The following is a 57,671-nucleotide window of genomic DNA, read 5'->3' on the forward strand; positions in this document are numbered from 1 at the left end:
TTTGGCGGCATGCCTTTCAGCTTTCCACCGTAGAACATATTCAGGAACAGTGTCTGAAGGATGTCATCACGATGGTGACCCAGCGCGATTTTAGTACAACCCAGCTCGGTCGCGACGCGATAAAGAATGCCACGGCGCAGGCGCGAGCAGAGTGAGCAGGTGGTTTTACCTTCCGGCACCTTATCTTTGACGATGGAGTAGGTATCTTCTTCGATAATCCGGTACTCCACGCCCTGCGCTTCAAGATATTGCGGCAGGATGTGCTCAGGGAAGCCAGGCTGTTTCTGGTCGAGGTTGACGGCAATCAGGCTGAAGTTAACCGGCGCGCTTTTTTGCAGACTGCGCAAAATTTCCAGCATGGTGTAGCTGTCTTTACCGCCTGACAGGCAGACCATGATGCGGTCGCCTTCTTCAATCATATTAAAATCTGCAATGGCTTCGCCGACGTTACGACGCAGTCTTTTCTGCAGTTTATTAAGGTTGTACTGTTCTTTCTTGCCAACCGTTTGATTATCTTGCATTTTTACCTATCTCAAAAACCAGAAAGCGTAGCCGAAGGGCAAATTGCCGTGCGCGTTCAGCCAGGCACTTCACTGCAGTGTCACGAATATGCAGCGTATGGTACGGATTGTTGCCACGAATGCCAGCACTGGAGTGAAGTAATCAGCGGATAATCGCCGCCAGAGGCGACACGGCAGGTCGTCAGTTTCACGATGTCAGCTGGCTGGCACATCATTCCACTGACAGTCGATCTCATCACTGTGCGTTGAGCAGGAAGGGGGAGAGGCCTGGTAAGCATCAGCCCGCAGATGATCTTTTTTTGCCGCACAACCGGCGGTCATCAATATCACAGAGAGAAATAACAGCGTTTTCATCATTACTACCGGATGAGAAAAAAACAGCATGCGTCGTAATTTATCAATCCTGTATAAACGGAATTCTTTTTACGAACGCGTAATTTGACACGAATCAAATAAAAAGTTTTTCATAAATTCGGCAGGCGTTATTTTGTGAGCAATAGTTGATTTTTAATCGACACAATCTTAAAGGCGCATTCTGTTGAATATGCGTTGACCCTGCGCGCCTATAATAACACTCCCTTTGAATGCAAAATACTTCGTCTCATTGACTTTATATCATCCTGGCCTGTACGCAATGACCCGGCCAAAGCCGTTGTGGCTCAATGAGTACTTGTGTCATTTAATCAATAATAATCAGGAAAATGTAAAATGCGGAGAATCCTATTTGAGGTTAAAGGCATTATTATGAACAATCCTGCGACAGGCTATTCTTTTCGCACATTAAGGCAATACAAAACAGAGATGAAACCGTTTAATGTCCGGCTATATATGTGAATAAAAAATGAATCAACATTTAACCTCTATGAGACATCCGGATAAAACGCAGAAAGTAAAAAAGTATGGCATCAGATTTATTATGACGCTGATACTCTTTTTACTCTGCTATGTTGCAGTCATGTACTGCGGGGTTTTGCTGCTGGTAAACCGGCACGGTTTCCTTCATTTTCTGCTGCACTGAAGAAGTTAACGTCAGTCGCAGGTTTTAAAAATCCAGCGATAGGCAAAATGTAAAAAATGTCTGAGTGCTTTCAGGAAATCTTCAACGCCTTCTTCCGCCAGGCATTGGCCTGTTTCCAGCGCATCATTGAAGGAATCACGATGCCCCAGGAACAGCATGATGGCCACAGCACCCGCAAACAGCGTAAAGAGCAGCAGGCTCAGTGCAGAGCGATGAGTATTACGGGCATCAGCCAGCAGAGTCACTTCGCTATTGTCAGAGTTATAACGCATTAGTATCCGGGAATAATTATCACACCAGTAAACAATAACGCATTATGACATGAATTTCTGACACGCTTTATGTCTCAGGTCAGGCTTCATCCAGTTCTGGTACGAAAACGGCCTGAAATTCCAGGGGGCAGGTAAGAGGGAAGAGAGCGCCTGGCTTTGCGCTGTTCCCTCTGGCCGGATCCGAACGCTTTAACCGTTACATCATCTCCAGTGACTGCACACCTTTTATCTCCATCACCTTATCGTAGAGGTGCGCATCACTGGATTTGCGGGACAGCGTGACCTGAACGCTGAGTTCACACAGGCCGCTCTCCTCATCACGATTAATCACCGTCACATTGCCGTAGCGAATGCCTTCGCGTTGCATCACCAGCAACACCAGCGGGACGCTTTTGGGTTTAAGGAAAACCAGCAGCGTATGATGTTTGCCGATTAAAAGATGGCTCAGGCGGCGGAACACTTCCAGCACCACCAGCGCCAGCACCGTGCCATAAATACCGATCTCATACATGCCGCTGCCGATCACCAGACCAATAGCCGCCGTCACCCATAATCCTGCCGCCGTGGTTAAGCCTTTCACCACCTGCTTCTGAATCATAATGGTGCCCGCGCCGAGGAAGCCCATGCCGCTGACGACCTGAGCGGCAATACGGCTGGGATCAAGGGCCACATGTTCGCTGGTGAGCATATCGGCGAAGCCATATTTTGATACCAGCATGAACATGGCACTGCCGATACCGACCAGAATATGGGTACGCAGTCCCGCTTCTTTAGCCCGCATCTGGCGCTCCAGGCCAATCAGGCCGCCGAGAATACCGGCCAGGGCGATGCGAATTAACATATCCATTAACATGGCTTTACTCCGAAATAATAAGGGCCGAAAAAGGGTGCCAGTTCAGCGATAACAGGTAAACAAGATAATTCTGCTTGCAAATGACGACCGGGAATTTTGTAAAAAGCTGTTTCACCTCTCGACCCCTTGTCCTGCCTGACATATGCTGGGCCAGCCTATTACCCCCATTCCCGGAGTTCGATTGATGAAAGCAGCCACCTTTTTGCTGGCCGGTGCCGCGTTATTACTTTCTGCCTGCAGCAGCAACAGTGATGATAACGAGCCACCGCAACAGGCTACCGCCGCCCATATCCAGCCACGGGTGGTGATGTCTTCCCTGGCAGAAAGCACCTGTTCAAATGCGGGTGGAACGCTGGCGTTTTCACATCAGCTGGATGGTTCGCGCGTGGGGATGTGTCAGTTAGTGAATGGTCGTCGCTGTGATGAGCAGGCGTTGATTGGCGGGAATTGCGCGCGCTGACAGACAGGCCGGATTGCTCCGGCCTGCAGAGTCACAGAAAATGGTCAGGCAGAGAGTCGGTTCGGGCAGTTTTCACCCCGGTCGAGCTGGCTGAGATTACTGAGTGTCGTTTCTGAAATGGCGGTCAGCGCTTCGGCGGTTAAAAACGCCTGATGCCCGGTGAACAACACGTTATGACACGCCGACAGACGGCGGAACACATCGTCCTGAATCACATCATTCGACTTATCTTCAAAGAACAGGTCGCGTTCATTCTCATAAACATCCATGCCGAGTGCGCCGATCTTCTGCTGTTTCAGCGCGTCAATCGCAGCCTGTGAATCGATCAGACCCCCACGACTGGTATTGATCACCATCACCCCATCGCGCATCTGTTTAAACGCATCGGCGTTGAGCAGATGATGATTCTCCGGCGTCAGCGGACAGTGCAGCGTAATGACGTGGGATTCAGCAAACAGCGTCTTCAGATCGACATACTCCGCGCCCAGTTCCAGCGCCTGCTCACTCGGGTAGGGATCAAACGCCAGCAGGCGCATACCAAAACCTTTCAGAATGCGCATCGTCGCGATCCCGATTTTACCGGTGCCGATAACGCCCGCCGTTTTGTTATGCATGTTGAAGCCGGTCAGCCCATCGAGCGAAAAGTTCGCGTCACGGGTACGCTGATAAGCACGATGAATGCGGCGGTTCAGAGTCATCATCAGGCCGATCGTGTGTTCAGCCACGGCTTCCGGTGAATAAGCCGGAACCCTGACGACTTCCAGACCCAGCTCTTTCGCCGCTGCCAGATCGACATTATTAAATCCTGCACAGCGCAGCGCGATGTATTTCACACCCAGCCCGGCCAGTTCTTCCAGTACCGGACGGCTGCCGTCATCGTTTACAAAGATACAGACGGCATCGCAACCTACAGCGGTTTTGGCCGTGCTCTCAGAGAGTAAAAAGTCAAAAAACACCAGTTCAAAGCCGAACTGCTGATTAACCTGCTCAAGGTATTTCTGATCGTAATGTTTGGTGCTGTAAACCGCGATCTTCATCGTTATGCTCCTGCAGAGTGATAGATCAAGGATAACGTTTTCTGACTGACTTTGCTGAAACAGCTGACCTGCACCCGGTGCAGACCTTCACCTCTGGCAGATTACATGCCATCATCGTTGTCAGGATACTGTAAGGAAAAGGATTATGGCTTTTATGCCACGGATTTTCCGGCGACGGCTGGCGGCTATTCTGGCGCTGATTCTGCTATTGCTCGGCCTGATGTTGACTGTGACGCAATGGCTGCCACGGCTGGTCGGCATCTGGCTGCCTGATGAAACCCGCATTGAGTTCTCGGGCGCGCCGCGCTGGCGCGAGGGTGGCCTGTGGTTGCCTCAGATTCGTTATCTTGCGGGCGATTGCTCGCTGGCAACCGTAAAAGCGGTGTCACTGGGCTGGCATCAGTCGCGCTGGAAGCTGAATGCGGCAGAGCTGACGCTGGAGAGTACCTGCCTGCAAAAATTACCTGCCGGTGAACAGAGCACCGCCGCCCCAAGAACGCTGGCCGAATGGCAGGCAATGTTGCCTGGCGCTGACGTTCATCTGGGCAAACTGATCGTTGCTCCGTGGCAGACCTATGCGGGCGCGCTGGATCTGACGCTGGAAAAAGATCGCCAGCAACTCAACTATCAGGGTGATAATCTGCAGTTAGCCGCCACGCTGAAGGGGCAACAGCTCGCGATCAGTCGCCTGACACTCACCCATCCTGCACTGCCGGAACCTGTCACGCTGAGTGGTCATCTGGAGTTACCCACCTTCGCGACGGATCTGCCGGTGAACGGCGAGGTGGCCGGACAGCTGGCGCTGGACGCGCTGCCACATCCGCTGCAGCTGACGCTCAACTGGCAGCAGCAGCAGGGCGAGCTGCGCGTAGCGATGGCGGATGAGAACCGGCCGCTTCTCAGACTGCCCTGGCAGATCAGCCGCGATCAGATTCAGATTGAAAAGGGCGAATACTTCTGGCCACTGGCGGCCCAGCCGCTGTCAGGGTTTGTTAACCTGACGCTGGATAACTGGCAGTCGGGCCTGGAAAGCAGCCAGATCACCGGTCGGGTCAACCTGCTGACGCAGGGACGCGGCGGCAAAGGCAACGTTGTGCTGGGCATCGGTCCAGGTAACCTCAGTCTGACCGACAGCCATCTGCCGTTTCAGCTGACCGGCGAAAGCAAGCTGGCGGATCTGCAGCTCTATGGCTCCATTCCTGGTGTGCTCAGCGGATCACTGCTCGATCCACAGTTAGTGCTGCAACCCAAATCGCTGCTGCGCCTGCGTGGCCGATTACTGTCAACACTTGAAGTCGATGAGGCGCGCTGGCCGCTGGCGGGCGTGCGACTCTCCTCGCAGGGCATTGATGGCCGCCTGCAGGCTATTCTCAACGCGCACGATGCCAGTTTTGGCCGCTTCCGGCTGCATCTCGATGGCCGCGCGACGGATTTCTGGCCCGACAAGGGCGAATGGAACTGGCGCTACTGGGGCGGCGGCGAGATGCTGCCGCTGCAGGCTCGCTGGGATGTCAAAGGCACCGGCGGCTGGCACGATACCCTGATCCACCTGGATACACTCTCCACCGGTTTTAATCAGCTGGCCTACGGCAGCGTTAACGTCGAAAAACCGCGTCTGACCCTGACGGAACCCGTTAACTGGCAGCGTGATGCCGCGCAACCCTCCTTCAATGGCCATTTCAGACTCCAGGCGGGCCCGACTCGCTTCAGCTACGGCGGCCGTCTGGCTGACTCCACGCTGGACTTCGAGGCGAAAGGCCGCGATCCCGGCTATTTTCTCTGGCGGGGCGAGTTAAAGGCGGGCAAGGTTGGCCCGCTGCGGGTGAATGGCCGCTGGGACGGCGAACGGTTACGCGGCCAGGCCTGGTGGCCAGCGCAGTCGCTGGTCGTCTTTCAGCCGCTCCTCAGCCCTGACATGAAAATGCAGATTCAGGGCGGCACTTTGCAGGCACAGGTCGCTTTCTCCGCCGCCAGTGAACAGGGCTTCCAGGCCGGAGGCCACTGGACGGTCAAACAGGGCAGCGTCTGGACGCCAGACAGCCAGGTGAACGGCATCGACTTCTCACTGCCGTTCAGATTCCATGAGCAGCAATGGCAGTTTGGTCAGCATGGCCCGGTTTCACTGCGCATTGCCGAGGTGAAGAACCAGTTTGCGATGCAGAATATTCGCGCTGACCTGCAGGGTAACTGGCCGTGGTCTGAAGAGGCGCCACTGACATTACAGGATGTCAGTCTGGATCTGCTGGGTGGACAAATCACGCTGCCCTCCCTGCGTATGCCGCAACATGATCCAGCCCGGGTTTCGCTGCGAAATATCAGCCTCAGCGAGCTGGTGACCGCGCTGAAGCCTAAACAGTTCGCCATGTCAGGCAAGGTCAATGGCGAGCTGCCGCTGTGGCTCAATAATCCGCGCTGGCTGGTGGAGAAAGGGTGGATTGCCAACAGCGGTCCGCTGACCTTCCGGCTGGACAAAGATATGGCGGATGCAATAACCCGCAACAACGTGGCGACCGGCGCGGCACTGGACTGGTTACGCTATATGGAAGTCTCCCGCAGCTGGGCGACGATCAATCTGAATAACCTCGGCGACCTCACCATGGAAGCACAGGTGCAGGGCGTCAGCCAGTTCAGTAACCGTCGTCAGACGGTCAATCTTAACTATCGTCATCAGGAAAACCTGTTTCAGCTCTGGCGCAGCCTGCGCTTTGGCGATAATTTGCAATCCTGGTTAGAGCAACATGCGACTTTGCCATCGAACAAGGACACTTCACCATGAGCCTGAGGCCACTACTGGTTCTGGCAGCCGGACTGCTGAGCATCGGCTGCGTGCCGCGCATTGAAGTCACGGCACCCAAAGACCCCATCACCATCAACATGAATGTGAAAATCGAGCATGAGATCCACATCAAAGTCGATAAAGACGTGGAAGCATTACTGAAAAACCAGAGCGGCCTGTTCTGAGGAGAGCAACGATGAAACGCATAAGCGCAGTGCTGTTACTCGCCCTGGCGATGGCACAGCCTGCCTGGGCACTGACGCTCAATGAGGCGCGTCAATCGGGCCGGGCAGGTGAAACGCTCTCCGGCTATCTGGCGGCTCGTTCACAGGACAGTGAAACACTGGCACTGGTGCAGCGGATTAATGCCGGACGTCAGCAGGAGTATCAGCGGCTGGCAGAGCAGAATAATCTCTCCACGGCCGATGTCGCCAGCATTGCCGGTCAGAAGCTGGTCAGCCGGGCGGCGGCCGGGGAATATGTGCGTGGCATAAACGGTCAGTGGCTGCGAAAGGAAACAGACAGCGGTCAGTAACCGGCGAAAAAAAACCGGGCGCAGGGCCCGGTTTTTTATATCGTCATCCTGAGATGACGCAGACTTATGCAGTCACGATCTGTGTAATCGCATCTTTCGCTTCAGCGGTCGCTTTGCTGGCCACTTCCGGACCGTACGCGATGCCTTCAGCAAACACGAACTCAACGTCAGTGATGCCGATGAAGCCCAGGAACAGCTTGACGTATGGGGTCAGCAGGTCGGATGGGGTATCTTTGTGAATGCCGCCACGGCTTGAGATCACCACTGCGGTTTTGCCTTTAACCAGACCTTCCGGGCCTGCTTCGGTGTAACGGAACGTCACGCCAGCACGGGCAATCAGGTCGAAATAGTTTTTCAGCTGCGTAGGAATGTTGAAGTTGTACATTGGCGCGGCAATCACCACTTCATCATGAGCCTGAAGTTCTGCAATCAGTTCATCGGACAGGTCCAGAGCTTCCTGCTGACGCGGTGACAGTGGCGTTTCGGAAGGGCGCAGTGCACCCACTAACTCGCCATCCAGAACCGGAATAGGGTTAGCGGCCAGGTCACGTACAGTCACTTCTTTACCCTGTGCCTTTGCCTGTTCAACATAGAAGTCAGCGAGCTGGCTTGACTGTGAGTAGCCTGCGAGGATGCTTGATTTCAGAACTAAAACTTTGCTCATGGTGGTTTCCTGTCTGTTACACGGAAGACTTTCCGCTCAATGAGTTACACTCTACGGTTATCGATGGCGCGGTGAAAGCGCAATATTTCGAGACCTATGTTCGAATTTATTGAATAAGCGTAACCGGGGCCAGCCGCCGGAACGGTTCAGAATGTGCTATGATGCGCACAATTATTTTTATTGAATCAGCTGGTTATCCCGGCTTGCAGGGCGCTGCTTCAGGCAGCGACACCGTCTGAGTAAGGTACGTCACAATTATGTCATCTCCCGATACTTCCCCACTGGCAGCGCTCTGGTCACGGCTCGACGGTGTAATGCTGCGCGATCGCCAGCGACTGCAGCGCCGTTTACAGGTCGCCAGAAAAGCCAAAAATCCCGAGGCACAGCAGGGCATCGCCAGCGAGCTGGAGCAGGAATTTATCGCTGCGGAGCAGCGCGTGGCCCAGCGCCGCGCCGCGACGCCTGCGATTACCTTTCCGGACAATCTGCCGGTCAGTCAGAAGCAGCAGGATATTGCTGAGGCGATTCGCGACCATCAGGTGGTGATTGTTGCCGGTGAGACCGGTTCGGGTAAAACCACCCAGCTGCCGAAAATCTGTCTGGCGCTGGGACGCGGTGTCACCGGCCTGATTGGCCATACGCAGCCGCGCCGTCTGGCTGCGCGCACCGTGGCGAACCGTATTGCCGATGAGCTCAGCACCTCGCTGGGCGGCTGTGTCGGCTATAAAGTGCGGTTCAACGATCAGGTCGGCGATCTGACGCAGATTAAACTGATGACCGACGGGATTCTGCTGGCAGAGATCCAGCAGGATCGCCTGCTGATGCAATATGACACCATCATCATTGATGAGGCGCACGAACGCAGCCTCAATATCGACTTCCTGCTGGGTTATCTGCGTGAGCTGCTGCCGCGTCGCCCCGATCTGAAAGTCATCATTACGTCCGCGACCATCGATCCGCAGCGCTTCTCGCGTCATTTCAATCATGCGCCGGTAATTGAGGTCTCGGGCCGGACTTATCCGGTTGAGGTGCGCTACCGGCCTGTCGTCGAAGAGGCGGATGATGGCGATCGTGATCAGCTGCAGGCGATTTTTGATGCAGTGGATGAGCTGGGCCGGGAAAGCCGTGGCGATATCCTGATCTTTATGAGCGGTGAACGCGAGATCCGCGATACCGCCGACGCGCTGAATAAGCGCGACCTGCCGCACACCGAAGTGCTGCCGCTCTATGCGCGGCTGTCGAACGCCGAACAGAACCGGGTGTTTCAGTCGCACAGTGGCCGCCGCATCGTGCTGGCGACCAACGTCGCGGAAACCTCGCTGACGGTGCCGGGGATCAAATATGTGATCGATCCCGGAACGGCGCGTATCAGTCGCTACAGTTTCCGCACCAAAGTGCAGCGCCTGCCGATCGAACCGATATCCCAGGCCTCAGCTAACCAGCGTAAAGGGCGTTGCGGCCGTGTTTCGGACGGTATCTGTATTCGCCTCTACTCAGAAGATGACTTCCTGAGTCGTCCGGCCTTTACCGATCCTGAAATCCTGCGCACCAATCTGGCGTCCGTAATCCTGCAGATGACCTCACTGGGGCTCGGCGATATCGCCGCCTTCCCGTTTGTTGAAGCGCCGGATAAGCGCAATATTCAGGATGGCGTTCGCCTGCTGGAAGAGCTGGGCGCGCTCACGCTGAATGAAGAGAACGGCCACTACAAACTCACCGGTTCAGGCCGTCAGCTGGCGCAGCTGCCGGTCGATCCCCGCCTGGCGCGAATGGTTCTGGAAGCGCAGAAATTTGGCTGTGTGCGTGAAGTGATGATCATTACCGCCGGCCTGTCGATTCAGGATCCGCGTGAACGTCCGGCAGATAAAAAGCAGGCGTCTGATGAGAAACACCGCCGCTTTGCCGACAAAGACTCTGACTTCCTGGCCTATGTGAATCTCTGGAACTACCTGGCGGAGCAGCAGAAAGCGCTGTCCGGCAATATTTTCCGTCGTCAATGCAAAACTGACTTCCTTAACTATCTGCGCGTGCGGGAATGGCAGGATATCTATACCCAGCTGCGGCAGGTGGTGCGCGAGCTGGGGATTCCGGTGAACAGCGAACCGGCTGAACTGCAGCCCGTGCACTGTGCGCTGTTAAGCGGGCTGCTGTCGCATATCGGCCAGAAAGATACCGATAAGCAGGAGTATACCGGCGCGCGCAACACCCGATTCTCGATCTTCCCTGGCTCCGGGCTGTTTAAGAAGCCGCCGAAGTGGACCATGGTGGCGGAACTGGTTGAAACCAGCCGCCTGTGGGGCCGCACGGCGGGGCGTATTGAGCCGGAGTGGATTGAGCCGCTGGCGCAGCATCTGATGAAGCGCAGCTACAGCGAACCGCACTGGGAGAAATTGCAGGGCGCGGTGATGGCTGCCGAAAAAGTCACGCTTTACGGGCTGCCGATTGTGGCCGCCCGCAAGGTGAACTATGGCAGCATCGATCCCATCCTGAGCCGTGAGTTGTTTATCCGCCACGCGCTGGTGGAAGGTGACTGGCAGACGCGTCATGCCTTCTTCCGGGCTAACCAGAAGCTGCGCAGTGAAGTGGAAGATCTGGAGCACAAATCCCGTCGCCGCGACATCCTGGTGGATGATGAAACGCTGTTTGCTTTTTATGACCAGCGCATTGGCAAAGAGGTGGTGTCGGCGAAACATTTCGACAGCTGGTGGAAACAGGCCAGCCGTGAAAACGCCGAGCTGCTTAACTTCGACAAGCAGATGCTGATCAAAGAGGGCGCGGATAAAGTCAGCCAGCTCGACTACCCCAACTTCTGGCATCAGGGCAACCTTAAACTGAAGCTGAGTTATCAGTTCGAGCCGGGTGCAGATGCCGATGGCGTCACGGTACACATTCCGCTGCCGCTGCTGAATCAGATTGAGGATAGCGGCTTTGAATGGCAGATTCCCGGCGTACGCCGTGAGCTGATCATCGCGCTGATTAAGTCATTGCCCAAGCCGCTGCGCCGTAACCTGGTGCCTGCACCCAACTACGCCGAGGCGTTCCTGGGACGGGTGAAAGCGATGGAGATGCCGCTGCTCGATGCGCTGTCGCGGGAGTTCCGCCGCATGACCGGCGTCACGCTGGAGCGGGAAAACTGGCAGTGGGAACAGGTGCCCGACCATCTCAAAATGACATTCCGGGTGGTGGACGAGCACAACCGTAAACTGCTGGAAGGAAAAGATCTCACCGCGCTCAAGGCCCAGCTGAAAGATAAAGTGCAGGAAACGCTGTCGAAAGTGGCGGATGACGGGCTGGAGCAGAGCGGGCTGCATATCTGGAGCTTCGGCGATCTGCCGCGCAGCTATGAACAGAAGCGCGGCAGCTATCAGGTCAAAGCCTGGCCTGCGCTGGTCGATGAGAAAGAGAGCGTCGCGATTCGTCTGTTTGACAGCGAGCAGGAGCAGCAAAAAATGATGTGGCGCGGTCAGCGTCGTCTGCTGCTGCTGAACGTGCCGTCACCGGTTAAATATCTGCATGAAAAGCTGCCGAACAAAGCGAAACTGGGACTCTACTTCAACCCTTATGGCAAAGTGCTGGAGCTGATCGATGACTGCATCGCCTGTGGCATCGACAAGCTGATAGGGGAAGCGGGCGGTCCGGCCTGGGATCAGGGCGCATTTGAGCAGTTGCGTGACAAGGTGCGTGGCGAACTCAACGAGACCGTCGTCACGATTGCACAGCAGGTTGAGCAGATCCTCACAGCCGTCTTCAACATTAATAAGCGTCTGAAGGGCCGGGTGGATATGACCATGGCGCTGGCGTTGTCTGACATCAAGGCGCAGGTCAGTGGTCTGGTCTATCGCGGCTTTGTCACCGGTAACGGCTGGCAGCGACTGGCCGATACGCTGCGTTATCTGCAGGGCATTGAGCGGCGGCTGGAAAAACTGCCAGCCGATCCGCACAGCGACCGCGCCCGGATGTTAAAAGTGCAGGCCGTGGAACAGGCGTATCAGGCGTGGCGTAACAAGTTGCCGCCGCAGCGTCAGGATGATGAAGAGGTGCTGAGTGTTCGCTGGATGATTGAAGAGCTGCGCATCAGCTACTTTGCTCAGCAGCTGGGTACGCCGTATCCCATTTCAGAAAAGCGTATCCTGCAGACGATGGAACAGATAGCGGGCTAAAAGCCCGGATGCGCGCCGAAACAGGCGCGCATCCGGGGGAAGATGTCAGTACGGTTACTGCGCGAGGGATTCCAGCTTATCTTTGAACGAGGTGACGGAAATCGCGCGGTTGTCAGCCAGGTAGCGATCTTTCGCCGCCGGTGCTGAGCTTTGTACCGCGATTAACTGCCAGCCTTTGTCGCTTTTCAGCAGCAGCGGTGAACCACTGTCACCCGGCAGAGTGTCACACTGATGCGACAGCACGGCGCGTTGCGCCCAGCCGGTAATCAGGCAATCGCTGTGGGAATAGAGAGTATCAAGATGATCGGCCGGATAACCCGCCTGCGTCACTTTACGTCCGTTCAGTTTCAGCGCCGCCGTGAGATCGCTGCGTGAGCCATCGAACAGCGGTATAGGCGTAATCGCCGACGGCGGATTGCGTAAAATCACAATGCCGTAATCATAAGGTGCTGCACTGCTCGGCACGATCCAGCCTTCACCATCCGCTTTTAATTTTGACGCCAGCGAGGGTTCAACCCGCGCATCAATGTCATGAAGCTCGTAGCGCCAGCCTTTATCACTGGCCATAAAGCGCAGCGCAACCGGCTTATCGAAATTACCCGGCGGGGAAAGCAGACAGTGTCCGGCCGTCAGGGCCAGATGCGGAGAGATGAGCGTGGCAGTACAGAGGTTGCCGCTTTCGGTTTCCAGCTGACCAATAGCATCCCAGGGGGCAGCGGTAATATCGGTGATTGCCTGGCGATGATCCTTGCCGAAGAACAGCATCTTAATTTCAGCAGGAGTCGGTGAGTCATCGTCATCATCGGCATGAACAGTGGTAGCAAAGCTGAAGAGTCCAACCATTAACAGGGTAGCCAGGCGCATAGAAATCTCAATGGCGAGAAAAGTTAACGTTATTGTTATTACGTAAGTACGGTAACTATAGTCGGTGAGCGTTGAAAAAGGGAGTTTTATTGGTTAATCAGTACACTACAGCGACTAAATAAAAAAGCTGGCTGCAACAATGCCACACAGGATCATAACAAGCAGAATAATTTCGAAGCGATAGCGACGCACTATTTCATCCACTCTCGTCATTTCATCCACTCCAGTAAAGAAACACCCGGCAGAACCGGGTGTTTTAAATCATCATGTGGCCGTGCGCTGAAGGCGACCTTAGTTTTTAGCTGCTGGTTTCACAACTTTTTTGTGGTGAACTTTTTTAGCAGCCTGAGCTTTCTGAGCTGGTTTAGTTACTTTTTTGTGGTGAACTTTTTTAGCAGCCTGGGCTTTCTGAGCTGGTTTAGTGACTTTTTTGTGGTGAACTTTTTTAGCAGCCTGCGCTTTCTGTGCAGCAGGTTTTACCGCTTTCTTGTGGTGAACTTTTTTAGCGGCCTGCGCTTTCTGTGCAGCAGGTTTTACCGCTTTCTTGTGGTGAACTTTTTTAGCAGCCTGCGCTTTCTGCGCTGCATCTTTTTTCACTGCTTTTTTGTGGTGTTTCTTAGCAGCCTGAGCTTTCTGAGCCGCTTTATGGTGTTTCTTGTGCGCAGTTTTGTGAACGGTTTTAGCCGGTGCTGCAGCGGTAGTAGTAGTTGTTGCGGCTGGCGCAGCAGCTGGAGCAGCTGTGGTGTCAGCAGCGAAAGCAACAGAAGACATACCCATAGCAGCGGCGACAACCAGTGCAAATAATTTTTTCATTGCAAATCCCTCGGAGACTATTTTTTCATGTGTAGCCCACTGCGGGGCCGGTGAAGAGACTATAGGGAAATCAATGAACGGTGTCCGTGGGTGTTTGGTATCGGCGTGTAACCGATTGTACAAAGGCGGGAAAGGGCGGTCAGATGACCGCCCAGAAGCTTAGCTATTAAGGTAGCGTTGTTCAAGATGCTGGCGGAAGAAAGCCGGATTCAGCGCTTCGCCGGTGGCATTGATCAGCAGCTGGTCGGTGGAGAAACGGCTGCCGTGCTGCCAGATGTTCTGTTGCAGCCAGTCGAATACCGGCTGCAGTTCACCGTGCTGAATCAGCTCGCTGAGCTGCGGAATGGCGTCCTGTACCGACCGGAACAGCTGAGCAGCGTACATCGCGCCCAGGGTATAGGTCGGGAAGTAGCCGAAGGCCCCGTCGGTCCAGTGGATATCCTGCATACAGCCATCGCGATAATTACCGCGGGTATCCAGGCCCAGCGACTGCATCATCTTCTCATCCCACAGCGCCGGGATATCCTCAACCTCAATCTCGCCTTCAATCAGCGCCTGCTCGATTTCGTAGCGCAGGATGACGTGCGCCGGATAGCTCAGCTCATCGGCGTCAACCCGGATCAGGCCCGGCTTAACCTGCTGGGTCAGACGCACAAAATTATCCGCCTGCAGGGCGGGCTGATCGCCAAAGGTGGCGATCACCTGCGGCAGAATGCGCTGCAGGAATTCGCGGCTGCGACCCAGTTGCATCTCCATAAACAGGCTTTGAGATTCGTGGATAGCCGTGGAGCGCGCCAGCGCCACAGGCTGACCGCGCCACTGCTGCGGCAGATTCTGCTCATAGCGGGCATGACCGGTTTCGTGAATCACGCCCATCATGGCGCTCAGAAACTCATTCTCGTTGTAACGGGTGGTGATGCGTACATCTTCCGGCACGCCGCCGCAGAAAGGATGCGCACTGATGTCCAGCCGGCCGTGGTTAAAATCGAAACCCAGCGTCTCCATAATACTCAGACCGAGCTGGCGCTGTGCTGGCACGGCGAACGGCCCCTGCGGCGTGATGAAGGGCTGTTGCGCCTGTTTTTCTACCACCTGCTGCAATAAATCGGGCAGCCAGGTTTTCAGTTCGCCAAAGGTTTCATCCAGTCGGGCGCGGGTCATCCCTGGCTCATAGAGATCCAGCAACGCATCGTAACGGGAACAGCCACTGGCGTCGGCGCGGCGCTGGGCCTCTTCACGGCTCAGGCGCACCACCTCTTTGAGGTTGGCGGCAAAGCCCTGCCAGTCATTGGCGGGACGCTGGGTGCGCCACGCATGTTCACAGACAGAACCGGCGATCGATTTGGCTTCAACAAAATCATCAGGCAGCAGGGTAGCCTGCTGATATGCGCGCTGCATCTCGTTGAGGTTGGCGCGCTCGACATCGTTCAGCGACTGCTGCTCTGCGGCTTTAAGCCACTCGCCGACCTGAGGGGCGGTCAGAATCTGGTGCTGCAGCACGCTCATTTCGGCCAGCGCTTCACCACGCGCCTGACTGCCGCCTGGCGGCATGGTGGTTTGCATGTCACATCCGGCAATGGCCGTGACGTGACTGAAACGGGAAAGGCGCTGGAAGGTTTTAGTCAGTTGTTGATACGCTGAGGTCACGTAAGACTCCTTGTGGTTTTTAACGCAGCGGAATTTCCCGCAAGGTTAGATCAACCGGCCAGCAAAAGCGAACGCTGGCGCCGCCCAGCGGGCTGGACTCAATGGTCACATTGCCGCTGAGCGCCTGGGCGATGGAGTGAACAATCGCCAGACCGAGTCCGCAGCCGCCGGTGGCGCGATCGCGGCTCGGATCAAGCCGGACAAAGGGTTCGAAAACCCGCTCACGCTCTTCCGGCGGAATGCCCGGACCATCATCTTCGACCTGCAGACAGCCAATCGGGCCGTCGAACCATAAACTGACGCGCAGCCGCTGTTGTGCATAGCGCAGCGCATTATTCACCAGGTTATCCAGCACACGCTCCATCAGGCGGGTATCCGAAACCCCGATGTTTTCCCGCTGCGGCAGATCAAGGTCGAGCCGTATGTCCGGGTTGATGGTGCGAAAATCGTCCAGCCGTTCACTCAGCCAGCTGGCCAGATCCAGCGTCTTCAGGTTGAGATCCACGCGCGGGCGGTCAAGGCGCGCATAGGTCAGCAGCTCCTCAATCAGGCTTTCAAGCTGGCCGATGTCGCGATTCAGCGCCACCCGCTCGCCATCCGTGAGGTTGTCACTCATCTCCAGCCGGTAACGCAGGCGCACCAGCGGCGTTCGCAGCTCATGCGCAATGCCATCAATCAGCTGCTTCTTGCTGGCGACCAGCGTGTTGATGTTCTCCGCCATCTGGTTAAACGCGATGCCAAGCCGGAACAGGCTGGAGGTGCTGTCGAAATGGGTACGCACATCCAGCTCACCCCGGCCAAAGCGCTGTGCCGCCTTTTCCAGCCGCTGCATCTCCTGCCAGTGGGGGCGCAGCCAGATAAACACCGGCAGCGCCAGCGACATGCCAATAAACACCAGAAGGGCAATATCCAGCAGGCGCATCTGATGCAGATAGAAGAGATAGGGAATCGGCCCGACCGACAACACATAGTGGCTGCGCGGAATATGCTGCAAAAAGGTGTACTGGTCGTCGAGCGCGACAATCTCTCCAGCGTGCAGCCGGCGCATATTGCTTTCATCAAGCTGATATTTGTTCATCGGCTCAATGTGCAGGTCAAACGACAGGCCCAGGTCGAGACTCTTGATGGTTTTATTCCAGTCGCGCGGCGGGATCTCGCGCAGTTCGCTGCGGATCAGATAGAGCGAACTGGCCATCAGGTCATTCATCGACTGGCGACCCGCACGCTCAGCGGTGAACTTGTAGACCAGACCTACCAGGAGCGCCATCACCAGAAAGCAGACAAACAGCAGCAGATAGAACTGAATAAAAAGCTTTCTCATAGTCCACGGGTATCCCAGGCCTGAGGCGCAAACAGATAGCCTTTATTACGGATGGTTTTAATACGGAACGGCTCGGTGGCGCTGTCGTGCAGCTTTTTACGCAGACGGGAGATCGCCACGTCGATGCTGCGGTCCAGGCCGTCATAGCTGACGCCACGCAATGTTTTCAGCAGCGCATCCCGGTTAAGCGTCTGACCCGCATGGCTGGCGAGCACCCACAGCAGGTCGAAGTCTGCGGTGGAAAGGGCGATCTGCTCCTCAAACAGCGTGACCTGGCGATTCAGGGCATCGATGGTCAGTGAGCCAAACCGCAGCATACGGTTAGCAGCAGGTGCGCTGGGTGTTTCTTCCGGCTGTCCCTGCTGGGACTGACGCAGATGCAGGCGCAGACGGGCCAGCAGCACCGCAGGTGGGGTGGTTTTCAGGATGTAATCCTGCGCGCCCATCTCCAGGGCCAGAATATGGTTCATGTCGCTGTCGAGTGAGGTGAGCAACACGATCGGTCCCTGCCAGTTGGCCCGCAGGTCCCGGCAGATGGTCATGCCATCCTTGCCGGGTAACATGATATCCAGCATCACCAGATCGGGTTGCTGTTCCGCTATCACCGCTTCAGCACGGTCACCGCGCGTCTCGACAATCACATCAATATCATGACGACCCAGGTAGGCCGCAATCAGCGAACCCACTTCGGGTTCATCTTCTACATAAACAATTTTGTTCATAGTTCACAGAGCAGAGACAGGAGTGAACGAAAGCATATCTTTTCCTGGTCCTGAGCTCTACGCTATCGCACGAAATATCCGTAGCTTGCTGGTATATCTCCGGCAAAATGTGCAATCATTAGCGCGGCCTTTTTGCGCCAGGTTTGGGATATTGATGATTACCATGAGGAGCGTTAGTGTGTCTGATAAAGAGCTGGCATCAGCCATATACCCCGACCGCATCTGCTTCAATTACAGTGACTTTCTTTCCGCTTCCTGCAAAAAGCGCTGGAGCTTCGTCGATGCTATTTATGGTGTGATGCCGATCTTCGGTATGGTGACACGTAAATCAGCACATCGTTTACAGGGCAGTGACGACCCGTTAAAAGAATTAGCATTACAAATCATTTCTACTCAGGTGAGCGACGAAATTAACATTGCGCGCCTGATCACGCTTGCGGAACAGCAGCAGATCAGTCGCTTCGATATCCAGCTTCCTTATCCGCTGTCAGCGGAGCAACTGGACGCGATCCACCATGAATACTCGAAGCCGCTGAATCTCACACAGCAGGATGACCTGCTGTGTGTCTCCATTCCCGTGCAGTCGCACTGAGCGTCCTTTCTGTCAGGCTTTACGTCGTCAGCTCCCACACCGCGGGCAGCGTCGCTGCAATCAGTAATCCCATTGCAATCCGCTCCAGCGAGGTCAGCGCAACATCTGCGCGGCCGCCGCGGCGGGCAAACAGAAACAGCAACAGACCCGGCGTATAGAGCACTACTGACATCATCAGGTGCATCGGGCCCGAGGCGTAGAGCAGCCAGATGCCATACACGCTGGCACCGACGCCAACGGCCATCGCCAGCGGTTTATGTTGTCCGCGCACCACTTTGATCAGATATAACCCCACCAGCAGATAGGGCACCAGAATCATCTCCGAGGCGATGGTCAGCAGGTTGTTGTAGTCAGCACCGGTCAGGGCAATCAGGATCAGGCAGAGCTGAATACTGCCGTTGGTCAGCCACAGTGAGGCCGCTGGCGCGTTATGGCGGTTCTGGCGGGCGATACTGCGTGGGAATGCCCCTTGTTGCGCAGCAATCAGCGGCACTTCAGCGGCCATAATCGTCCAGCTCAGATAGGCACCACAGACCGAGATAATCAGGCCCACGGCAATCACCGCATCGCCCCAGTTGCCCATCAGTCGGGTCATTAATCCCGCCATAGAAGGGTTGCGCATCCCGGCCAGTTCAGCGCGCGGCACCACGCCCAGCGACAGCAGGGTCACCAGCAGATAGACCAGCAGCGCCGCCAGCACGGCGAAGAGTGTGGCGCGGCCCACATCCTTTTTCTGACGTGCACGCGCCGAAACAACCACTGCACCCTCGACCCCAATAAAGACCCACAGCGTGATCAGCATGGTCTGCTTGATCTGCTCCCAGAGCGGTTGCCCCAGCGTGACGCCGGAAAAATCGAAGCGAAAGCGATCGTAGTTGAATGCCATTACCGCCAGCACAATAAACAGCAGCAGCGGCACCAGCTTGCCCAGCGTCGCCATCAGATTGATGCTGGCAGCGGTCTGCACGCCGCGCAGCACCAGCCAGTGAACCAGCCACAGCAGCACGGATGCGCCCAGCATCGCCTGCCAGGTGTTGCCATCACCAAAGATGACCCGGTCCGGCGTATCGGTGAAGAAACTCAGGGCAGAGAAGACAATGACCAGATAGGAGACGTTGGCGATTACCGCGCACAGCCAGTAGCCCCAGGCGGAGCAGAAGCCCATCAGTTCGCCGAACCCGGCGCGGGCATAAGTAAAGATACCGCCATCCAGATCGGGTTTAAGGCGGGTCAGCAGCAGCATCGCCAGCGACAGAAAGATGATGCCGACGCCGGTAATCAGCCAGCCGAGCAGCAGCGCGGCCGGACCGGCCACTGCGGCCATGTTTTGCGGCAGACTGAACACGCCTGCGCCCAGCATTGAGCTGAGCACCAGCGCCGTCAGCGCACCGAGACCTAATTTTTTCTCCAAAACAACCTTCCCGCTAGCATATATGGCTGGGTAAATCGGATTCTGTCGCTGGGTTATGTCAGACCAATGGCACAATTCAGGGACAATATCCGGTAAAACAGGCGGAGGATTTTACGGAGTGTGGCAGGGGATCGCAATGCGTGACTATGCAAAGTAGCGCAGCAATTATGCAAACAGCAGGGCGGCGGGCGCCGCCCTGTGGAGATTACTTGAACAGGTCAGCAGTCACGGTCAGGTTACCGCCACTCTGGTTCTGCCACTGACGGGTTACGTGGTAGAACTTCGCACCTTTATCAGCTGCACGCTTCGCCACTTCTTCTGAGATCTCAGTTGGCGTACCGAAATGGCCGGTGAAGGTCACGGTATCAAACGGCTGCATCTGCGCGGCAGTAATCGCATTGACTTCCTGCACCGATTTACCGTTAGGCAGATTCACCGTGTAGCGTTTACCGGTGGAGCTTTGCGTTTCGAAGAAACGACCCACTTTGTTGCTTGGTGTTTCAGATGAAGCCACGCCAGGGATTTCTACGTTAGCTGCCGCAGCGCCACCGGTTGCCAGCGCGGCTTTACCCGCTTCTGAATCGGCCGGGATAGCGTTCGGTGTCTGCACGACGCGTTCTTTAGCATCGGCTTTGTAGACATAGGCAGTGACATACTGATTGCCGCCGCTGTTGGCATCGATCTGGCGCACGATAAAGAAGGAGGCTGCGCCTTTCTGTTTTGCAGCTTTTGAAATCGCATCGTTAACGTCTGGCTGGCTGGCAAAGAAGCCGCTGACCGAAACGGTATCGAACGGTTCCAGTCTGTACGCTTCTGCTTTCGGCAGTTCGTTGACGCCGTTAAAACGACGATACGACGTTGACGCTTCGGCTGCCGGGGCATCGGCTTTGTAGAGGTCAGCCGTCACGCGCCAGTTACCGCTATTACCGTTACTGTCGTTGATCGCCTGGATGTAATAAGAGGCAGCGCCCATCTGGTCTGCACGCTTTGAGACTGCATCGGCAGCGTCGCCGATAGCGTTGAAACGGCCGGTGATATTAATACGTTCGAATGGCTTCAACGCGGCCGCTTTTTCTGGCGTTAACTCCTGCGCAGCGAATGCGTTGGCTGCCAGCAGGGACAACAAGGTTGACGCCAGAATAGTGTTCTTCAGCTTCATAAAAATGATCCTTCGCCTTACGCAAAAATGAGTACGAAAACGTGCTGGACTCTTGATGTATAACAGATTAGCCGCTGATTATTGCATGTTATAAACAGACTGTCGCAGCGATTTTTTGTGTCAGATCGCGTTATTCAACCATGATTTTTTCATTTGTTTGTCATCAAACGCAGTTATGGCCCGTTTTAGTGATGGTTACCACTAAAACCGATAACTAATAGCGGTTAAACAGTTAATGCATTGTTAATTAAAGGTTTTTATTGATGCTTAATTCGCCCTGACACAATTGTTCCCGGCAGAATATCTGCCCGGCAGACTGTTTTGCAGTGGGATAACGCAGGTTTTTGAGCAGAACGCTGAATAATTGGGTGAATGTCATCACTCCGTGTTGCCGCTATAGATCGCTCGTCACATTTTCAGTAGGTTATAAACACTTTGAAATACGTGCATTTCGTCTATAAGCAGCTGAAACAGCGTTTCAGTTGTGCTGTCGTAGTGCAGATTCGGGCCATCATCCTTAACCGATGAAAGGAAATACTATGTTAATTGGAATACCCAAGGAAAGGTTGCCAAACGAGTCGCGCGTGGCCGCCACGCCAAAGACCGTGGAACAACTCATCAGGCTGGGTTTCAGCGTCACCCTTGAACATGACGCGGGTAAACGCGCCAGCTTCGATGATGAAAGCTATCTCGCTGCCGGTGCCACACTCAGCGACAGAGAGCAGGTCTGGCAGTCCGATATCGTGCTGAAGGTCAATGCGCCGGATGACGAAGAGATTGCGCTGACCCGCACGGGCAGCACACTGGTCAGTTTTATCTGGCCCGCCCAGAATCCCGACCTGCTGTCAAAACTGGCCGCGCGTCAGGTTACCGTCATGGCGATGGACTCGGTGCCGCGTATTTCACGGGCCCAGTCGCTGGATGCCCTGAGCTCTATGGCGAACATAGCCGGTTATCGCGCCATCGTTGAAGCCGCCCATGAATTCGGTCGCTTCTTTACCGGTCAGATCACCGCCGCCGGTAAAGTGCCTCCCGCAAAAGTGATGGTGATTGGGGCCGGCGTGGCCGGACTGGCCGCGATTGGCGCAGCGGGCAGCCTGGGCGCGATCGTCCGGGCGTTTGATACCCGTCCCGAAGTCAAAGAACAGGTGCAGAGTATGGGTGCCGAATTCCTTGAACTCGATTTCGAAGAAGAAGCGGGCAGCGGTGATGGCTATGCCAAAGTCATGTCAGAGGCATTCATCAAAGCGGAGATGGCGCTGTTTGCCAGTCAGGCTAAAGAGGTGGATATCATTGTCACCACGGCGCTGATACCAGGCAAGCCGGCGCCGAAACTGATCACCGAAGAGATGATCGCCAGCATGAAGCCAGGCAGCGTGATTGTTGACCTCGCGGCGCAGACCGGCGGTAACTGTGCGCTGACCGTCGCTGATCAGGTGACCGTCACACCGAACGGCGTCAAAATCATCGGTTATACCGATCTGCCGAGCCGTCTGGCGACGCAATCCTCCCAGCTTTACGGCACCAACCTGGTCAATCTGATCAAGCTGCTGTGCAAAGAGAAGAATGGCGAAATCCAGGTCGATTTCGAGGATGTGGTCGTGCGCGGCGTGACCGTCGTGCGCGAGGGGGAAGTCACCTGGCCAGCACCGCCGATTCAGGTCTCCGCCGCGCCAAAAGCGGCTCCGGCAGCCGCGAAGCCTGCAGAGAAGGCTGACGCGAAGCCCGTTTCACCGTGGCGTAACATTCTTTTGATCGCGCTGGCTATGGTGCTGTTTGGCTGCCTGGCCAACGTGGCACCTGCCGATTTCCTCTCTCACTTTACCGTGTTCGCGCTCGCCTGCGTGGTGGGCTATTACGTGGTGTGGAACGTCAGTCATGCGCTGCATACACCCCTGATGTCCGTGACCAATGCCATTTCCGGCATCATCGTCATCGGTGCGGTGTTGCAGATGGGCCACGGTGGCTGGGTCACCTTTATCTCCTTTATTGCCGTGCTGATTGCCAGCATCAATATCTTTGGTGGCTTTACCGTCACCCAGCGCATGCTGAAAATGTTTCGTAAGGGGTAACACATGTCTGGCGGATTAGTCACTGCAGCCTATATTGTGGCTGCGATTCTGTTCATCTGTAGCCTTGCCGGTCTCTCGCGTCATGAGACCTCAAAGCGGGGTAATATTTTCGGTATCAGCGGCATGGCAATTGCCCTGGTCGCCACCATCTTCGGCCCGGACAGCGGTAACGTGGTCTGGATCCTGCTGGCGATGGTGATTGGCGGCGCTATCGGAATTCGTCTGGCGAAGAAAGTCGAAATGACGGAAATGCCGGAGCTGGTTGCTATTCTGCACAGCTTTGTCGGTCTGGCCGCGGTGCTGGTAGGCATCAACAGCTATATCGATCATGCGCCTGGCCTGCCCGCCGTAATGGAGAATATCCATCTGAGTGAGGTGTTTATCGGTATCTTTATCGGTGCCGTGACCTTCACCGGTTCGCTGGTGGCGTTTGGCAAGCTGTGCGGCAAAATCTCCTCAAAACCGCTGGCGTTACCGCATCGTCATAAACTGAATCTGCTGGCGCTGGTGGTCTCGTTCCTGCTGCTGCTGTGGTTTGTCAACACCAGCAGCACCGCGGCGCAGGTATTTGCGCTGCTGCTGATGACGGTGATTGCGCTGGCGTTTGGCTGGCATCTGGTCGCGTCGATTGGCGGTGCCGATATGCCGGTGGTGGTGTCGATGCTGAACTCCTACTCTGGCTGGGCCGCTGCGGCTGCCGGTTTCATGCTCAGCAACGATCTGCTGATTGTGACCGGTGCGCTGGTCGGTTCGTCCGGTGCGATTCTCTCTTACATCATGTGTAAAGCGATGAACCGTTCGTTTATCAGCGTGATTGCGGGTGGGTTTGGTACTGAAGTCAGCAGTGGCGATGAAACGCAGGAAGCGGGCGAACATCGTGAGATCACAGCTGAAGAGACCGCAGAGATGCTTAAGGCCTCCAGCTCGGTGATTATTACCCCAGGCTACGGTATGGCGGTTGCACAGGCCCAGTATCCGGTTGCGGAAATAACTGCCCGGTTGCGCGCGCTTGGCATCAAAGTGCGTTTTGGCATCCATCCGGTGGCAGGGCGCTTGCCGGGCCACATGAACGTGCTGCTGGCCGAGGCAAAAGTGCCTTATGACGTGGTGCTGGAGATGGACGAAATCAACGATGACTTCAGTGACACCGACACGGTGCTGGTCATCGGTGCCAACGATACGGTCAACCCGGCGGCGCAGGATGATCCCCGCAGCCCGATTGCGGGCATGCCGGTGCTGGAAGTGTGGAAAGCGCACAACGTGGTGGTCTTTAAACGCTCAATGAATACCGGTTATGCCGGGGTGCAGAATCCGCTGTTCTTCAAAGAGAACAGTCAGATGCTGTTTGGCGATGCCAAAGCCAGCGTGGAAGCGATTCTCAAAGCACTGTAATAAAAAGGGCGGCTAATCAGCCGCCCGTCTTCTGTAAGAGGATAATCACTCCTCCTCATCCTCTTCATCATCCAGATCAATCGGCGATTTAAAATCGTCAGGCTTCAGCGCCAGCAGATCGCAACGCAAATGGTCAATCACCTGTTCCGCCGTATTACCCAGGAACGCCGCCGACAGGCCGGTCCGTCCGATAGTACCCAGCACCACGACACCGGCACCGAGATGCGCGGCCAGATCGGGGATGACTTCTTCCGGCAGGCCCTTAGCCACATGGGTAAACTCTTCACCAATCGAGAATTTCTGGCGTAGCGCTTTCATGGCCACCAGATGCTGACCCCGGATGGCGTCGTTGTAGACGCTGGGATCAAAATCGGGCAGTTCGATAGCAATATTGATCGGGGTAATCGGGTAGGCACCGACCAGATGAACTTCGGTCTGATTAACTTTTTCCGCCAGCTTCACCGTCTCACGGATCAGCTTCTGATTCAGGCCATCGTGATGCGGCTCTTCGCTGGCAAGATTGACCGCGACAATGGCTTTACCGCCTTCCGGCCACGGCTGATCTTTGACCATCCAGACCGGGCACGGGCATTTACGCAGCAGATGCCAGTCAGTTGGGGTGAATATCACTGACTCCAGTCGGTCATGCTGATGCGCCATCTTCAGCACCAGATCGTGCTGGTGGGCAAGGACTTCCTGAATAATGGCTTCGTAAGGACGGTTGTGCCAGATTACTTTGATGTCAATTTCGACACCGGCATCAAGATAAGCGCGGGCCTGCTCACGGATCCATTCGGTGCGCTGGCTGATGACGCCCTGACGCATCGACGCGCGTTCATCCGGCGAAAGCAGGGTGGTCATCTCATATGAGAAGTCATAGATAGGCAGGAAGGCTTTAATTCTTCCGCCGAGGCGTTGATTCAGATAGACCGCACGTCGCAGCGCGGGCTGATCGTCTTGCTGGGCATCAATGGCGACCAGAATATTTTGGTACTGGGACATGAGGCGTTCTCCTTAAACCAGAGCGACTGGAATAAAGATAGCCTATGTTGAACAGCGGAAGAAGTGAAAAAGTTACTGCCGGATCAACAAAATAAGATTTATTGATCCGGCTGCGAATCAGGCGGCCTGATGGCTCTGACCGGCTAACTCTTCCAGCAGGGCATGGTTTTCAATCGTAATGTATTTGCCTTTCACCGCCAGCATACCGGACTTCTGGAAACGACCCAGCAGGCGGCTGATGGTTTCAACCGTCAGGCCCAGGTAATTCCCGATGTCGCCACGCGTCATGGTGAGGCGGAATTCGCGCTGTGAAAAACCGCGCTGGCCGAAACGACGTGAGAGGTTCCAGATAAACGCCGCCAGGCGCTCTTCGGCATTTTTCTTCGACAGCAGCAGGATCATATCCTGGTCGCCTTTGATTTCACCGCTCATCAGACGCATCATCTGCTGACGCAGGGCCGGCATTTTGCCCGACAGGTCATCCAGCGTTTCAAAAGGGATCTCACAGACCATCGCCGTTTCCAGCGCCTGCGCAAAGCTGGGGTGGTTCGAGCCCATGATGGCATCAAAGCCGACTAAATCGCCCGCCAGATGGAAACCGGTGATTTGCTCGTCACCCTGTTCGGTAATGGTGTAGCTTTTAATGGTGCCGGAGCGAATTGCATACAGAGACTTAAGATCGTCTCCCGCTTTGAAAAGGGTTTGCCCTTTCTGAATAGGTTTTTTACGCTCAATGATATTGTCGAGCTGATCCAGCTCATGTTCATTTAACGTGAAGGGGATGCAGAGCTGACTGATGCTGCAATCCTGGCAGTGAATGGCACAACCGCCCGACTGAATACGACGAATGCTGCGTTTTTCAGGGATCATAATGGTTTGCTCGACGATTATTGACTGGGGTCAATTTTAACATTTTTTGTGCTGAAGGGAACTCATCCGAGCAGTTTTACACCCACAAACATTATGGATGAAGCACACAACGTCAAACGCTGATGTGACGGGCCTCTCAGAATGCCGGAACATCAGAGTGTCACGATAAGTTTCCACTTATGTGATCTGCAACGGGGTTCTGCACTGCCCGTTACGTTCGAAAAAGTGGGGTGATCCGGCGAATGCAGCTTTTGCTACGCTAACTGTTAAAGCCTGCTTTGCCCATTCGATCAATTTAACCTGGTGTGAGAAAACCATGAACCTTGATGATAATGATCTCTTTCGGGATGCCATGGGCGATGTCACGCCGTTAAAAGACACCACCACTACGTTGTGGCTCAAAGCCCCTTCGACCAAAGCGCCCCGCAAACCGCCGGGCGAATCGGAGCAGGAAAATTTCCTGACCCGCGGTTATCTGGAGATTGTGCCGCTTAACACGCCGCTGGAATTTAAAGCCGACGGTATCCAGCAGGGTATTCTGGATAAACTGCGCCGGGGTGAGTATAAGCTGGATGCCAGTCTTAACCTGTTGCGGCAACCAGTCGAAACCTGCCGTCAGGCACTGTTTAACTTTATGATGCAGGCGCACAAACAGGGGCTGCGGAATCTGTTGATCATTCACGGTAAAGGCCGGGATAACGAATCACATGCCAATATTGTGCGCAGCTATCTGGCGCGCTGGTTACAGCAGTTTGATGATGTGCAGACTTTCTGCGTGGCCCAGACCCGCCATGGCGGAGCCGGGGCACTGTATGTGGGATTGCGCAAAACGGATAAGGCGCGCCTTGAAAACCGCGAGCGGCATGCGAAACGCAGCCGCTAGCTGTGAAACTTACGAATGGTGGACATTAGCACCTCGGCACTCAGGCTCAGTTCCGCGCCGGTGCGGGTAATGATGCCCACGGGCTCGCCTGGCCCGGACGAGTTAATCGGCAGCGCACAGACCGCGTTGTGGCTGAGATCCTCTTTAATCGCGCCGGAAGGAACGAACCAGATATAGTCGTAGCGAAGCGCCAGCTGACGCGCCAGTGAAGTCGATGAAGTTTCAATACAGTGCGGCGGCAGAGTGCAACCCTGTTCGTCCAGCATCTGCTGCGCAATACGGCGCGGCGCAGTGCCCTCAGGCGAAATCACGACAGGCCACTGCATCGCCCGTGAAAGGGTGACGTTGTCACTTAATAACGGATGCTCCGGCCTGACCACCAGCTTGAGCGACTCCAGAAACAGCAGTTCGTAGGTCAGCCCGGTCATCATGTCGCTGTCCGCCATCCGCCCGATGCCGATGTCAAACTCGCCGCCGCGTAATCCCGCCAGCAACACATTGTTGTGCAGCGTCGCCACCTGAATGGTGGTGTTGGGCTGCAGCTGATGAAAACGATCCAGGATACGCGGCAGCATCCCCATTGCAGCAGTGGTCAATGCCCCAAGACGGATAATCACCGGCGCATCACCCGGCTGCTCATTGAAACTCTGTCCGGCATGGTTCAGCGCGTCGAGCACCCGCACTGCATGGGTCAGGAACTGTTCCCCCATCGTCGTCAGCTGCGCGCCCAGGCGGCCACGTTCAAACAGACGCACGCCCGTTAACTCCTCCAGCTCATTCAGGGTCTTAGACAGGGCAGGCTGACTCAGGCTAAGCGTCTCAGCCGCCCGGCCCAGTGTGCCTTGCTGCGCGACCGCAACAAAGGTATGTAAATGGCGCAAGCGAATGCGCTGATTGAAAAGGATATTTTTTTCCATATCCTAAACTTAATGAGAATGACCGCCTTCAGGCAACTGTTTAAAATGAATTTTGTTAACTTTGCTGCAAATTTATTTTAACAAACAGCGCTGAATGACTGATTTATTGATTAACTCATTGATCCCAAAGCACTCAGCAGAAAATACCCGTAAAGTAGCTTACCTCAGGCCTGCTGTAAATCAACAGCTTACCGCTTTCAAATTGAATAATTCTCACTATCAACTAAAAATCTGACCGCTTAAGGTTAACGATCGGCTATCATAAACGCCGTTTTTTTTACTTAAACTGATGCCAGATTTCGTAACTCCCGGGGAGTGTTCATTGACCAGCGTCGAGGCGGTAGATGTCCGCCAGCTTATCAACCAGCAGGAGCTGAGCCACTGGCAAAAGCGGCTCATTGCGCTCTGTTTTATTGTGGTGGCACTCGATGGCATGGACATTGCGATCATGGGATTTATTGCGCCGACGCTGAAAGCCGCGTGGGGCGTAACGAATCAGCAGCTTGGGGTCGTCATCAGCGCCGCCTTAATCGGGCTGGCGCTGGGTGCGATGGTGGCGGGGCCGCTGGCTGACCGCTATGGCCGTCGCATGATGATTATCTTAAGCGTTTTCTTTTTCGGACTCTGGACGCTGGCAACGGCGCTGTCGCAGAACATCGAGCAGATGATGCTATTCCGCTTCCTGACCGGGCTGGGACTGGGTGCCGCGATGCCGAACGTCGGCACGCTGGTGGCCGAATATGCCCCTGAACGGCGGCGGGCCTTTCTCATCACGGTCGTCTTCTGCGGTTTCACCTTCGGGGCCGCCAGCGGGGGATTTGCCGCTTCCTGGCTGTTACCGCGTTATAACTGGCACTCCGTGCTGCTGCTGGGCGGCATTCTGCCACTGCTGGTATTGCCATTGCTGATTCGCGGCCTGCCGGAGTCAGTGCGATTCCTCATCAGCCGTGGCGCAGCGGCTGAGCGCATTCACGCGATTCTCGACCGGATGATGCCGGGCAAAACCCGGCCCGACTGTGCGTTTTACGCGCCAGAGGCCACCGTGCCGGCCGGCAGCGCGATAGGCACCGTCCTTTCACGCCGCTATCTGTTTGGCAGCACCATGCTGTGGGGCGGCTATTTCATGGGGTTGTTCATGGTCTACCTGATTGGCAGCTGGCTGCCGTCACTGGTGAATACCCTGGGCATGTCCGTCACCGAAGCGGCGATTATCACGGCGATGTATCAGGCGGGCGGGACGCTGGGTTCCCTGTTTGCGGGCTGGATGATGGATCGCTTCAACGCCAACCTGGCGCTGGCGGCGATCTACGGCTGCGGCGGACTGTTTATTGTGGCACTCGGTTTTTCGCCAGCCGAGGTGGGCATGATGAGCACCATCGCCTTCTGCAGTGGCTTCTGTTTCAACGGCGCCAATACCGGCATGAATGCGTTATCTGCCAGCTATTATCCGACTCACGCCCGCGCGACCGGCTCCAGCTGGATGCACGGTGTGGGCCGCATTGGCGCGATTCTGAGCGCCTTTGTTGGCGCAGAGATGATGTCCCTCGGCTGGTCCTTCAGCTTCATCTTTTTGCTGCTGGCGATACCGGCTGTGATCACCACCCTGATGCTGCTGTTAAAAAACCGTTACGGCTTTAAGCCGATCACAGATTCGTGATTTTTTCCACTGAGGCCAGCGCGTTGCATTACATTAGCAGCAACGCTCATGGTGTCAGGTGGATAAGATGGACAACTTTCTCAGTGCGGATCTCATCCGCACCCGTTTCTCTCAGGCGATGTCAGTCATGTATCAGCAGGAAGTGCCGCAGTATGGCACGCTGATGCAGCTGGTGGCGACCGTCAACGACCGCGCGCTGGAAGCGGATATTGCGCTGAAAGATCGCCTCACTGCCGCCGATGAAATCGACCGACTCAACCTGGAACGCCACGGTGCGATCCGCGTGGGCACGGCAGACGAATTAGCCACACTGCGGCAGCTGTTTGCGGTGATGGGAATGCATCCGGTGGGCTATTACGATCTTTCCCAGGCGGGTGTTCCCGTCCACTCCACGGCGTTCCGGCCAGTGAGCGATGCGGCACTCCGGCGCAATCCCTTCCGGGTATTTACCTCGCTGTTACGGCCAGAACTGATCGACGATCAGGCGCTGCGTGAAAAGGCAGCGGAAATTCTTGCCGCACGCGACATTTTCACTCCCCGTTGCCGGGAGTTGCTGGAGCTGCATCAGCAGCAGGGCGGATTCACTGACGAGCAGGCCACTGAATTTGTGATTGAAGCACTGGAAACCTTCCGCTGGCACGCCCACAGCAGCGTAGACAGTCAGACCTATCAGGCGCTGAACCAGCAGCATCGGCTGATTGCGGACGTGGTCTGTTTCCCCGGCTGCCACATCAACCATCTCACGCCGCGCACGCTGGATATCGACCGCGTCCAGCAACTGATGCCGTCACGTGGCATCGAACCGAAAACGCTGATCGAGGGACCGCCGCGTCGTCAGGTGCCAATCCTGTTACGTCAGACCAGCTTTAAAGCGCTGGAAGAACCGATCATCTTTAAGGATGGGCACCAGGGAAGGCATACCGCGCGCTTCGGTGAAATCGAACAGCGCGGTGTGGCGCTGACGCCCGCAGGACGCGCGCTCTACGATCGGTTGCTGAGTGAGGCGGGCAGCGGTCAGGATAACCAGCAGCATCAGCAACATCTGGCGGCGATTTTCCGTGATTTCCCCGACGACGAGACCACGCTGCGCCAGCAGGGGCTGGCCTGGTTCCATTATCGCCTGAGTGAAAAGGGCATTGCGACGCCGCCCGCTCAGGGGGAATCGCTGGAGACGCTCATCAAAGAGGGGCGTGTGCTGGCCGATCCCATCATTTATGAAGATTTCCTGCCCGTGAGCGCGGCAGGCATTTTTCAGTCCAACCTCGGCGATCGGGCGCAGGTCCGTTCGGCTGGCCAGTCCAGCCGTCAGGCGTTTGAAGCCGCGCTGGGCGCAGCCGTGCTGGATGAGATGGCGCTCTATGAAGAACGGCAGGAGCGCTCTCTGGCGCAGTGCGGCCTGCGACCGGCCTGAGTGTTCTGGCGGGCAACGCCTCTGTTGCCCGCTGATGGTCCTGAAGCGGCGCAGGCCGGGGGCTTTGCTGAAATTCACTGAAAAACCCGACGCTTTACCGGCAAGCGCAGGTTTACCCGCGTGAGTATCCTCATCCGTTAGCAGCCTGACTGATTTTATGAGGCAGAGACGCACAGGGTGACAGCCTGATGACGCGCTCACGCGTGCTGCCAGGCTATTAACCCATGATTAAGAGATAAACGACGTTAACGTATCACCGCAACTGACTCGCTGAACCTGTTGATGAGCCTGTTCACGCCTGCCTCTTACTCTTCGGCATATTCTGCAAATCCCTCCCGTACCTGGACAATGCTGGCGGGCCTGCAAATAATGGAGGTACGTTTGAACAGGGAAACAGGAATGAAAAACGAAACAGGTCTGAGGATCATGACTGCTGAGGGTGAGTTGCGTGGATGCATGGACGATGACCTTTTCGTATTCAAAGGCATACCTTATGCGGCGGCACCGGTTGGCGCATTGCGCTGGCGTCCGCCTCAGCCGGTCACGCCCTGGCAGCAGGTGCGCGACGCTACCGCATTCGGGGCATCCGGCTGGCAAAACCGGACTTACTGCCAGGCAGTCGGCGGTGGCGATCCTGGTGAGTTCAGCGAAGATTGCCTCTACCTGAATGTCTGGACGCCCGATGTTGAGCCGTCAACGCCGCTGCCGGTGATGGTGTGGCTGCACGGCGGTGGCTACACCATTGGCGCGGGCGGGCTGGCACCCTACAGCGGCAAGCCGCTGGCGTCACGCGGCGCGGTGGTGGTCACAATCAACTACCGTCTCGGCCATCTCGGTTTCTTCTCACATCCTGCCCTGGATGCTGAATATCCTGCTGCGGGTACGGTGAACAACTTTGGCCTGCTCGATCAGATTGCCGCACTGCAGTGGGTGCAGCGCAACATTCCCGCTTTCGGTGGCGACCGCCGCAATGTGACTCTGTTCGGTGAATCTTCGGGTGCGCGAAGCGTACTCTCCCTCTGCTGTTCGCCGCTGGCAGAAGGGCTGTTTCATAAAGGGATCGTACAGAGCGCGTATAGCCTGCCGGACACGCCGCAGAAAAAAGCACGTCAGCAGGGCGTGGCGGTAGCCCGTCATTTCGGCCTGCCGCCCGATGCCAGCGCTGATGCGCTGCGCGCACTGCCCGCCGATGCCTTCTGGTCGCTGGAAGGGCCGCTGGCGATCCCGCCGGTTCCGATTGCCGGTGACGCCGTCCTGCCCGAGCCGATGCTGAAAACCTTTCTGGCTGGCAAACAGCACCGTCTGCCGCTGATGGCGGGTAGCAACAGCGATGAAGCCAGCGTACTGGAATATTTTGGCGTCGACGCCACCGCCGTGTTGCATCAGCTGCGCGCTAAAAATCGTCTCACCTACCGGACGCTTAAATGGATGTATGACATCCATGACGATCAGCGGCTGGGACGGGCGGTGGCGCGCGATATGGCCTTCAGTCTTATGCCGTGGCTGGTGATGCGTGCGCAGCACAATGCCGGAATGCCCGGCTGGCGCTACTGGTTTGATTATGTCTCCGAGCATGCGCGCGACCTTTATCCGCACGGCACCTGGCACGGCAACGAAGTGCCCTATGTTCTGAATACGCTTAGCCAGATGCCGGATCCGAATGAAGCCCGGCCATTCAGCGAGGCCGATCGGGCATTCGCCGCGCGAGTCAGCGAGTACTGGTTTACCTTTGCCCGTGATGCTACGGAATACAGGCACCAGCTTGAGGGCGAGGTCGTCTGGCCAGCCTGGCATCCGGGTAATGACGTGACAATGTCACTCGGCGAGAATTGCAGGGATGGGCTGGTTCTGAAGCGAAACTTTATGCGCGCCCGCATGCGACTCTTCCGGCTGTTAATGACGCGAATGGTCAGGCTTTAATCAGGTGATGAAGGTTAGGCTGCTAATCATTAAGTTATGCGAATGGAATTAATCTGCTTATTAAATTTCAACTCATTGAATTTAAATGATTTTAATTCAGAAATTCCCATTTGACGCTGAAAATAAATAGGTAACAAAACAGTTACATTTTCACTATCGCATGCCGATAAACCTCCTATGCCCGACGCTTGCGGGTCAACGTGTATAGGATTTTGGTATGGGAATGCTCAAAAATTTTACCATTCGCGCAGTGATGCTGACGATTCTGGGGCTGTTTTGCTTACTGTGGAGCGGCGTCGGGCTGTACAGCATCCACTCTCTTGGTGCGCTCAGCGAAGGCAATGAGGTTGACCGTCATCTGGTTGAGCAAATGACGGTGCTGAGCAAAGGCAACGATCAATATTTTCGTGTCATTACGCGCTTATCCCGCGTGATGGAAGGCAAAGCGGCGGGCAAAGCGCTGACCGATGAGGCTTATGCCCCCGTGCAGCAGGCGCTGGATGGTATGACCCAGCAACTGGCGCGCTTCAAACAGCTGGCACCCGGTCCGATGAGCCCGGACGTGGTGGATGGCGTAATCCAGACCTGGCAGAAGCTGCTGGATGAGGGCGTGACGCCACAACTGCAGCTGGCCCGTCAGGCCTCACCGGATGCCTATCGCCAGCAGGCGAACAACGTTACTCCGCCATTGAGCCGTGCCTTTGGCGTCAGCGCAGAGAAATTCAGCCAGAGCGCAGCGCAAAAGCTGGATACCACCCGGGTAGAAGTTGATCACCTTACCGCGACCACCAAAACCATTATCACCATCACGGTGATTATCGGTCTGTTCATCCTCCTGTTTACCGACCGTTATCTGGTGGCGATGCTCGTCCGTCCGCTGGAAAGTATCCGTACCCACTTCGCGGTGATCGCGACGGGCGACCTCAGCCAGCCGGTATCCGATTTCGGTCGCAACTGCGTCGGTAAACTGGTTCCACTGCTGAGCGCCATGCAGGACAGTCTGCGTGAAGCGGTCAGCGCTATTCGCAGCGGCACCGAGAATATCTCGCGCGGTGCGGCAGAAATCTCTGCCGGTAACAACGACCTCTCTTCACGTACCGAAGAGCAGGCCGCTGCGCTGGAGCAGACTGCGGCCAGCATGGAGCAGCTGACGGCGACGGTGAAATTCAACGCCGACAACGCGCGCCAGGCGAGCCTGCTGGCAGAAACCGCTACCACCACGGCACAACGTGGCGGCCAGCTGGTCAGTGAAGTAGTCAGCACCATGGATGGCATCTCCGGCAGCTCGAAGAAAATCGCTGAGATCACCAACGTGATTAACGGCATCGCCTTCCAGACGAATATTCTGGCGCTGAACGCCGCTGTCGAAGCGGCACGTGCCGGCGAACAGGGGCGGGGTTTTGCGGTTGTGGCATCGGAAGTGCGCAATCTGGCACAGCGCAGCGCCAACGCCGCTAAAGAGATCGCGACGCTGATTGAAGAGTCCGTTCAGCGTGTGGGCAAAGGTGCCGAGCTGGTAAGCACCACCGGCGGCACCATGAATAATATTCTGAAATCGGTGCAGGATGTGGATGCGATCATGAAACAGATTGCCTCCGCTTCAGAAGAGCAGAGCAAGGGCATTTCTCAGGTTGGAACGGCCGTGACCGAAATGGACAGCGTGACACAGCAGAACGCCTCCCTGGTTGAGGAAGTCTCCGCCGCGGCGAGCGCGCTGGCACTGCAGACGGAAGCGCTGCAGGCCTCTGTATCGAAGTTCCGCCTCTCCAGCGACCGCAAGAGCTCGCCAACTATCAGCAATAAACCTGCCGCGCCAAAAGCTCCCGTGCTGAGTGCGCCTCAGGCTAAACCTGCTGAAAATGGCGACTGGGTCACCTTCTGATCCCGGCAAAGCCACGCCACCAGTTCCGCCAGGAACGGTGGCGCATCCTGTGAGGGCCGTTGCAGTAAACTGTAAACGGCACCGGTTCTGACCTCGCCAGCGAACGGCTTAATCAGCCTGCCGCTGGCAATATCACTCTCGACCAGATTGCTGTCGGCAATCGCCACACCAAACCCCTGAATCGCTGCACTAATTGCTAAGTCCATCGTGGCAAAATGCTGGTTCCGCTTCATGCTCAGCGTCATCTGCTGCGCCTGCAGCCAGCAGTGCCAGTCACGCGTGTCTGCGGTGGGATGCAGAAACGTCATTGCGGCCAGCGCCGCCGGCGAGTCCGGGCAGGGCTGATCCGCTGCCATGACCGGCGTCAGTGACTCGCTGAACAGACAGATCCCCTCAGAATGTGGCTTGCCATAGACAATCGCCGCATCAAAGTTCTCAAGCTGCGCAGCATGATCCAGTGTCGTCGTCAGGGCGACATGCAGTTCCGGGCGCTGTTGTTCCAGCGCCATCAGCCGCGGCACCAGCCAGCGCAACGCACAGGTCGGGGCTTTGAGGCGAATGCTGACCTGAGTGCGGCGGACCTTTTCGCTGGCCTGCACCATCAGCTCAAAACCCTGCTGTAATTCCGGCAAAAGCGAAGCGCCCTGTGGCGTCAGCCGCAGGCCACGTGCGTGGCGGTCAAACAGTGTTACGCCCAGCCACTGCTCCAGCGCGGCAATCTTGCGACTGACGGCACCCTGCGTCAGGCACAGCTCACGGGCAGCGTGAGTCAGATTCAGGTATCGGGCGGTCACCAGAAAGGCGTGTATGGCATTAAGCGGCAGCGATGAGCGTGACACATTGAACCTCAGCTATGCATTTTTATCATGGCTATTATGACGACATTTCGCTTGCCGACTCAAGCCGCAGCCCGTTGAATAGTTATTTACCGGATCTGACCGGTTATGCCCCTGACGGAGAGAATATGTCCCTGAAAACGCCTGTCGCTATCCACTCAAAATTGCCGGACGTCGGCACCACTATTTTCAGCGTAATTGGCCAGCTCTCGGCGCAGCATCAGGCAATTAACCTGTCGCAGGGCGCACCCAACTTCCCCTGTGATCCGGCGCTGGTTGACACAGTCAGCCGTGCGATGCAGGAGGGGCACAATCAGTATGCCGCCATGATGGGTCTGCCCGCCTTACGTGAGGCGCTCGCCAGCAAAGTGCAGGCGCTCTATGGGCAGTCCTATGATACCGCCAGTGAGGTGCTGATCACCGGCAGCGCCAGCCAGGGAATTTATATGGCGATTACCGCGCTGGTCCATAAGGACGACGAGGTGATCTTCTTTGAACCGGCATTTGACAGTTATGCGCCGGTGGTGCGATTGCAGGGCGCAACACCGATAGGCCTGAAGCTCCAGGTGCCGTCATTTGCGATCGACTGGGATCAACTGCGGGCCGCGATCACGCCACGCACCCGCATGATCATCATTAATACGCCGCACAATCCCAGCGCGCAGGTACTGACGCCCGACGATCTCAATCAGCTGGCGGCTCTGATTCGCAACACCGATATCGTGGTGCTCTCCGATGAGGTTTACGAACATATTCTGTTTGATGGCCGCCCGCACTGCGGGATGGCGACGCACCCGGAGCTGGCGGCGCGCAGTGTTATCGTCTCCTCGTTTGGTAAAACCTTCCACGTTACCGGCTGGCGGGTCGGCTACTGTCTGGCACCGGTGGAGCTGATGACTGAACTGGTGAAAGTGCATCAGTTTATGATGTACGCCGCCGATACGCCGATGCAGGTGGGGTTCGCACACTATCTGCAAACGCCGGAGAACTATCTGTCGCTTAACGCTTTCTATCAGCAGAAGCGCGATCGGCTGATCGCGCTGATGGAGAACTCCCCATTCCGGCTGCTGCCGAGCGCCGGTTCGTTCTTCATGCTCGCGAGCTATGGACATTTCAGTGACGAACCAGACGGTGAAATGGTAAAACGTCTTATTGTCGATAACGGTGTGGCAACCATACCGCTGTCGGCGTTTTATATGGATGGCACTGACAACAAACTGATTCGTCTCTCTTTTGCGAAAGACGAGGCGACACTAGAGGCTGGCGCGGCTGCGCTATGTGCTTTTTCTCACTGAATCACGCCACCGCGTGGAGCAGCACCGGGAACAGGTAACCAGGACTTTTCGGGGTAAATAATGAAGAAACTGAACGCGCTTTTTCTCGCTCTGGGCATGATGACATCGGTACAGGCACTGGCACAGGATTTACGTTACGGCGTGGAGTCACAATATCCGCCGTTTGAAAGCCGCAACGCCAAGGGTGAGCTGGAAGGCTTTGATATCGAGCTGGGTAACGCCATCTGTAAAGCGGGCAATTTCAGCTGCCACTGGGTTGAGAGCAGCTTTGATGCGCTGATCCCGGCACTGCAGGCGAAGAAATTCGACGCCATTAACTCGGCGATGAACATCACCGAAGCGCGCGCGAAAAGCATTGCGTTCACGCAGCCGATCTACCGTATTCCGACCATGTTAGTGGCGAAGAACGGTGAAAATCTGGCACCGACCGCTGAAAGCCTCAAAGGTAAAAACATCGGTGTATTGCAGGGATCGATTCAGGAAACCTATGCGAAGAAGCACTGGGAGACGCAGGGCGTAACGGTCACGTCGTATCAGGATCAGAACCAGGTTTATAACGACATGGTCGCGGGCCGCCTTGATGGCACGCTGGTGATGTCCGCTGCCGGCCAGTCGGGCTTCCTCGATAAGCCGCAGGGCAAAGGCTTTGGTTTTGTCGGCAAGCCAGTCGAAGATGACGCGATTCTTGGTTCGGGCATCGGTTACGGCCTGCGCAAAGATGACGCGAAGCTGAAGCAGGAACTGGATGCGGCGATCGCTAAAGTGCAGGGCGATGGCACCATCAAAAAGCTGGCTGAAAAATACTTCCCGGGTATTGATGTCAGCGCGAAGCCATAATCGCAATCGGGCGCGTTCTGCGCCCGATTTTCCTGCTTAACCTGCCGCCAGATAACAGAGTTTTTCTGCCACCTGATAGGACTTCACAAACGACGTGATCGGCAGAAACTCGAAACGTGAATGGAAATTATGCGCGCCGGTAAAGAAGTTTGGCGTCAGCAACCCTTTAGCTGACAGCGCCGCCCCGTCCGTGCCGCCCCGCATCGGAATCACTTTTGGCTCAATCTCCAGCGCGGCAAAGGCACTGAAGATCAGGTCAATTGCCCGACGATCCTCACCCAGCGCATTGCTGATGTTGCTGTAGATATCGCTGATAGTGATACTCACCTCACCGGTGGGATACCGCGCCGCGAGTTCTTCAGCCGCCTGCTGTAGCTGCTGCTTGCGTGCCGCGAAGCTGGCCAGATCAAAATCACGGATTGAGACCTTCAGGGTCGCCTTGCTGGCGTTGGCCTGAATCTCATTGAACCAGATATAGCCTTCGCGACCTTCGGTGTGCTCCGGTGTCTGTTGACGATCAAACAGACTGATGTAGTCATGGGCCATCAGCAGCGGATTGACCAGCACGCCTTTGCCCGACATCGGGTGTGCCGGAACGCCGGTAAACACAATCTCAGCCGCGGCTCCATTAAAGTTCTCGTACACCACTTCGCCCAGTTCGCAGCAGTCGATGGTCCACGCAAAATCGACGTTGAAGCGTGTTTCCAGATCCAGCGCTTTCGCCCCGCGCAGGCCAATCTCTTCATCCGGCACAAAGGCCACCACGATATCGCCATGATCCCCTTTGAGGTTCGCCATCAGCGTCATCACCACGCTAACCGCCGCTTTGTTGTCTGCACCCAGCACGCTAGTGCCGTCGCTGAAGATCACCTCCTGACCCACATAAGGCGCGATCTCCGGATGTTCATCGCGGCGCAGCCAGATATCCTGCTCTGCATTCAGACAGAGATCGTCACCCTGCCAGGTGAGGATCTGCGGGTGGATATCGGGCGATAAGCCCACGTCAACGGTATCGATGTGCGTGATAAACCCGATGCGCGGAGCGTCTGGACGGTTGCCCCGTTTAACCGCCGTCACCGTAGCATGTTCATCAATCACCACCTCGTCCAGCCCCAGCGCCCGCAGCTCGTCCGCCAGCAGTTCCGCCATGGCGTGCTGGCTCGGCGTACTCGGCAGAGTCGTGGATTTGGCATCGCTCTGACTGCTGACGGCGAGGTAACGGAAAAATCGTTCGGTGAGTTGCGACTCAAGTTTGTCTGTCATCACTATTCCTTATTAGTCAGCCATGGGCGGGGTTCGCTATGGTGCCGAATCGTGCTATCAATGAAGCATCTGAATGATTCATTTAGATATTGTGATCACCGGAAGTCAATACAAAGCGAGGATGATAATGAAAATCAAGATAGCCACCTTAGCGCTTGTTACTGCGGGGATAGCGCTGGCTGGCAGCGTTAACGCCAAAACGCTGGTCTACTGTTCTGAGGGATCACCAGAGAATTTTAACCCTCAGCTCTATACCTCCGGAACCAGTGTTGACGCCAGTGCGGTACCGGTATTCAACCGGCTGGTGGACTTCACACCCGGCACCACGAACCTGGTGCCGAGCCTGGCGGAAAGCTGGGAGATCAGCCCGGATGGCACCGTCTACACCTTCCATCTGCGTAAGAACGTGAAGTTCCAGAGCAACAAACAGTTCAAACCCAGCCGCGACTTCAACGCCGATGATGTGATCTTCTCGTTTATGCGCCAGATGGACCCGAAAAATCCCTACCATAATGTCTCTGGCGGCACCTATTCCAACTTCGAAAGCCTCGAACTCTCCACGCTGATTAAAAGTATCGACCGGGTTGATGACCACACCGTGCGCTTCACGCTTGCCCATCCGGAAGCCCCGTTTCTTGCCGATCTCGCGTGGTATTTCGCCTCGATCCACTCGGCTGAATATGCAGACGCCATGCTGAAAGCGGGGACGCCGGAGAAGGTCGATATGAACCCGATTGGCACCGGCCCGTTTGAACTGGTGCAGTATCAGAAAGATTCGCGCATCCTCTACAAAGCGTTCCCGGACTACTGGCAGGGCAAGGCGAAACTCGACCGGCTGGTATTCAGCATCACACCCGACGCCTCCGTGCGTTACGCCAAGCTGGAGAAGAACGAGTGTCAGGTGATGCCTTTCCCGAACCCCGCCGATCTCGACAAAATGCGCGCCAATCCGGATATCACCCTGGAACAGAAGGCGGGTCTGAACACCGGCTTCCTGGCGTTTAACACCACGAAAGCGCCAACCGACAACGTCAAAGTGCGCCAGGCGCTGGCAATGGCAATCAACAAACCGGCAATCATTGAGGCGATATTTAAAGGCACCGGCACGGTCGCGAAAAATATCCTGCCGCCGGGCGTCTGGAGCGCGGACAAAGATCTGAAAGATTACGACTATGACCCGGAAAAGGCCAAAGCGTTGCTGCAGCAGGCAGGCGTCAAACCGGGGACGGAGATTGCGCTCTGGGCGATGCCGGTTCAGCGACCTTACAACCCGAATGCGCGGCGCATGGCGGAGATGATTCAGTCGGACTGGGCCAAAGTCGGCATCAAAGCCAACATCGTCAGCTATGAGTGGGGCGAATACCTGAAACGCGTGCGCAGCGGCGAGCATCAGGCCGCGCTGATGGGCTGGACTACCGCGACCGGCGATCCGGATAACTTCTTCGGCCCACTCTACAGCTGCACCTCTGCGCAGGGCGGTTCTAACTCCTCAAAATGGTGCTACCAGCCGTTTGATAAGTTAATCACCGAAGCCCGCGCCGAGCCGGATCAGGGCAAACGCACCGCGCTCTATCTGCAGGCGCAGCAGATGATGCATGACCAGATGCCCGCCGTGATGATTGCGCACTCCACCATCTTCGAGCCGGTACGCAAATCGGTCAGCGGCTATCAGGTCGATCCGTTCGGCAAGCATATCTTCTATCAGGTTGATATTAAGCAGTAAGCGACTGCCACAAACCCAGAGGCCTGCTCCGTAGTTAGTCTCTGCTTATGCACCAAAGTCAGGATAGATCTGACAGCAATAAATAAGCTCAACGCGAAGGGAACACGACCCGAGGAGGAAAGCGTCCCGCACCAGGACAAAAACGCCGGGAGCGTTTTTGAACAACGCAACGCGTTGGCCCGTTTACGGGCGCACCTCAGGGATGAGGTGCGTAATCGTGCGGGCCGGGCATGCCAGGGATGGCGGCTTTTGCGACTTTCCGATCGGGTCGTGTTCCCTTAGCTACCTCGATCTTACCGCTGCTTGTAACAAGTCTGTAAAGACGTCAAGAGTGTATAGTCCCACGGGCTTGTTATCCCATCCTCACCTGCTGATCCCTCTCCGTCAGCCGCTGCTGTAAAAACTGCAGAAACAGCGTCAGAGCCGCATTGCGCTGACGTCCCGACACCGTCTGAAGCTGCAGCGTGCGCTGACTCAACTGATCCACCCCCATCGACCGCAATACCAGATTTTGCGCCTCGCGCTCAAACAACAGCGTAAACGCGCTGCAGATGGTCACCGCCTGCGGTGTATGCAGCAAAAAGTGATAAAGCGTAGCGAAATAGTCGCAGGTCAGCACAGGTTCAACCACACAGTCATTCATCTGACAGGAGAGATCAAACAGCTGCCGCACGGTGGTGTGGTGACCCGGTAATGCCAGCGGCCAGCGATGGAGATCGCCCAGTGTCACCTCACGTGACGCCAGCGGATGTGACTCATGCATCGCCAGCAACACCGGCGCGGGCCACGAGCCGAGCACCTCAACGCTGCGCTCCGGCTGCAGACTAAACTGCAGCGCTACATCACATTCACCCGCCCTGACGCACGCCGCCACGCCCTGCGAGTGTGTCACGTTAATCGCAAACAGCGCACCGGGATTCGCCAGGCGAAACTCCGCCAGCAGGCCAGGCAACAGACTGAACGCCATCCCATCCGTACAGGCGATACGGATCAGACTGCGGCGTACCGCCTTCAACCCCTTAATCTCCGCCAGCGCATATTCCATATCGAGCTGACTTTTACGAACGTGATGCGCAAAAATCTCACCCGCCTCATTCAACACCATGCCGCGCGCATGCCGCTCAAACAGCGGCACCCCGACCTGCGCTTCCAGCCGCTGAATCTGACGGCTGATCGCCGACACCGCGACAAACAATTGCTCACTGGCGGCGCTCAGCGAGCCGCTCTCAACCACCGCCAGGAAATAGCGGATCTCGCTGCTTAACATGGTCACTCCGGCAATAACGCATCATAAAAGGGCAGCGGTGCGTTGCTTTAAAAGCAAAGCTCACTCGATAAATTGATAATTGTGGCAAAGAGAGAAGTTTGTCAAAGATAAAGCACGATAAAAATAACAGACAGGGCAAACATGACAGAGCAACAGGCAGTTGACCAGGCGATGCACTATTTCGACAGCGGTGAGTTTCAGCAGCTGCTGGCACGGCGCGTCGCCTGCGTGACCGAAAGCCAGCACGCCAGCAGACGGGCGGAGCTGGACCATTATCTGCAGCAGGAGATTGGCCCGCAGCTGGCGAAAATGGGATTCACGCTGCACCCGTTTGACAATCCGCAACCCGGCAGCCCGCCGTTTCTGATCGCCACCCGCATTGAAGATCCGCTAAAACCGACGCTGCTCTGCTACGGCCACGGCGATGTGGTATTCGGCGACGATGAAAACTGGCGCGAAGGCTTATCGCCATGGCAACTCACAGCCGAAGACGATCGCCTGTATGGACGCGGCAGCGCGGACAACAAAGGCCAGCACTGCGTTAATCTTGTGGCGCTGGAGCAGGTCTGGCAGGCGCGCGGTGAAACGCTGGGCTTCAACTGCAAAATCCTTTTTGAGATGGGTGAAGAGATCAGTTCGCCTGGGCTGGCGGCGATCTGCCAGCAGCAGCAGGCACTCTTAGAGGCCGATCTCTTTATCGCCTCGGATGGCCCACGACTCAACGCACTGCGGCCGACACTGTTCCTGGGGTCGCGTGGCGCGGCGAACTTTCGGCTGACCATCCGCGCACGTGACAACGCCTATCACTCCGGCAACTGGGGCGGACTGCTCAGTAATCCCGGTACCCAGCTGGCGAATGCGATCGCCTGCCTGGTGAATGCGCAGGGCGTATTGCAGGTCGCTGCGCTGAAACCGGACTCACTGACCGACGCGGTGCGCGCCATCCTCAGTGATATTGAGGTGGGCGGCATGCCAGGCGATCCGGCGCTGGCAGAAGGCTGGGGCGAGCCTGGCCTGACGCCTGCAGAGCGGCTTTATGGCTGGAACACGCTGGAGGTACTGGCCTTTGAAACCGGCAATCCGGCGCGCCCGATGAACGCCATTCCGGGCAGCGCCACGGCGGTCTGTCAGCTGCGGTTTGTGGTCGGCACTGACTGGGAAAACCTGGTGCAGCACCTAGAAAGTCACCTGCATCAGCACGGCTTCGATAACGTCAAAGTGGAGTTTCTGCGCGGTTCACCGGCAACACGGCTCGATCCGCAGGATCCGCTGGTGGCCTGGACGCTGGATACGCTGGCCCGCAGCAGCGGTAAAAAACCGGCGCTGTTGCCGAATCTTGGCGGTTCACTACCGAATGAGGTCTTCGCCGATATCCTTGGCCTGCCGACGCTGTGGGTGCCGCATTCCTATCCCGCCTGCGGCCAGCACGGCGTTAACGAACACATGCTCAACTCTATTGCACGCGAAGGCCTGGCGATCATGACCCGGCTGTTCTGGCAACTGGGCGAAGAGGGCGAACAGCTGATGACGCGCCACCATCAGTGGCGGAGAGGTGAACAATGAGTAGCATCGCGCAGACTACCCCGCAGGTGAAACCCAGCCTGCACAAAACGCTGTTCGCCACCTGCATCGGCAACGCGCTGGAGTGGTTCGACATCGCGGTCTATGGCTTTTTCGCCAGCTACATCGCGCACGTCTTCTTTCCGGTCAGCGATCCGTCGGTGTCGCTGCTGCTGACCTTTGGCAGCTTCGGTATCTCCTTCCTGATCCGTCCGCTAGGCGCCATTGTGCTCGGCAATTATGCCGATCGTCACGGCCGTAAAAAGGCGCTGCTGCTGTCGATTAACCTGATGATGCTGGGCGGGGCGATCATTACCTTTATGCCGGGCTACGCCACCATCGGTCTGGCGGCACCGCTGCTGATCATCCTGGCGCGACTCATTCAGGGCTTCTCAGCCGGAGGTGAATTTGGCAGTTCGACCGCCTTCCTGGTGGAGCACTTTCCCGAGCGTAAAGCCTTTATCGCCAGCTGGCAGTTCGCCACCCAGGGGGCCAGCACGCTGATGGCTTCGGCGTTCGGGCTGGGGCTGACCCACTGGCTGAGTGAAAGTGACATTCAGGCGTGGGGCTGGCGCATTCCGTTTGCTTTCGGTCTGCTGATTGGCCCGCTGGGGATCTACATCCGCCGTCATGTGCAGGAGCCCGCCAGCTTTGCCACGCAGGAGAAAGAAGCCGCGCCGCTGAAAACGCTGTTCGGGCGGCAGAAAGCGCTGATCACGCTGGCGATTGGCGTGATGGTGATTTCGACCGCAGTCAATTACATGCTCAACTACATTCCGACCTACGCCACCAAAACCCTGCATCTGCCGGGATCGGTCGCCTTCACCGCCACGCTGATCGCGGGAATTATCCTGACGGTGGTGACGCCCATCATGGGGTTGTGGGCAGAGCGGATTGGCCGGTTGCCGCTGATGTGGGGATCGCTGCTGCTGCTGATGGCGACCATCTATCCTGCTTTCAAATGGATGGTCGATCACACCACGCCCACGACGCTGATCCTGCTGGTGGCCTGGATGGCACTGCTTAAGTCAGTCTATTTCTCCACGGTGCCGTCGGTGATGGCGGATCTCTTCCCGGCGACCACGCGCGCCAGCGGTATGGCGATCAGTTACAACGTGGCTGTGACGGTATTTGGCGGGTTTGCGCCGCTGATTTGCAGCATGCTGATTGCCGCCACCGGCAGCAGCCTGGCGCCAGGCTATTACCTGATGGGAGTAGCGGTGCTGAGTGGCATCGCGCTGCTGCGCTGCAGTAAGCGGGTGGCATAGCAGAGCCAGGAACGTTCTGTGGTGAGATCGAGCCTGCGCAGAAAACACGGTCAGATCGGAAAGTCGCAAAAGCCGCCATCCCTGGCATGCCCGGCCCGCACGATTACGCACCTCATCCCTGAGGTGCGCCCGTTGCCGGGCCAACGCGTTGCGTTGTTCAAAAACGCTCCCGGCGTTTTTGTCACAGGCGCGGGACGCTTTCCTCCTCTGACCGTGTTCCCTGCGTGTTGAGCCTATGGGATGCTGCCAGATTCACACTGATTCAGTCTTGTCACTAATCTGTCAGGTCTGAAAATCGAGCCTGCGCTTAACTGAACTGTAAATAGGCAACATGGGTTTGCAGATACTCCTCCAGTCCATGTTTCCCATCGGCACCGCCGATACCCGACTTACGCCATCCGGCATGAAAGCCCTGCATCGCCTCGAAGTTCTCGCGGTTTACGTAGGTCTCGCCGAACTTCAGTTTCCGCAGCGCGATCATGGTGGTATTGAGATTCCGGGTGTAAATCGAGGAGGTCAGCCCATACTCGCAGTCGTTAGCCAGGGCAATCGCCTCATCCAGCGTTTTAAAAGTCATCACCGGCAACACCGGGCCAAAAATCTCCTCCTGCATAATCGCCATCTCCTGACGCACATTGGTCAGCAGCGTCGGTTCGAAGAAGAAGCCTTTGTTTCCGGCGCGCTTGCCGCCCAGCACGACTCTGGCCCCGGCGGCGACGGCATCCGCCACTTTCTGCTCAACCCGATCCCGGGCGGCAGCCGTTATCAGCGGCCCCATATCGATATCACTGCGTTCGGCCGGATCGCCAAATGTCACCTGCTGAAACGCGGTGGTCAGTGCGCTGATAAAACGATCGTATATGCCTTCCTACACATAGACCCGCTCTGCGCAGTTACAGACCTGGCCGCTGTTGATCATCCGTGAACTCACAATCGCCTGCACCGCCAGATCGAGATCGGCATCATCCATCACGATGGCGGGGGCTTTGCCGCCCAGTTCCAGCGACACTCTGGTGACATTTTTAGCAGCGGCTTCCATGGTGGCGATACCGGCACCGACGCTGCCGGTCAGGCTCACCAGCCCGACTTTCGGGTTTGCCGCCAGCTCCTGTCCCACTTCCGGCCCCAGACCATAGACAACATTGATGACACCCGCAGGCAGGCCCAGCTTATGAATGATGTCGGCAAACAGCGCCGCATTGTTCGGGGTCAGCTCACTGGGTTTAATGACAATGGTGTTGCCGGTGATCAGGGCCGGCGCCGCTTTTCGGGCGATCAGGAAGAAGGGGAAGTTCCACGGCAAAATCCCGGTCGTGACGCCAATCGCCTTTTTAAACAGGAAGATGTTCTCACTGGGGCGGTCGCTGTTGATGATTTCCCCTTCATAACGTCGCGCCCATTCGGCCATATAATCAAGATAGTCGGCGGTAAACAGCACTTCGGTCTTCGCCAGTCCCTGGGTTTTGCCGCCCTCCGCCACAATGGTTGCCGTCAGTTCAGGTTCGCGGTCGAGGATGGCGCTGGCGATTTTGTGCAGCCAGACGCCGCGCTCAACCGCAGGCAGCGCTTCCCATCCCGGCTGAGCCGCCTCTGCGGCGTCGATGGCAAGGCGGGCATCCTGACGAGTGCCTTCGGGAATGCGTGACAGCAGCGCTTCTGTCGCCGGGTTGATCACCTCAATCCACTGGTCACCCTGATGAGCGACGAATCCGCCATGAATGTAATGTTGATGATGTGTTGTCATTCGCTTAACTCTCCGCTATCGATACGTTGCAGTAATGTGATAGCAGGGTGAAACAGAACGCTGAGCGTGACCTTTAGCTTATTGCCAGCCTGAGAGTCCGGCTGGCAGCCAATCACAGATATCGGTGAGTTCTGCGGCAAAAACGTCAATATGTTGTAGATTTAAAGGAGTGAAGTCGTAAGAAAGGGGTTAAAAAATGGCAAGCGGATGGGCAGCAGAAGGCGCAGTACAGGAGCAGATTGATAGCACCGTTAATGATGGAATTGAGCGGGTAAGACAATCGATCGGGCAGGGCGAAAGCGCCACCGAATGTGAACTCTGCGGCGAACCGATTCCTGAAGCGCGCCGTCAGGCGCTGAAAGGGGTGCACTACTGCGTGGCGTGTCAGGAAAAAATCGATAAACAGCAGCAGACCAGCAGCTTATATAATCGTCGGGGCAGTAAAGACAGTCAGCTGCGCTAACGCTCAGGAGCCTGGCATCGCCAGGCCGCTGCCAATAAACCATGCCAGAAAGCCCACGCCCGCCACGATGATGGCGATCGGAAACAGAATTCCAATTCTCATATTCAACCTGCTGCAAACAGCGTTTTCAGGGGACGCGATCTTATCATGAGATCTGGAGGACTGCGCGATGGGTTTTCAGCAGGGTAAAGAGCTGGAACTGCGTGGCATCGTTCTCTTCGCGCAACACCTCGCCTTTTTTATAGAGAATATGATGCACGTGTCCGAGCTGACGCCAGACCACAATCGCCGAGGCGATAAGCGCGCAATGCTTCTCCGCCTGCACACATTCAATCGTGGCGTAGTGCGTTTCATCCAGGCCATTCACAAACACCTTTATCGCATCCGCGGGTAATATCGCCCGCAGATCATCCAGCATCACCCGGCTGACCGACCGCGAAAGAAACAGTGTTAACCACTTTGATGTCATCCCAATCCCTGATCCGATCAATTTTCCCCAGTCTATACGACCTTGTCCGCGTTAATAAGCGACTTCTTTGCAGATTTGCCACCATACCAGCTTCAATGGCAGTCAGATCAGAATTGTGCTGCGCCACACGGCAGAACTCTAAAAAACAGTGAATAATAAGCGGGTTAGCGCATTTATGGTCCGATTTTATAACAACTGTGAAATTGTGATCCCTGACGGGAATAACGGTCAGAAATTGCCACTTCGCTCCGGCTTCCGGCATTTATCCAAAGGCTGAGGAATTCCTGCAAAACGTAGACTGCCTGCTGAGCGGAAGCAGTCAGGTTTCCGACAGGCCTCAACCTAACCGGGGAATAACAATGAACAGTGCCATTATTGCGGGTATCTTCTGGCATTTTGTCGGTGCTGCCAGCGCCGCGTGTTTCTACGCGCCGTTTAAACAGGTGAAAAGATGGTCATGGGAAACCATGTGGTCGATTGGCGGCCTGATGTCGTGGCTGATCCTGCCGTGGGCGGTGAGTGCCATTTTGCTGCCGGACTTTATGGCCTATTACAGCAGCTTTACGCTGTCGCAGCTTATGCCGGTCTTTCTGTTTGGCGCGATGTGGGGCATAGGCAATATCAACTACGGCCTGACCATGCGCTATCTCGGGATGTCGATGGGCATCGGTATCGCGATTGGGATTACCCTGGTGGTCGGCACGCTGATGACGCCGCTATTGCAGGGTCGCTTTGGTGAGCTGTTCGCCTCGGCGGGTGGCCGGTTAACGTTGCTGGGCGTGCTGGTGGCGCTGATTGGCGTCGGGATTGTGTCGCGTGCCGGGCTATTAAAGGAGCGCGCACTGGGGATTAACGCGGAGGAGTTTAATCTCAGGAAGGGACTGGTGCTGGCGGTGATGTGCGGCATTTTCTCGGCCGGTATGTCGTTTGCGATGGATGCGGCGAAACCAATGCATCAGGCTGCCGCTAATCTCGGCATCGATCCCCTCTATGTGGCGTTACCCAGCTATGTGGTCATCATGGGCGGCGGGGCGCTGGTCAATCTGGGCTTTTGTTTCTGGCGGCTGGCCACCCGGCCAGAGTTGTCTGTGCGAAAAGACTTCTCCGTCGGGAAGTCGCTGTTGATTGCTAACACGGCTTTTGCCGTGCTCGGCGGCACCATGTGGTATCTGCAGTTCTTCTTCTACGCCTGGGGACATGCCCGAATCCCGGTGCAGTATGACTATGTCAGCTGGATGCTGCACATGAGCCTTTACGTTCTGTGTGGTGGGCTGGTAGGCCTGCTGATGAAAGAGTGGAAGTCAGCGGGACGTCGCCCGGTGAGCGTGTTATCGATCGGCTGTGTGGTGATTATCATTGCCGCCAATATTGTTGGTCTGGGTATGGCGGCCTGATTGTTCACTCCGTCGGGGTTTAAGTTACAGCAACACATTAGCAGAACGCGCAGGGAACTGGGTCAGAAGAGGAAAGCGTCCCGCGCCATGGACAAAAACGCCGGGAGCGTTTTTGAACAACGCAGGGCGTTGGCCCGGTTACGGGCGCACCTCATGGATGAGGTGCGTAATCGCGCGGGCCGGGCATGTCATGGACTGGCCTTAGCGTCTTTCCGATCTGACCCTGTTCCCTGTGCAGGCACTGTTTCACAGCAATGCAGGACTGCTTTTGTCTATAACCTGAAAGGGCCTGCATGGCAGGCCCGTTTTATTCAGACTCGGTACTTTTCAACGCCTGCCGGGGCGCGATAAATCGCTGACGCCAGGCGCTGGGCGTTAAACCGGTATCACGGGTGAAGACCACCGAGAAATAGTTACTGTCATCAAAGCCGCAACGGGCGGCGACCTCACTAATCAGGCAATCCTGGGTGCGCAGCAGATATTTTGCCTGGCAGAGCTGCAGCTGACGCAGGTAGTGACCGATAGTCATCCCGGTTTGCTGACGGAAAAGCTGCTTCAGTGCCCGTTCGCTGAGCTGGTTCTGCTGACAAAACGCTGCCAGATCAAAGGGGCGGGCAATCGCGCCCTGTAGGGCCGACATCAGCAGATCGAGCTGTTCACCCTCCGGCAATGCCCACGGACGGTCGGCCGCGTAGCCGTGACGACGCAGAATCAGCGCCAGCTGTAAAAATAGCGCCTCTGAGAGCTGCACGGACAGGGGATCGCTTTTGCGGCTTTCACGCTCCAGCTGGCTGATCACGCCCCTGGCCAGCGCCATCCCTCGCGTCGTCAGCCGCCAGCAGCCCGGTTCATCTATGTCCTGGTGCGGCAGCAGCTGATTCCAGTCAAGAGCAAGACCAAAACGGTCACGGCAGTAGAGGATGTTATCCAGCACCAGATCGTTGACGCTGTCGTAGCTATGGCAGTCACTGTCGCGGATATAAAAAACGTCGCCGCAGGTTATCAGCCAGGGGCGATCGTTGAGGACGTGCAGGCCGTTGCCGCGCCAGACAATCACGATTTCACTGAACTCGTGTCGGTGCGGCGGGAAAGAGGGTTGGGGCATCCTTTCGGCCACCGCCACCGGCAGAGTAGCGGCGGGGAAATAGTCATCCCGGCTGAGTATCAACGCCATGTTCGACTCCTTTACATCATCTGCTGGCGCTCCGCTCGCGGTGCGCAGCCAAATTCGCGCCTGAACAGGGTTGAGAAATGGTTGCTGTCACCAAATCCACACTGGAAGGCGATGTCGGTAATACGCATATCACTGTGACGCAGCAGATGACGGGCCTGCAATAGCCGCAAACGGTTCAGATAGCGCTGCGGCGTACTGCCGGTTTGCTGCTTCATCTGCCGATGCAGGGTACGCAGCGAGAGCGAAAAGCGATCGGCCAGCTCGTCCCAGACGATCTCATCACTGTAATGATCGCCCAGCCAGTCGAGCAGGCGATGCAGCCGCGCCTCCTGATCCTGACTCTGCCCGTCAATGCACGCTTCACGCAACAGCACCAGCAGCTGTAAAAAGAGCTGTTCCTGTCGCGCCTGTTTCTCCAGCGACCAGGCATCATCCGGCCGCATCTGCGCCGCGACGCTCAGCGCCTGGGCCATCACTTTGTGATTGATGCGCCAGTGAGAGCTGTATTGCCCATCCTGATCGCAGGGCAGTAAAGCCTGCAGCCCGGAGAGAAAGCGAAACGCTCCCGGACTGCGATAGAGCACGTTGGTCAGGCAAAGATTGTCGGTCTGCTCATAGAGATGACGATCGTGATCGCGCACAAAGCAGACGCATCCGGCGCACAGCGTTTGTGGCTGACCATTAAACACATGAATGCCAGAGCCTTGTTCAACCAGCACAATCTCATGGAAATCATGGTGATGTTCCGGAAAGGCTGCCTGGGGTATCCGGGGTTCAATCGCTATTGCGTAATCCCCTTCGGGGAAGAAATCCGCACTGTGCAATATGGTCATGATCTTCTCTCGCTGATTAACAAAACCGTAACGCAGTCTAATCAGCACGCCGTCACCTTACCTTGAATTTTCAGCCGGACTCAGCAGGAATCCTGCTGATTTTTCAAGAAATCCTCAGCAGTTAACAGATTTGCGGCAGGGGTCACATCCTCCTCACTGCCGCCTCTGTGATCTCTCTCACGAAGTTCTTTGCAAGTCTGCCAGGGCTTTTCCGCCGCTGGCACTCCGGGGAAGGTGTTAAACCGGTAAGGTTTTTACTCTGTGACCACTCAATCACAGGGAATCCTCGCCATGACCAGGAGAAACATTGTTGCTATCGATCTCGGCGCATCCAGCGGACGGGTGATGCTCGCCAGCTGGGATGCCGCACAGCGCCAGCTCGCGCTGCGTGAGGTCCGGCGCTTTAAAAACAGGCGTCAGCGTCGTGCCGGTTATGACTGCTGGGATCTGGCGATGCTGGAGCAGGAGATCCGCGCCGGGCTGGCTCAGTTAGATGAAGAGGGGATCGTTCCGGACAGTATGGGCATCGACACCTGGGGCGTGGATATGGTGCTGCTGGATGCGCAGGGCGAACCGGTGGGTGAGGCGGTCAGCTACCGCGATGCGCGCACCCATGGCCTGATGGAGCAGGCGCAACAGGAACTGAGCCGCAGCGCTATCTACGCCCGCACCGGCATTCAGTTTCTGCCGTTCAACACGCTCTATCAGATGCGCGCGCTGCATCAGCAGCAGCCTGACTGGCAGGCCCGCGTGGCGCATGCGCTGATGATCCCTGACTACCTGCATTATCGCCTGACCGGCAACCTCAACTGGGAATACACCAACGCCACCACCACGCAGATGCTCAATATTCACAGCGGCGAGTGGGATCGCGATTTGCTCGCCTGGGCGGGGGTTGATGCGCAGTGGTTCGGTCAGCCGCAGGCACCAGGTCATACCGTCGGCCACTGGATCAATCGCGCGGGAAAACCGGTTCCCGTCATCGCCGTCGCCACTCACGACACCGCCAGCGCCGTGCTGGCAACGCCGCTGATGCAGGACGATGCCGCCTATCTCAGCTCCGGAACCTGGTCGCTGATGGGCTTTGAAAGTCTGCAGCCCTATGCCAGTGACGCCGCACTGCGCGCCAATATCACCAATGAGGGCGGCGCAGAAGGCTACCGGGTACTGAAAAATATTATGGGTTTATGGCTGTTACAGCGCATCTGCACCGAACTCCAGATTGACGATCTCAGCGCGCTGATTGAAGAGACGGCGTGCCAGCCCGCCTGTGTGTCACTCATCAACCCCAACGATGCGCGCTTTATCAATCCCGACAGCATGGTCAACGAGATTCAGAACGCCTGCGCCGGGCAGGGAATGGTGGTGCCGCAATCGGCCGCTGCACTGGCACGCTGCATTTTTGACAGCCTGGCGCTGCTCTATCGCGAAGTCATTCATGAACTGGCCGCGCTGCGCGGCAAGGCGTTCAGCCAGCTGCATGTGGTAGGGGGCGGCAGCCAGAACCGTTTTCTTAATCAACTCTGCGCCGATGCCTGTCAGATTCCGGTTCTGGCCGGTCCGGTTGAAGCCTCCACGCTGGGTAACGTCGGATGCCAGCTGATTGCGCTGGGCGAACTGAACGATGTGGCTGACTTCCGCTGCAGCGTCATCAACAACTTCCCACTCGAAAAATTCGAACCGCACACTCACAGCGTCTTCCGTGCCAGTCAGGCACGCTTCGCGACGCTGAGTCAACCCGCTAAGGAACCCGCTTATGACTAAGCAGATTGAACAGGCTTTTGAACTGGCTAAACAACGCTACGCCGACAATGGGGTTGATGTTGAACAGGCTATCCGTCAGCTGGACCGTATTCCGGTCTCGATGCACTGCTGGCAGGGGGATGATGTCCGGGGATTTGAGAACCCGCAGGGCGCATTGACCGGCGGCATTCAGGCAACCGGCAACTATCCAGGGCGGGCACGGAATGCCAGTGAATTACGCAGTGATATCGACAAGGCGATGTCGCTGATCCCGGGCGCAAAACGTCTGAACCTGCACGCCATCTATCTGGAAAGCGACAAGCCGGTAGAGCGGGACGCGATTGAACCGGCCCATTTTGCTAACTGGGTCGCCTGGGCTAAAGAGCATCATTTGGGGCTGGATTTTAACCCCAGCTGTTTCTCGCATCCGATGAGTGCCGACGGCTTTACACTGTCGCACAGTGATAACACCGTGCGTCAGTTCTGGATCGATCACTGCAAAGCGAGTCGCCGCATCTCCGCTCATTTTGGTGAGCAACTGGGCACGCCGTCAGTGATGAATATCTGGGTGCCGGACGGCATGAAAGATATTACCGTCGATCGGCTGGCGCCGCGTCAGCGCCTGATGAGCGCGCTGGATGAAGTCATCTCAGAAAAACTCAACCCGCAGCACCATATTGATGCGGTGGAGAGCAAGCTGTTTGGGATTGGCGCAGAGAGCTACACCGTGGGTTCTAATGAGTTTTATCTGGGTTACGCCGCCAGCCGCCAGACGGCACTGTGCCTGGATGCAGGCCATTTCCATCCCACCGAAGTGATCTCCGACAAAATTTCAGCCGCCATGCTCTATGTGCCGCGCCTGCTATTGCACGTCAGCCGCCCGGTGCGCTGGGACAGCGACCATGTCGTGCTGCTGGATGATGAAACCCAGGCGATCGCCAGTGAGATCGTCCGCCATCAGCTGTTCGACAAAGTGCATATCGGACTCGATTTCTTCGACGCCTCCATCAACCGGATTGCCGCCTGGGTTATCGGCACCCGTAACACTAAAAAAGCGCTGCTGCGTGCCCTGCTGGAGCCAGGCGACCGTTTGCGTCAGGCCGAGAGCAGCGGCGATTACACCGCGCGTCTGGCTCTGCTGGAAGAGCAAAAATCGCTGCCGTGGCAGGCGGTATGGGAAGCCTGGTGCCTGCGCCATGACGTCCCGGCTGATGCCAGCTGGTTAGGCGATGTCCGTCATTATGAACAACAGATCTTGAGCCAACGTTAAGGATTTCACGATGCAAAGCATACTTTCTTCCGGGTTTGTTAAGGGAATGGTCAAGGCGACCAGCGACATGTGGCTGAAGGGCTGGGACGAGCGTAACGGCGGCAACGTCAGCCTGCGTCTGCTGGAGGAGGAGGTCAGACCCTTTACCGCAGACTTCTGCACAACACCGCGCTGTATTGAGCTGACGCAACCCGCTCCGGCGCTGGCGAATGACTGGTTTCTGGTGACCGGGTCTGGAAAATTCATGCGAAACGTCCAGCTGGATCCGGCAGATTGCCTGGCGCTGCTGCAGGTCGATGAAAAAGGGCTTTCTTATAAAATTCACTGGGGTCTGTCGAATGGCGGTTTGCCAACCTCGGAGCTGGCGTCACACTTTCAGTCTCACGCGGTGCGTAAAGCGGTCAGCAAGGGCGCAGACCGGGTAATTATGCACTGCCACGCCACAAATTTTATGGCCTTAAGCTATGTAGTGGAGATGGATTCTGCCCGCTTCACCCGCCTGCTGTGGGAAGGCAGCACCGAATGTCTGGTGGTCTTCCCGGATGGCGTAGGGGTTTTACCCTGGATGGTGCCCGGCACCGATGAAATCGGCACCGCGACCGCCGGTCAGATGCAGTCACACACTCTGGTAATGTGGCCGTTCCACGGCGTCTTCGGCACGGGCCCGACGCTTGATGAGACCTTTGGCCTGATAGATACAGCGGAGAAATCGTCCGAAGTCATCGTCAAAGTGCTGTCGATGGGCGGGATTCGTCAGAGCATTACGACAGAGCAACTGGTCGCGCTGGGTGAGCGCTTCGGCGTGAAACCATGGCAACCGGCGCTGGATGTGGGGCCGGATAATGCTGCGTAAAGCTTTTGTGATGCAGGTGAATGCCGACTGTCATGCGGAGTATGAACGTCGCCACTCACCGATCTGGCCGGAACTGGCCGACACGCTGAAAGCGCACGGCGCACACAATTATGCCATCTGGCTGGACGCCGAACGGCATCTGCTATTCGCCAGCGTTGAGATTGAATCTGAGGAGCGCTGGAACGCGGTGGCAAAGACGGAGGTCTGTCAGCGCTGGTGGGCCTCAATGAAAGATCTGATGCCGTCGAATGCTGATAACAGCCCGATCAGTCAGCCGTTGAAACCGGTGTTCTTTCTGGAATAGAGGAGGGAAAGGGCGGCCTCGCCGCCCTGATATTTTAACGCTTAGCCTGACACAAGCCGGTCAGCGTCGGCCACATCGCCATCAGCGTATCAATAATGCTCTCGAGGTCGTCACGCTCCGCGCCTTCACGCGCCCGCACCGACATGCCCTGCAGCATACAACCCAGATAGCGGGACAGCGCCGGAATATTCACTGACGCACTCAGTTCGCCACGCTGCTGACGTGCCAGCAGAAAATCTCTTAACACATGCTCCTGTGACTGATGCTGCTGTTGCAGCATGCTGGCAATCTCTTTTGACGCCGCCGACAGGGCGGTCGAGGTACAGATAAAGAAACAGCCACCGGGAGAGTCGCGTTCGGTAAAACAGGCTGCGGTGGCGCGGAAATAGCCTTCAATCGCGCGATCCACCGGTAACTGGTCATCACCTAACGCCGCTTCACGCCATGCGCTGAACTTCTCAACATAGCGCTCCATCGCCGCGCGAAACAGCCCCTCTTTATTCACAAACTCTGCGTAAAGGGTCGGCGCTTTAGCCCCGGTTGCGGCCACCAGATCGGACAGAGACGTGCCCTCGTAACCGTGTGTCCAGAACAGAGTCAGTGCTTTATCGAGCGCCGCTTCGCGATCGAACACTTTAGGTCGGCCACGGCATTTCTTTACATCGCAATCCTGAACCTGACTCATACACCCTCACTGACAGTAAAACATCCCATTAAATTACCGATCATTATAAAAATGTGCAAGGCCCGCTGTGGATCCCGCCAGCAGGGGTTGCCATTTTGTGCGCCAGCGCAATCTTACCGCCCCTATGGTTAAGTCAGAAAAGGGGCTGAAGCCCATAATCACGCCACTTCGCGATTAAAATAACGCTCATTAAATAAATATTGACGACAGGCCGCATCGGGGTCTATCATTTGTTTAACGGTCGTTAATTAAATAGCGACAACCCAATTCAGACCAACCGAATTCAATTACCGAATAGAGAGAATATTATGAAAACCATCAAAACCACCCTGGCAGCTCTGGCACTGACAACGCTGACTTTTGGCGCTTATGCCGCTGACCTCGTGACCAGCGAACCAACTCATCAGCAGCCAGTTGGCACCATCTCAGTACAGGGCGGCACCAACCTGACTTCCCTTGAATCACAGCTGAGTGCCAAAGCGGATGAAGCCGGTGCGAAATCGTTCCGCATCACCTCAACCAGCGGCCAGAACAAACTGCACGGCACGGCTGTGATTTATCAGTAATTTGGTTTTTAACAGATAAAGTGAGAAGGGGTTCGTTATGAAACGTATCAACATGATGGTGGCGGCGGCTTTACTCAGCGGCCTCTCATTTGCCAGCGTGGCGGCCCAGCAGGTCAGCAGCACACCACTGGATCAGCAGAAAATCGGCGTCATCAGCGCAACGGGCAGTACTAATCTGACCTCGCTGGAGCAGCAACTGTCAGAAAAGGCCAGCGATGTCGGGGCAAAGTCTTTCCGCATCACTTCGACCTCTGGCAGCAACAACCTGCATGGCACAGCCGTTCTTTATAAGTAAAAGCACGATAAATAATGATAAACAGGCTTCAGATAAACCCACTTATCTGAAGCCTTTTTTTATGCTGACGTCAGCGTGTTATCCGTTGCTCCGCAACTGGGGATAACGACGGAAGATGTACACACACCACAGTAACGCCACCAGACCAATCATCCCGCCGACGTTCCCGACTTCCGCCATGCTCAGATGCAGACTGACCTGATTACCCAGCAGCGCGCCCGCGCCAATACCGATATTGTAGATACCGGACATCAGCGACATCGCCACATCCGTGGCATCCGGTGCCAGCGACAGCACCCGTACCTGCATACCCAGTCCAATCATCATCATCGCCATACCCCAGACAACGCACAGCGTTGAAATCGCGGCAGGCCGGACGGCAGCAAAAATCAGCAGTCCCATGCACAGGGTGATCAGCGCGATGGCGGCAATCAGCAGGCCGGAGGGAAATTTATTGCCGAGGGTACTGAACAGCACGCTGCCCACGATACCGGCTGTGCCAAACAGCAGCAGCAGCAGGGTGGTGAAATTGCCACTGGAATGGGCGACGTTCTGCATAAACGGTTCGATATAGCTGTAAGCGGTGTAATGCGCGGTCACCACCAGCGTCACCAGCAGATACATGCTGACCAGCGCCGGACGGCGGAACAGCATCGGCACACTGCTCAGCGAGCCGGTATGCTCACTCGGCAGACGCGGCAGGATCCGCACCAGCATAATCATCAGCACCAGCGCCGAAAGGCCAATCGCGCCGAAGGTAGTCCGCCAGCCAAGATACTGACCGACCACGCGACCAATCGGCACGCCCAGTACCATCGCCAGCGCGGTACCGGTCGCCAGCATGCTCAGCGCCTGCGTTTTCTTACCGGCAGGTGCAACGCGAATCGCCAGCGAGGCGGTGATCGACCAGAACACCGCATGAGACAGGGCGATCCCTACGCGCGACACCATCAGCGACCGGAAATCCCAGGCGACGGTCGAAAGCCCATGACTGACGA

Annotated in this window: 51 protein-coding genes and 1 pseudogene (2 of these 52 only partly in view); 26 read left to right on the forward strand and 26 right to left on the reverse strand. The window is 56.4% G+C overall.

The genetic code is table 11. The features are described 5' to 3' along the window. The 3 genes from ttcA to PU624_RS12910 form a co-directional block, all read right to left on the reverse strand. Positions 1–521 carry the 5' portion of a tRNA 2-thiocytidine(32) synthetase TtcA gene (ttcA, locus tag PU624_RS12900; RefSeq protein WP_283547926.1) on the reverse strand. 415 nt of this gene lie to the left of the window's left edge, so 521 of the gene's 936 nt are visible here — the first part of the coding sequence; it begins with the start codon at positions 519–521; the stop codon falls past the left edge of the window. Positions 522–1,550: 1,029 nt separating this feature from the next. Then, the gene (locus tag PU624_RS12905; RefSeq protein ID WP_283547927.1) at positions 1,551–1,811 is read right to left on the reverse strand and encodes a hypothetical protein; all 261 of its coding nucleotides are present in this window, start codon (positions 1,809–1,811) and stop codon (positions 1,551–1,553) included. A 196-nt stretch (positions 1,812–2,007) separates the two neighbouring features. Beyond that, positions 2,008–2,664, reverse strand: coding sequence for an MgtC/SapB family protein (locus PU624_RS12910; protein WP_283547928.1), 657 nt, complete (start codon positions 2,662–2,664; stop codon positions 2,008–2,010). A gap of 184 nt (positions 2,665–2,848) precedes the next feature. Here PU624_RS12910 and PU624_RS12915 point away from each other — a divergent pair, with 184 nt between their 5' ends. Continuing rightward, on the forward strand, positions 2,849–3,124 hold the full coding sequence (locus PU624_RS12915; protein WP_003853763.1) for a putative hemolysin: 276 nt from the start codon (positions 2,849–2,851) through the stop codon (positions 3,122–3,124). A gap of 44 nt (positions 3,125–3,168) precedes the next feature. Here the strand turns inward: PU624_RS12915 and PU624_RS12920 are convergent, their stop codons facing one another. Next, positions 3,169–4,161 (reverse strand): 2-hydroxyacid dehydrogenase, encoded by a 993-nt coding sequence (locus PU624_RS12920; protein ID WP_283547929.1) that lies wholly within the window; start codon positions 4,159–4,161, stop codon positions 3,169–3,171. 145 nt (positions 4,162–4,306) lie between these two features. On the opposite strand from PU624_RS12920, the gene PU624_RS12925 reads away from it, so the two are divergent. The 3 genes from PU624_RS12925 to PU624_RS12935 are packed head-to-tail and all read left to right on the forward strand — an operon-like array spanning position 4,307 to position 7,472. Continuing rightward, on the forward strand, positions 4,307–6,937 hold the full coding sequence (locus PU624_RS12925) for a YdbH family protein (protein WP_283547930.1): 2,631 nt from the start codon (positions 4,307–4,309) through the stop codon (positions 6,935–6,937). Then, positions 6,934–7,122, forward strand: coding sequence for a YnbE family lipoprotein (locus PU624_RS12930; RefSeq protein ID WP_003853757.1), 189 nt, complete (start codon positions 6,934–6,936; stop codon positions 7,120–7,122). The genes PU624_RS12925 and PU624_RS12930 overlap by 4 nt, the downstream gene beginning before the upstream one ends. An 11-nt stretch (positions 7,123–7,133) precedes the next feature. Next, positions 7,134–7,472, forward strand: a complete 339-nt coding sequence (locus PU624_RS12935) for a YdbL family probable chaperone protein (RefSeq protein WP_283547931.1) — start codon at positions 7,134–7,136, stop codon at positions 7,470–7,472. A 64-nt stretch (positions 7,473–7,536) separates the two neighbouring features. Here PU624_RS12935 and PU624_RS12940 read toward each other — a convergent pair whose 3' ends face one another. Next, positions 7,537–8,136, reverse strand: a complete 600-nt coding sequence (locus PU624_RS12940; RefSeq protein WP_283547932.1) for an FMN-dependent NADH-azoreductase — start codon at positions 8,134–8,136, stop codon at positions 7,537–7,539. A 257-nt stretch (positions 8,137–8,393) separates the two neighbouring features. Between PU624_RS12940 and hrpA the strand changes: the two genes are divergently transcribed. Beyond that, the gene (hrpA, locus tag PU624_RS12945) at positions 8,394–12,296 is read left to right on the forward strand and encodes an ATP-dependent RNA helicase HrpA (RefSeq protein WP_283547933.1); all 3,903 of its coding nucleotides are present in this window, start codon (positions 8,394–8,396) and stop codon (positions 12,294–12,296) included. A gap of 54 nt (positions 12,297–12,350) precedes the next feature. On the opposite strand, the gene PU624_RS12950 is transcribed toward hrpA, so the two are convergent. From PU624_RS12950 to rstA, 6 genes are all read right to left on the reverse strand, one after another. Then, the gene (locus tag PU624_RS12950; protein ID WP_283547934.1) at positions 12,351–13,160 is read right to left on the reverse strand and encodes a trypsin-like serine peptidase; all 810 of its coding nucleotides are present in this window, start codon (positions 13,158–13,160) and stop codon (positions 12,351–12,353) included. 114 nt (positions 13,161–13,274) lie between these two features. Next, complete coding sequence (gene ydgU, locus PU624_RS22315; protein WP_008925242.1) at positions 13,275–13,373, reverse strand: small membrane protein YdgU; 99 nt, start codon at positions 13,371–13,373, stop codon at positions 13,275–13,277. A 78-nt stretch (positions 13,374–13,451) separates the two neighbouring features. Further along, positions 13,452–13,973, reverse strand: coding sequence for an acid resistance repetitive basic protein Asr (gene asr / locus PU624_RS12955; protein ID WP_283547935.1), 522 nt, complete (start codon positions 13,971–13,973; stop codon positions 13,452–13,454). A 159-nt stretch (positions 13,974–14,132) separates the two neighbouring features. After that, a complete protein-coding gene (locus tag PU624_RS12960) occupies positions 14,133–15,620 on the reverse strand; it encodes a carboxypeptidase M32 (protein ID WP_283545304.1) in 1,488 nt (495 codons plus the stop codon). Between the two features lie 19 nt (positions 15,621–15,639). Continuing rightward, a complete protein-coding gene (gene rstB / locus PU624_RS12965) occupies positions 15,640–16,941 on the reverse strand; it encodes a two-component system sensor histidine kinase RstB (RefSeq protein ID WP_283545305.1) in 1,302 nt (433 codons plus the stop codon). Then, on the reverse strand, positions 16,938–17,663 hold the full coding sequence (rstA, locus tag PU624_RS12970) for a two-component system response regulator RstA (RefSeq protein ID WP_283545306.1): 726 nt from the start codon (positions 17,661–17,663) through the stop codon (positions 16,938–16,940). Before rstA ends, rstB begins: the two co-directional genes overlap by 4 nt. A 178-nt stretch (positions 17,664–17,841) precedes the next feature. Here rstA and PU624_RS12975 point away from each other — a divergent pair, with 178 nt between their 5' ends. Then, positions 17,842–18,255, forward strand: a complete 414-nt coding sequence (locus tag PU624_RS12975) for a hypothetical protein (RefSeq protein ID WP_003853740.1) — start codon at positions 17,842–17,844, stop codon at positions 18,253–18,255. 19 nt (positions 18,256–18,274) lie between these two features. On the opposite strand, the gene PU624_RS12980 is transcribed toward PU624_RS12975, so the two are convergent. Both PU624_RS12980 and ydgH read right to left on the reverse strand, forming a co-directional pair. Further along, the gene (locus PU624_RS12980) at positions 18,275–19,666 is read right to left on the reverse strand and encodes a basic amino acid/polyamine antiporter (protein WP_283545307.1); all 1,392 of its coding nucleotides are present in this window, start codon (positions 19,664–19,666) and stop codon (positions 18,275–18,277) included. A gap of 205 nt (positions 19,667–19,871) precedes the next feature. Further along, positions 19,872–20,825, reverse strand: a complete 954-nt coding sequence (ydgH, locus tag PU624_RS12985) for a DUF1471 family protein YdgH (protein WP_283545308.1) — start codon at positions 20,823–20,825, stop codon at positions 19,872–19,874. Between the two features lie 539 nt (positions 20,826–21,364). Here ydgH and pntA point away from each other — a divergent pair. Beyond that, positions 21,365–22,897 (forward strand): Re/Si-specific NAD(P)(+) transhydrogenase subunit alpha, encoded by a 1,533-nt coding sequence (gene pntA / locus PU624_RS12990; RefSeq protein WP_283545309.1) that lies wholly within the window; start codon positions 21,365–21,367, stop codon positions 22,895–22,897. 3 nt (positions 22,898–22,900) lie between these two features. Then, positions 22,901–24,289, forward strand: coding sequence for a Re/Si-specific NAD(P)(+) transhydrogenase subunit beta (pntB, locus tag PU624_RS12995; RefSeq protein ID WP_283545310.1), 1,389 nt, complete (start codon positions 22,901–22,903; stop codon positions 24,287–24,289). A 45-nt stretch (positions 24,290–24,334) separates the two neighbouring features. On the opposite strand, the gene uspE is transcribed toward pntB, so the two are convergent. After that, entirely contained in the window at positions 24,335–25,291 is a 957-nt protein-coding gene (gene uspE, locus PU624_RS13000; protein ID WP_283545311.1) for a universal stress protein UspE, read from the reverse strand. 117 nt (positions 25,292–25,408) lie between these two features. After that, positions 25,409–26,161 carry a fumarate/nitrate reduction transcriptional regulator Fnr gene (fnr, locus tag PU624_RS13005; RefSeq protein WP_283545312.1) on the reverse strand — a complete coding sequence of 251 codons (753 nt, stop codon included), beginning with the start codon at positions 26,159–26,161 and terminating at the stop codon, positions 25,409–25,411. Positions 26,162–26,477: 316 nt separating this feature from the next. Here fnr and smrA point away from each other — a divergent pair, with 316 nt between their 5' ends. Beyond that, complete coding sequence (smrA, locus tag PU624_RS13010) at positions 26,478–27,044, forward strand: DNA endonuclease SmrA (RefSeq protein ID WP_283545313.1); 567 nt, start codon at positions 26,478–26,480, stop codon at positions 27,042–27,044. On the opposite strand, the gene PU624_RS13015 is transcribed toward smrA, so the two are convergent. Further along, positions 27,041–27,961 (reverse strand): LysR substrate-binding domain-containing protein, encoded by a 921-nt coding sequence (locus PU624_RS13015; RefSeq protein WP_003853723.1) that lies wholly within the window; start codon positions 27,959–27,961, stop codon positions 27,041–27,043. The two genes, smrA and PU624_RS13015, sit on opposite strands and share 4 nt — an antisense overlap. Positions 27,962–28,283: 322 nt before the next feature. On the opposite strand from PU624_RS13015, the gene PU624_RS13020 reads away from it, so the two are divergent. From PU624_RS13020 to PU624_RS13035, 4 genes are all read left to right on the forward strand, one after another. After that, the gene (locus tag PU624_RS13020) at positions 28,284–29,618 is read left to right on the forward strand and encodes an MFS transporter (protein WP_283545314.1); all 1,335 of its coding nucleotides are present in this window, start codon (positions 28,284–28,286) and stop codon (positions 29,616–29,618) included. A gap of 67 nt (positions 29,619–29,685) precedes the next feature. Next, complete coding sequence (gene hglS, locus PU624_RS13025; RefSeq protein ID WP_283545315.1) at positions 29,686–31,029, forward strand: 2-oxoadipate dioxygenase/decarboxylase HglS; 1,344 nt, start codon at positions 29,686–29,688, stop codon at positions 31,027–31,029. A 399-nt stretch (positions 31,030–31,428) separates the two neighbouring features. Beyond that, on the forward strand, positions 31,429–32,949 hold the full coding sequence (locus tag PU624_RS13030; protein WP_283545316.1) for a carboxylesterase/lipase family protein: 1,521 nt from the start codon (positions 31,429–31,431) through the stop codon (positions 32,947–32,949). A gap of 217 nt (positions 32,950–33,166) precedes the next feature. Continuing rightward, a complete protein-coding gene (locus PU624_RS13035) occupies positions 33,167–34,831 on the forward strand; it encodes a methyl-accepting chemotaxis protein (RefSeq protein WP_283545317.1) in 1,665 nt (554 codons plus the stop codon). On the opposite strand, the gene PU624_RS13040 is transcribed toward PU624_RS13035, so the two are convergent. After that, on the reverse strand, positions 34,789–35,670 hold the full coding sequence (locus PU624_RS13040) for a LysR substrate-binding domain-containing protein (RefSeq protein WP_283545318.1): 882 nt from the start codon (positions 35,668–35,670) through the stop codon (positions 34,789–34,791). The genes PU624_RS13035 and PU624_RS13040 overlap by 43 nt on opposite strands. Before the next feature lie 125 nt (positions 35,671–35,795). Between PU624_RS13040 and PU624_RS13045 the strand changes: the two genes are divergently transcribed. Further along, entirely contained in the window at positions 35,796–36,962 is a 1,167-nt protein-coding gene (locus PU624_RS13045; protein WP_283545319.1) for a methionine aminotransferase, read from the forward strand. Positions 36,963–37,022: 60 nt separating this feature from the next. Continuing rightward, complete coding sequence (locus PU624_RS13050; RefSeq protein WP_283545320.1) at positions 37,023–37,799, forward strand: transporter substrate-binding domain-containing protein; 777 nt, start codon at positions 37,023–37,025, stop codon at positions 37,797–37,799. Positions 37,800–37,835: 36 nt separating this feature from the next. Here the strand turns inward: PU624_RS13050 and pepT are convergent, their stop codons facing one another. Continuing rightward, positions 37,836–39,062 carry a peptidase T gene (gene pepT, locus PU624_RS13055; RefSeq protein WP_283545321.1) on the reverse strand — a complete coding sequence of 409 codons (1,227 nt, stop codon included), beginning with the start codon at positions 39,060–39,062 and terminating at the stop codon, positions 37,836–37,838. A 127-nt stretch (positions 39,063–39,189) separates the two neighbouring features. On the opposite strand from pepT, the gene PU624_RS13060 reads away from it, so the two are divergent. Then, positions 39,190–40,785, forward strand: coding sequence for an ABC transporter substrate-binding protein (locus tag PU624_RS13060; protein WP_283545322.1), 1,596 nt, complete (start codon positions 39,190–39,192; stop codon positions 40,783–40,785). Positions 40,786–41,137: 352 nt separating this feature from the next. Here PU624_RS13060 and PU624_RS13065 read toward each other — a convergent pair whose 3' ends face one another. Further along, positions 41,138–42,052, reverse strand: a complete 915-nt coding sequence (locus tag PU624_RS13065; protein ID WP_283545323.1) for a LysR family transcriptional regulator — start codon at positions 42,050–42,052, stop codon at positions 41,138–41,140. 141 nt (positions 42,053–42,193) lie between these two features. Here PU624_RS13065 and PU624_RS13070 point away from each other — a divergent pair, with 141 nt between their 5' ends. Both PU624_RS13070 and PU624_RS13075 read left to right on the forward strand, forming a co-directional pair. Then, complete coding sequence (locus tag PU624_RS13070) at positions 42,194–43,615, forward strand: M20 family metallopeptidase (RefSeq protein WP_283545324.1); 1,422 nt, start codon at positions 42,194–42,196, stop codon at positions 43,613–43,615. Then, positions 43,612–44,880: an MFS transporter gene (locus tag PU624_RS13075; RefSeq protein WP_283545325.1), complete on the forward strand. Its 1,269-nt coding sequence runs from the start codon at positions 43,612–43,614 to the stop codon at positions 44,878–44,880. The genes PU624_RS13070 and PU624_RS13075 overlap by 4 nt, the downstream gene beginning before the upstream one ends. Before the next feature lie 307 nt (positions 44,881–45,187). Here PU624_RS13075 and aldA read toward each other — a convergent pair. Beyond that, positions 45,188–46,624 (reverse strand): annotated as a pseudogene (gene aldA / locus PU624_RS13080) (aldehyde dehydrogenase). Between the two features lie 196 nt (positions 46,625–46,820). Between aldA and PU624_RS13085 the strand changes: the two are divergent. Continuing rightward, positions 46,821–47,087 carry a DksA/TraR family C4-type zinc finger protein gene (locus PU624_RS13085; RefSeq protein WP_179895707.1) on the forward strand — a complete coding sequence of 89 codons (267 nt, stop codon included), beginning with the start codon at positions 46,821–46,823 and terminating at the stop codon, positions 47,085–47,087. A gap of 3 nt (positions 47,088–47,090) precedes the next feature. Here the strand turns inward: PU624_RS13085 and PU624_RS13090 are convergent, their stop codons facing one another. Then, positions 47,091–47,189: a YoaK family small membrane protein gene (locus PU624_RS13090; protein WP_008925225.1), complete on the reverse strand. Its 99-nt coding sequence runs from the start codon at positions 47,187–47,189 to the stop codon at positions 47,091–47,093. A 43-nt stretch (positions 47,190–47,232) separates the two neighbouring features. Then, the gene (locus PU624_RS13095; protein ID WP_283545326.1) at positions 47,233–47,556 is read right to left on the reverse strand and encodes a hypothetical protein; all 324 of its coding nucleotides are present in this window, start codon (positions 47,554–47,556) and stop codon (positions 47,233–47,235) included. A 359-nt stretch (positions 47,557–47,915) separates the two neighbouring features. Between PU624_RS13095 and rhaT the strand changes: the two genes are divergently transcribed. Next, on the forward strand, positions 47,916–48,950 hold the full coding sequence (rhaT, locus tag PU624_RS13100; protein WP_283545327.1) for an L-rhamnose/proton symporter RhaT: 1,035 nt from the start codon (positions 47,916–47,918) through the stop codon (positions 48,948–48,950). A gap of 307 nt (positions 48,951–49,257) precedes the next feature. Here rhaT and rhaR read toward each other — a convergent pair whose 3' ends face one another. Together rhaR and rhaS are read right to left on the reverse strand one after the other, a co-directional pair. Beyond that, complete coding sequence (gene rhaR, locus PU624_RS13105; RefSeq protein ID WP_283545328.1) at positions 49,258–50,124, reverse strand: HTH-type transcriptional activator RhaR; 867 nt, start codon at positions 50,122–50,124, stop codon at positions 49,258–49,260. A gap of 11 nt (positions 50,125–50,135) precedes the next feature. Next, the gene (gene rhaS / locus PU624_RS13110; protein WP_283545329.1) at positions 50,136–50,957 is read right to left on the reverse strand and encodes an HTH-type transcriptional activator RhaS; all 822 of its coding nucleotides are present in this window, start codon (positions 50,955–50,957) and stop codon (positions 50,136–50,138) included. Positions 50,958–51,248: 291 nt separating this feature from the next. Here rhaS and rhaB point away from each other — a divergent pair, with 291 nt between their 5' ends. The 4 genes from rhaB to rhaM are packed head-to-tail and all read left to right on the forward strand — an operon-like array spanning position 51,249 to position 55,127. Then, on the forward strand, positions 51,249–52,721 hold the full coding sequence (gene rhaB, locus PU624_RS13115) for a rhamnulokinase (RefSeq protein WP_283545330.1): 1,473 nt from the start codon (positions 51,249–51,251) through the stop codon (positions 52,719–52,721). Next, complete coding sequence (locus PU624_RS13120; protein WP_283545331.1) at positions 52,714–53,970, forward strand: L-rhamnose isomerase; 1,257 nt, start codon at positions 52,714–52,716, stop codon at positions 53,968–53,970. Before rhaB ends, PU624_RS13120 begins: the two co-directional genes overlap by 8 nt. A 10-nt stretch (positions 53,971–53,980) precedes the next feature. After that, on the forward strand, positions 53,981–54,823 hold the full coding sequence (gene rhaD / locus PU624_RS13125; RefSeq protein ID WP_283545332.1) for a rhamnulose-1-phosphate aldolase: 843 nt from the start codon (positions 53,981–53,983) through the stop codon (positions 54,821–54,823). Next, complete coding sequence (gene rhaM / locus PU624_RS13130; protein WP_283545333.1) at positions 54,813–55,127, forward strand: L-rhamnose mutarotase; 315 nt, start codon at positions 54,813–54,815, stop codon at positions 55,125–55,127. Before rhaD ends, rhaM begins: the two co-directional genes overlap by 11 nt. A gap of 34 nt (positions 55,128–55,161) precedes the next feature. Here the strand turns inward: rhaM and PU624_RS13135 are convergent, their stop codons facing one another. Then, on the reverse strand, positions 55,162–55,812 hold the full coding sequence (locus PU624_RS13135; RefSeq protein ID WP_283545334.1) for a TetR/AcrR family transcriptional regulator: 651 nt from the start codon (positions 55,810–55,812) through the stop codon (positions 55,162–55,164). Positions 55,813–56,120: 308 nt separating this feature from the next. On the opposite strand from PU624_RS13135, the gene bhsA (PU624_RS13140) reads away from it, so the two are divergent. Both bhsA (PU624_RS13140) and bhsA (PU624_RS13145) read left to right on the forward strand, forming a co-directional pair. Next, positions 56,121–56,378, forward strand: coding sequence for a multiple stress resistance protein BhsA (bhsA, locus tag PU624_RS13140; RefSeq protein WP_283545335.1), 258 nt, complete (start codon positions 56,121–56,123; stop codon positions 56,376–56,378). 37 nt (positions 56,379–56,415) lie between these two features. After that, entirely contained in the window at positions 56,416–56,673 is a 258-nt protein-coding gene (gene bhsA / locus PU624_RS13145) for a multiple stress resistance protein BhsA (protein ID WP_283545336.1), read from the forward strand. A 78-nt stretch (positions 56,674–56,751) separates the two neighbouring features. On the opposite strand, the gene PU624_RS13150 is transcribed toward bhsA (PU624_RS13145), so the two are convergent. After that, positions 56,752–57,671, reverse strand: the 3' portion of a protein-coding gene (locus tag PU624_RS13150) for a sugar transporter (RefSeq protein WP_283545337.1). It continues 265 nt past the right edge of the window; the window shows 920 of its 1,185 coding nt (coding positions 266–1,185); its start codon lies off the right edge, out of view; its stop codon occupies positions 56,752–56,754.

It is taken from the genome of Pantoea sp. Lij88 (genome assembly GCF_030062155.1).
Taxonomy (GTDB): Bacteria; Pseudomonadota; Gammaproteobacteria; order Enterobacterales; family Enterobacteriaceae; genus Pantoea.

Bases quoted from the DNA above. Each gene is read 5' to 3' on its own strand.
- PU624_RS12905 (WP_283547927.1), bottom strand. From the start codon at position 1,811: ATGCGTTATAACTCTGACAATAGCGAAGTGACTCTGCTGGCTGATGCC.
- PU624_RS12910 (WP_283547928.1), bottom strand. From the start codon at position 2,664: ATGTTAATGGATATGTTAATTCGCATCGCCCTGGCCGGTATTCTCGGC.
- PU624_RS12915 (WP_003853763.1), top strand. From the start codon at position 2,849: ATGAAAGCAGCCACCTTTTTGCTGGCCGGTGCCGCGTTATTACTTTCT.
- PU624_RS12920 (WP_283547929.1), bottom strand. From the start codon at position 4,161: ATGAAGATCGCGGTTTACAGCACCAAACATTACGATCAGAAATACCTT.
- PU624_RS12925 (WP_283547930.1), top strand. From the start codon at position 4,307: ATGGCTTTTATGCCACGGATTTTCCGGCGACGGCTGGCGGCTATTCTG.
- PU624_RS12930 (WP_003853757.1), top strand. From the start codon at position 6,934: ATGAGCCTGAGGCCACTACTGGTTCTGGCAGCCGGACTGCTGAGCATC.
- PU624_RS12935 (WP_283547931.1), top strand. From the start codon at position 7,134: ATGAAACGCATAAGCGCAGTGCTGTTACTCGCCCTGGCGATGGCACAG.
- PU624_RS12940 (WP_283547932.1), bottom strand. From the start codon at position 8,136: ATGAGCAAAGTTTTAGTTCTGAAATCAAGCATCCTCGCAGGCTACTCA.
- hrpA (WP_283547933.1), top strand. From the start codon at position 8,394: ATGTCATCTCCCGATACTTCCCCACTGGCAGCGCTCTGGTCACGGCTC.
- PU624_RS12950 (WP_283547934.1), bottom strand. From the start codon at position 13,160: ATGCGCCTGGCTACCCTGTTAATGGTTGGACTCTTCAGCTTTGCTACC.
- ydgU (WP_008925242.1), bottom strand. From the start codon at position 13,373: ATGACGAGAGTGGATGAAATAGTGCGTCGCTATCGCTTCGAAATTATT.
- asr (WP_283547935.1), bottom strand. From the start codon at position 13,973: ATGAAAAAATTATTTGCACTGGTTGTCGCCGCTGCTATGGGTATGTCT.
- rstB (WP_283545305.1), bottom strand. From the start codon at position 16,941: ATGAGAAAGCTTTTTATTCAGTTCTATCTGCTGCTGTTTGTCTGCTTT.
- rstA (WP_283545306.1), bottom strand. From the start codon at position 17,663: ATGAACAAAATTGTTTATGTAGAAGATGAACCCGAAGTGGGTTCGCTG.
- ydgH (WP_283545308.1), bottom strand. From the start codon at position 20,825: ATGAAGCTGAAGAACACTATTCTGGCGTCAACCTTGTTGTCCCTGCTG.
- pntA (WP_283545309.1), top strand. From the start codon at position 21,365: ATGTTAATTGGAATACCCAAGGAAAGGTTGCCAAACGAGTCGCGCGTG.
- pntB (WP_283545310.1), top strand. From the start codon at position 22,901: ATGTCTGGCGGATTAGTCACTGCAGCCTATATTGTGGCTGCGATTCTG.
- uspE (WP_283545311.1), bottom strand. From the start codon at position 25,291: ATGTCCCAGTACCAAAATATTCTGGTCGCCATTGATGCCCAGCAAGAC.
- fnr (WP_283545312.1), bottom strand. From the start codon at position 26,161: ATGATCCCTGAAAAACGCAGCATTCGTCGTATTCAGTCGGGCGGTTGT.
- smrA (WP_283545313.1), top strand. From the start codon at position 26,478: ATGAACCTTGATGATAATGATCTCTTTCGGGATGCCATGGGCGATGTC.
- PU624_RS13015 (WP_003853723.1), bottom strand. From the start codon at position 27,961: ATGGAAAAAAATATCCTTTTCAATCAGCGCATTCGCTTGCGCCATTTA.
- hglS (WP_283545315.1), top strand. From the start codon at position 29,686: ATGGACAACTTTCTCAGTGCGGATCTCATCCGCACCCGTTTCTCTCAG.
- PU624_RS13030 (WP_283545316.1), top strand. From the start codon at position 31,429: ATGAAAAACGAAACAGGTCTGAGGATCATGACTGCTGAGGGTGAGTTG.
- PU624_RS13035 (WP_283545317.1), top strand. From the start codon at position 33,167: ATGGGAATGCTCAAAAATTTTACCATTCGCGCAGTGATGCTGACGATT.
- PU624_RS13045 (WP_283545319.1), top strand. From the start codon at position 35,796: ATGTCCCTGAAAACGCCTGTCGCTATCCACTCAAAATTGCCGGACGTC.
- PU624_RS13050 (WP_283545320.1), top strand. From the start codon at position 37,023: ATGAAGAAACTGAACGCGCTTTTTCTCGCTCTGGGCATGATGACATCG.
- pepT (WP_283545321.1), bottom strand. From the start codon at position 39,062: ATGACAGACAAACTTGAGTCGCAACTCACCGAACGATTTTTCCGTTAC.
- PU624_RS13060 (WP_283545322.1), top strand. From the start codon at position 39,190: ATGAAAATCAAGATAGCCACCTTAGCGCTTGTTACTGCGGGGATAGCG.
- PU624_RS13065 (WP_283545323.1), bottom strand. From the start codon at position 42,052: ATGTTAAGCAGCGAGATCCGCTATTTCCTGGCGGTGGTTGAGAGCGGC.
- PU624_RS13070 (WP_283545324.1), top strand. From the start codon at position 42,194: ATGACAGAGCAACAGGCAGTTGACCAGGCGATGCACTATTTCGACAGC.
- PU624_RS13075 (WP_283545325.1), top strand. From the start codon at position 43,612: ATGAGTAGCATCGCGCAGACTACCCCGCAGGTGAAACCCAGCCTGCAC.
- PU624_RS13085 (WP_179895707.1), top strand. From the start codon at position 46,821: ATGGCAAGCGGATGGGCAGCAGAAGGCGCAGTACAGGAGCAGATTGAT.
- PU624_RS13090 (WP_008925225.1), bottom strand. From the start codon at position 47,189: ATGAGAATTGGAATTCTGTTTCCGATCGCCATCATCGTGGCGGGCGTG.
- PU624_RS13095 (WP_283545326.1), bottom strand. From the start codon at position 47,556: ATGACATCAAAGTGGTTAACACTGTTTCTTTCGCGGTCGGTCAGCCGG.
- rhaT (WP_283545327.1), top strand. From the start codon at position 47,916: ATGAACAGTGCCATTATTGCGGGTATCTTCTGGCATTTTGTCGGTGCT.
- rhaR (WP_283545328.1), bottom strand. From the start codon at position 50,124: ATGGCGTTGATACTCAGCCGGGATGACTATTTCCCCGCCGCTACTCTG.
- rhaS (WP_283545329.1), bottom strand. From the start codon at position 50,957: ATGACCATATTGCACAGTGCGGATTTCTTCCCCGAAGGGGATTACGCA.
- rhaB (WP_283545330.1), top strand. From the start codon at position 51,249: ATGACCAGGAGAAACATTGTTGCTATCGATCTCGGCGCATCCAGCGGA.
- PU624_RS13120 (WP_283545331.1), top strand. From the start codon at position 52,714: ATGACTAAGCAGATTGAACAGGCTTTTGAACTGGCTAAACAACGCTAC.
- rhaD (WP_283545332.1), top strand. From the start codon at position 53,981: ATGCAAAGCATACTTTCTTCCGGGTTTGTTAAGGGAATGGTCAAGGCG.
- rhaM (WP_283545333.1), top strand. From the start codon at position 54,813: ATGCTGCGTAAAGCTTTTGTGATGCAGGTGAATGCCGACTGTCATGCG.
- PU624_RS13135 (WP_283545334.1), bottom strand. From the start codon at position 55,812: ATGAGTCAGGTTCAGGATTGCGATGTAAAGAAATGCCGTGGCCGACCT.
- bhsA (WP_283545335.1), top strand. From the start codon at position 56,121: ATGAAAACCATCAAAACCACCCTGGCAGCTCTGGCACTGACAACGCTG.
- bhsA (WP_283545336.1), top strand. From the start codon at position 56,416: ATGAAACGTATCAACATGATGGTGGCGGCGGCTTTACTCAGCGGCCTC.